The sequence below is a fragment of the Photobacterium sp. SP02 genome (assembly GCF_038519165.1).
GTDB classification, from domain to species: domain Bacteria; phylum Pseudomonadota; class Gammaproteobacteria; order Enterobacterales; family Vibrionaceae; genus Photobacterium; species Photobacterium halotolerans.
Window position 1 is genome coordinate 115,343 of record NZ_JASJOJ010000001.1, and the last position, 57,252, is coordinate 172,594.

A 57,252-nucleotide genomic window follows, 5' to 3' on the forward strand; every position below is an offset into this window, starting at 1 on the left:
TCGAATTGGGCTGCCACAAGTTCAAGCATGTGAAGCGCAGTACGGTGGCAGTCGTGAATTACTACGATATCTCACCGCTGTATTCATCCCGGTTATCGCTTTGTAATGAGCTGATTCAAAGCTCAATCGCGATAGCGTTGCAGGAAAAAACAATCAAAGGAGCATCCCGTAACAAGCGGTTGCGGGATCTTCCGAACTTGCGTTTGACCCTCGAAAGGATGATGAAGAAATCCGGTATTGATGACGTAGAAGTTTTTCATCAGATGGGAGCGGTGGATGCGTATCTGCAGGTAAAACAGACTCAGGGGAAAAATGTTGATCAGAAATTGCTGTGGATGTTTGCAGGAGCGATCGAAGGTTGCCATTGGACTTTGCTGAATGAATCACATAAAAATGTGTTATTGCAGCAACTCGAACAGAAAAAGCAACATTACAAGCCCCCGCGCGGTGCTGAGCAACATCCTTGTGATCTTATCTAATTGATAACCTTTGAAAAGTACTGACTAATGCCTTAAATCCAGAGGCTAGCGGTAAAGTCTTTCGCAGAAAATAAATCCGGGTGTGTGCAAACCACCCGGATTTCTTCTTTTCAGCGCAGCAATGCTCCGGGGCGGGCCTTTATCCTTCATCAGCGTCATCTATCTTTAATAGAGAAGATTCGGTTTACAAGATGCTGCCGTGAAGATATGAGAAATGAATGACCTGATCAGGGCTGGGTACATGGCCTGCTGGCTGAGTTGTGCTCCTGTATGGGCAGCGGGCTTCGCTGAACAGCGCGAACAGTACAATGACTGCATACTGGAGTATGTTTCTGCTGCTGAGGAAGCGGCGGCAATTACCTGGTTAACCAATGCCTGCCGTGAATTGTATCTGGATAATATTCTGCTGACAGACAAAGACAAACAATACTACCAGTGCCTGCTCGAATTCATGCCGAAATCGAGCAGGCTTGAAGCCACATTGAGTATCAAGCAGGCCTGTCAGGACAGATACCGCTCTTTCCTACGCTAATCAGGCCTCTGAGCGTTTTGTCTGGCTGAGCAAAAACAGCAAAGCAGCAGAGACGACCACAGATGGGCCCGCCGGGGTGTCGTAGTGCCATGACAGTAACAGACCGAGTACCACAGCAATGCAGCCCAGAATGGCGGCAATCACTGCCATACTCTCCGGGCTTTGTGCAAAGCGGCGCGCTGTGGCAGCCGGGATGATCAGCAAAGAGGTGATAATCAGTGCGCCGACAAATTTCATCGCTACCGCAATCACCATGCCGACCATCAGCATCAGTAATAACCGCATCAGATCGACGTTAACCCCTTCAACCTGAGCCAGATCTTCGTTGACTGTCATCGACAGCAGCGGACGCCATAATGCAATCAATGCGGCCATGACCAGCGCGCCGCCACCGAATATCCAGATCAGATCATTGGTGGTCACTGCCAGCAAGTCACCAAAAAGATAAGCCATCAAATCAATGCGGACATGATCCATGAAACTGATGGCCACTAAGCCTAACGACAGCGCACTGTGGGCGAGAATGCCCAGTAAGGTGTCAGTGGCGATATAACGTTGCTTTTGTAAACTGACCAGAATGACCGCCAGGGTCAGACAGCAGATCACCAAAGCAAGGTTGAGGTTGATATTAAACAAGAAACCCAGTGCTATGCCCAGTAAGGAGGCGTGGGACAGCGTATCGCCGAAATAGGCCATTTTACGCCAGACAACAAAGGAGCCCAAAGGCCCGGCTAGCATAGCGATGCCAATGCCGGCGGCAAAGGCGGGTAGCATAAATTCAAGCATTGTTTTTTCCGTGCTGGCATGGACCTACCAGGCTACCGCCCAGATCGTGTTCGTGATTGTGGTGATGGTGATACAGTGCAAGTTGCTCACTTTGCTGCGTGCCAAAGAGCGCAACATACGACGGGTGACAGGTGATCGACTCTGGTTCACCCGAACAGCAGACATGGTGTTGCAGGCAGATAACATGGTCGGTTTTAGCCATAACCAGATGAAGATCATGAGAAACCATCATTATCGCGCAGTTCAGCTTATCTCTGAGTGACTGAATCAAACTGTAGAGCTCGAGCTGACCGTTGACATCTACACCTTGCACGGGCTCATCAAGCACCAGCAAGTCTGGATTTTGCAAAAGGGCGCGAGACAGCAGCACTCTTTGCGTTTCCCCTCCCGACAGGCTGTGCATATTACTGTGTATCAGGTGCGCGCTGCTCGCCAGCGCCAGTGCATCCAGACGTTGCTGAGCACTGTAGCGCCCGCCAAGTGCCATAAAACGATCGACGGTAAGCGGCAGCGTGTCATTGAGCTGCAGTTTTTGCGGTACATAGCCAATGCGTAGCCCTGGTGCGCGAATGACTCGGCCAGATGTGGGTTTGCGCAAACCGGTAATGACTTTCACCAGCGTGGACTTGCCTGCCCCGTTCGGACCTATCAGAGTGGTGATCTGGCCTCGTTCAAGCTCGAGTGAAACCTGATCAAGGATGTGGCGGCCTGAAGCGTTAACAGTAACATTCTGAAGTTCTACCAAAGGTTTGGTGGACATTGTACTGGCCATAAATGGGTGTGAATCTCGTTGCTATCGGTTGGTGTTATATTATAACATTATCAAACTTCTTTTCATTGAATATTTTTAGGGTAGGTAGATGTTGCGTTTTCGAGCCTGGTACTTTGCGGCAATGGTGTTGGTACCTTTTGCGGTTTCAGCAAACAATGTGCATGTTGTGACCACTGTACATCCGGTGAACCTGATAGTGCAGGAACTGGTCGAGGGTGCAGGCCAGAGCGACACCCTGTTACCTGCCGGCAGCTCCCCCCATGACTATGCTTTACGTCCATCAGATGTGGAAAAGCTGAAAGCCGCGGATTTGGTGGTTTGGGTTGGCCCGGAACTGGAATCTTTTCTGACCAAAATACTCAGTGGCCAGAAAAATGCGCTTTCACTGACCTCGCAAGAGACAATTACTTTCCGGGATTTTGAAGGCCATGAAGATCATGACGGTCATGAAAGTCATGAAAACCATGGCGGTCACGAAGGGCACGAACATCATCATGATGGCATCGATCCGCACCTTTGGCTGGGCCCGGATCAGGCAATTCAGGCTGCAAAAGTGATCAGTGCTGCATTGATTGAACTGGATCCGTTGAATCGTGCGCAATATGAGGCTAACCTGTCCCGGTTCATTGCCAGTGTTAATGAAACTGTACAGAACCTGAAAGAGCAGCTCCAGCCTGTGCGTGATAAAGGGTACTACGTTTTTCACGATGCCTATGGCTATTTTGAAGACACGTTCGGGTTACATAATCTGGGACACTTTACGGTTTCACCGGATCGCCGCCCAGGCGCAAAAACCTTGATCGCTATCCGCAATACGCTAAAAAAATCACAGGTTAAGTGTATTTTCAGGGAACCGCAGTTCTCACCTGCGGTCATTAACAGTGTCACAAATGGCAGTGACATCAAAATTGGAACCCTGGATCCCATGGCAACGGATATTGCCTCTGGCCAGGGAGGTTATGTTCGATTCCTGCAAGAACTCGGACGAAGTTTTACCGAATGTCTTAAATAAATAACAATGAAAATATTTACGGTTGCAGCCCGACGGTTTTATCAGCTCCCCCGTCAACACCGAATTGCGCTTGCTTCTACATCACTTATCGTTGCGGCTGCCCTTATGTGGCAGCCTTCTGTCGTCCACTCTCCCTCTTACGGTTCGCGCAGCGAATCGGAACCGCGGCGCGAAGTCCCGCTGCTGTCCGAGGAGATCTTGTCACTGTCTGAACAAAATAGTGAACCGCTTGGAGTCGTGCTTGACCCGGAAGATCCGGACTTCCAGGTTCCCAAAGATGAGCTGGAACAACAGTTGGATCAGGCCACTGATGTTGCGCATTCCCACAAAGTGTCTTCCGGTGAAACCTTAGGTGAAATCTTCACTCAGTATGCGCTGCCTATTTCAGATATGTACAAACTGATTGAGGTAGATAAATCTATCCAGTTTCTGCGTGTCGGACAAAGTATTGGCTGGTCACTGGATGAAGAAGGGCGGATCGGCGAACTGTCGATCGAACGCAGTGCGAAACTGACTGATACTTATACACTGACCTCAAAGGGTTATGAGCATAAAGAAGTGGAGCGTACCGGCGAATTTAAACCGGTACGTTTAACCGGGCGTGTTTCCGGCAGTTTCTATCAGTCGGCCCGCTCTGCCGGTCTGTCACCGACGCAAATTCAGACCCTGGTCAAAGCGCTGCAATGGCGGTTTGATTTAGGTAAAGAAGCCCGCAAGGGCGACCGTTTTGCGATTACGCTTGAACGTGAATTTATTGACGGAAAAGCGGTGGGCCAGGGTGAAGTGAAGGCCCTGTACTATATGAACCGTAATCAGGAACTGTTTGCCATGCGTTATGACGATGGTGAGTTCTATGATGAAGACGGCCGAAGCCTGAACCGGGCACTGAACCGGTATCCGACCCAGAAGCGTTTTCGGATCAGTTCATCGTTTGATCCCCATCGCAAGCACCCCATTACACACAGAGTCTCGCCACATAACGGTACCGATTTTGCCACACCTGTCGGTACACCTGTGTTAGCGACAGGCGATGGCGTGGTAGTCAAAGCCCAGAAACATGCTTTGGCGGGTAATTTCATCATGATCAAACATGGCCGGGAATACTCAACCCGCTACCTTCATCTGAGTAAGATACTGGTAAAAGTCGGGCAGAAAGTCCGTATGGGTGACAAAATCGCATTGAGTGGTAATACCGGACGGTCCACCGGTCCGCATCTTCATTATGAGTTGCTGAAGTACGGACGCGCCGTGAATGCCATGAAGGTACCGCTGCCTCAGGCTGAACCTGTGCCCAACAAAATCCGAACCGACTATCGTAATCTGGCGAACCGGGAACGGCAGAACCTGCTGGCGGTTATGCCGGGGTAACAATGAAAAAACGCATCGTTTGATGCGTTTTTTTTGCTTTATAGCCTGTATGTTGCAGCGATGGGGCTTAGCCCCGTGCGTGTAGCACCGGATTTATTCACGTCTCGGCCGCTGTCCGCGGAGCCATTTATGCTGGCGTAAAACCGTTTACCTGACTGAACAGTAATTGCAATCGTTCAACCAGCTGTTGTCGCTCATCTTCGCTGCGCTGGCTGCCGTCGGTATTTCCCCAGACAGGTCCTGGCCAGGCAATATCTGTCGTAAACCGGGCGATATGATGGACATGAAGCTGCGGCACTAAATTGCCTAAGGCGCCGATATTGATTTTATCGGGGCTGAAATAGGTCTCAAGCAGTTGGGCGGTTGAGCTGGACTCTACCATCAACTGCTGTTGATCCGCGGCAGACATATGGTGAATCTCACGCAGTGCGTCATATCTGGGTACCAGAATCAACCAGGGGCCAATGGCTTCTTTTGACAGCAGCACACGGCAAAGTGGTAAATCGCCAATCCACTGAGTATCCGCGCTTAGTCTCGGATGAAGGGTGAAACTCATGGAAATATTCCTTCTTTCTATTAAGTGCTTCACAAGTCAGCTATCAGGCTACAACAAAAAGCCATCGCACTATGCAAGCTCGCCCTAGGATAAACTAGAACGTATAAGCACGAAAGCGGCTTAATTATCTCAGAGTCATTGTTATGACACAGGCAGGGGGAAACCATGGCAGAGTGTGAGGAAGTGCTTACCTATTGGTTCGGAAACCTCAAAGGGGAAGTCACCGAACAGGATAAACAGGTACTGTGGTTTAAAGGCGGGGATGCGGTAGACCGTGAAATCACAGAGCGTTTCAGGGATCTGGTCAGCCGTGCTGGCCGGGGTGAGCTGAATGCGTGGACAGAAACGCCTAAGGGTACGCTGGCACTGATTATTTTGCTTGATCAGTTCAGTCGTAACATCTACCGGGGGTTGGCAGCTGCTTTTCGCTATGATTCATTGGCGCAGGCCATATGTAAACGCGGCTTGGCGAAGAATTTTGATCGCGCGCTAGCCCCTATTGAGAGAGTGTTCTTTTATCTGCCGTTGGAGCACTCAGAAGCACTGGAAGATCAGGAAGAGAGCGTGTTCCGTTTTGACCAACTGCGGCAGGAGGTCATGAAAGAGCATAAGTCAGAGTTTGACGATTTCTATCAGTACGCTGTCAGCCATTTCCAGGTCATCAAAGATTTCGGCCGCTTTCCGCACCGTAATGCCGTTTGCGGCAGATTATCGACACAGGATGAGATCAGTTATCTGCATCATGGCCCGAGATACGGGCAGTAAATGGATCAGAAGACAGGCAGTACCCGGTTCCGGCCAAGGTTTTTTGCCTGCAGCAGATACTTATCGGCTCTGGCCAGTACTGCCAGACCGTTTTCTTTTCCTGTCTGTTCTGCAATGCCAAATGACGCCGTAATAGAGCTGACGGTGTTACCTGATTGTTTGTCCTGCACGGCAATGCCGGAGAGGGTTTTACGTAATTTTTCTGCTTTGTCCCGACTCTGCTGCAGGTTAGTTCCAGGTAAGATAATGACGAACTCCTCCCCACCATAGCGATAGGCCTGCATACCTTGCTCGCACCAGACTTGAAGGTGGCGGGCAACAGAGCAGAGTACTTTATCGCCCATTAAATGGCCAAAGTCATCATTGAAGGTTTTAAAGTTATCAATATCCAGCAAGACCAGACTGAAAGGCGTGCGGTGCTGGATACAACTGCTGAGATCTTGCTGAAAGGCGCGTCGGTTGAGCAGCCCGGTCAAGGGATCTTCGTTGGCACATTTGAGGCTGTCTTTCAGGGCTTTTCTCAGGTTTTCGATTTCTTTATTGGCGTTTTCCAGTTGCTGGTTCAAAAGCGAGCTGGACTGATGCATGTGTCTGGATTCATCCAGTAATTCTTGAACCAAATCATTGGCTTCGTGCACGTTGACACCCTGATCGGCTTTCTGACTCAGCCGCTGGCAGGTCCGGGATAGCGCTTGATGGAATGTCTGGGTTTCTTTCTGAGATCCGTTCATTGTGTGGCAAAGCTCATCCATGATGGCCTGCAGGCTATGGCTGATCTGTCCTTGCTCACTGGCAGGGTGCTGGGCCAGATGGGTTCGGTAAAGCGAATCACTCAGGCTGGGCGGGCAATGCCCGTACTGCGCTAAACTCTGGTCTATGGCCTGAGTGAGAATAGGGTTCTGATTCGAGGTATAGCTGTACCACAGGGCGTAATTGACCGGTGTCGTGGGGACTTTATGCTTGATCATCAGTGGAATGGCTTTACGCAAGGTCTGAGTTGACGTGAGAAATTCGTCAGCCATACCGTCGTCGGTTTCGTGTGAGTCATTGAGGCTCATTGCAACATTCCATGTAACAGAAAAAGGCCAGTACCCAAAAATTTGTGTCAAAAAAGCCTTCTAAGGATACCCCAGAAGGCTGTCTATGTTTAGCTTTGCTTAATTAGATAAATGTGATGTTCTGCCAGATTACATACGTTCCAGTGTGTCAATACCCAGCAGATCCAGACCTTGTTTGATGGTTTTCGCTGTCAGCAGCGCCAGCTTCAGGCGGCTGTGCTTGACGGGCTCATCGGCATTGAGAATCGGGCAGGCTTCATAGAAGCTGGAGAAATTACCCGCCAGCTCAAACAGGTAGCTGCACATCACGTGCGGATGACCTTCACGGGCCACGGTTTCCACGGCTTCTTCAAATTGCAGCAGTTTTGACAGCAGCACTTGCTCTTTCTCGTCATTGATCACAACTGGGTGTGTCAGCTCACTTTCGTTCAGGCCTGCGCGTTTAAATACAGAAATGACACGGGTGTAGGCGTATTGCATGTAAGGCGCGGTATTGCCTTCGAAGGCCAGCATGTTATCCCAGTCGAACACGTAATCTGTGGTACGGTGTTTGGACAGATCAGCATACTTAACCGCGGCCATGGCGACGGTCGAGGCAATCTTGTTTTTCTCAGCCGCATCCAGCTCAGGGTTCTTCTCTTCGATCAGTACCTTAGCGCGTGATTCCGCTTCATCCAGCAGATCAGCCAGACGAACGGTACCGCCAGAGCGTGTTTTGAACGGACGGCCGTCTTTGCCCAGCATCATGCCGAAAGCGTGGTGCTCCAGCGACACATCGTCAGGGATGTAACCTGCTTTGCGGACAATCGTCCATGCCTGCATCAGGTGTTGGTGCTGGCGTGAATCGATAAAGTAAAGCACCCGGTTGGCGTTGAAATGCTCGTAGCGGTATTTCGCACAGGCAATATCCGTGGTTGTGTACAGGAAACCGCCGTCACGTTTCTGGATGATAACCCCCATAGGCTCACCATCTTTGTTTTTGAACTCATCCAGGAACACAACCTGAGCGCCATCGTCTTCTACGGCCAGCCCTTTCGCTTTCAGATCGGCGACAATACCTGCCAGCATATCGTTGTACATGGACTCGCCCATCACGTTGTCACGGGTCAGAGACACATTCAGACGGTCGTAGTTGTGCTGGTTTTGCTCCATGGTCACGTCGACCAGTTTCTTCCACATATCAGCACAGTACTGATCGCCACTTTGCAGTTTTACTACATAGTTACGGGCGCGCTCTGCAAAGGCTTGATCTTCGTCGTACAGCTTTTTCGACTCACGATAAAAAGCTTCCAGATCGGCCAGTTCCATAGAGATCTCGCCCGATTCTTGCTGCACACGTTCCAGGTTGGCAATCAACATGCCGAACTGAGTGCCCCAGTCGCCGATGTGGTTGGCACGAATAACGTTATGACCCAGAAACTCCAGTGTACGAACCACAGCATCACCAATGATGGTGGAGCGCAGGTGACCAACGTGCATTTCTTTGGCGACATTGGGTGCCGAATAGTCGACAACGATATTTTGTTTTTCCTGCGTGGCCACACCCAGGCGGGCATCAGTCAGTGCCGCTTCTGCACGCTCGGCCAGCCAGGTTTTGTTCAAAAAGATGTTAATGAAACCAGGACCGGCGATCTCGACTTTCTCTGCGATATCGCCCAGATCGAGTTGATCGATGACTTTTTGTGCAAACTCGCGCGGGTTAGCTCCCAGTTTTTTCGCAACACCCATCACACCGTTGGCCTGATAATCACCGAACTGTGCTTTGGCTGACTGACGAACCGCTGCCGGGCTGCCTGCCGGGGCACCGGCCGCTTCGAGCGCCTGGGAAACTTTATCGTTAATGAGTGCTTGAATGTTCACACGTCTATCCTTTAAATCGGTCTGTAGCCTGACAGGCAGGCAAAAGTCTTGGGTATTCAATAAGCTATGCAGTTATATCTTACACCTGAACCGGTCAGAAGCGTGGTCAGCAATACACCAGAAAAGGTGAAAACAACCCTGTCTGATGTTTTTAAAAAGGTCATCCGGGTAGTGCTGACGGGAGCTTGCTGGCTGCAAAGGCGGCTGCATGGATACTAAAAATAGTTAGCCGTAATAATACCCATAAACACAGGGCAGTTGGCAAGGTGAAAAGGCGATAGAAGCTGAAATTTTTCTCATGGCTATGACTGGCTGAAGGCGTGTTGCTCAAGGCTTTTGCTGGCAAAGATTCTGTGGATAATGGGCGACTTGAGATCAGTGAGGAGAAATCACATGCAAGATTTACAGCAGGCAAATCTTCAACCGGAGCAGATGCTGGCACAATTACCTGAATTTATGGGAAAAATTGAGAGGCTTGCTGAAGCGCTGGGGTTGGATCTTTCTGCCTGCCAGGCAGACCACATTGCCCTGCGCGTGAACAGTAGGGCGCTAGCGACGGCACTGCATCAGGCGTGGCTGGTATACGGTGAAGAATGGTCAACCAATGTGATCAATGGTCGTCCTATTGTGGTGATTGGCTTTCATCAGCCCTTGCAAGCAGGTCAATGGCAGATTGAGGCACTGGAACTGCCTTACCCGGGCGATAAAACATACCCGGTTCAGGGATGGGAGCATGTTGAGTTTGTGGTGCCTTGTCAGGCATCAACCACAGCGGAATTAAAAGCGGCTCTGGAGGCGCGTTTTCCCGCATTGAACTGGGATAAGGCGGACAAAGCGGGCATAGCGGTGAAAGCAAGTTCACCGGCAGGAGAGAAAGAACGGCTGGCTAACCCGACCTTTGCGTTTAAGAAAGACGGGGTGTGCATTAAGCTGCATCCGTGTTCGCTGAAAGCTGTGATTGAGAGTGAAGGCTGATCTGAGCCATAAAGTCAGGGCGGAGAAGCGATGAACACTTTTCCGCCACAGGGTTACAGCACCACGGTGCGATTGCCGTAAACGAACACCTTGTCTTCGACTACCAGGCTGAGTGCCTTGCTCAGGACAGATTTTTCGACATCACGCCCTGAGCGGGCCATGTCTTCTGCACTGTAGTTATGATCAACCGGAATGACGTTCTGGGTAATGATAGGGCCTTCGTCCAAATCATTGGTGACGAAGTGGGCCGTGGCACCAATGATTTTCACCCCGCGCTCATAGGCTTGCAAGTAAGGTTTCGCGCCAATAAAGGCCGGAAGGAAACTGTGGTGAATATTGATAATCCGGTGCGGAAACTGAGCCACAAAACCAGGTGTCAGAATACGCATGTATTTTGCCAGCACCACATAATCGGGAGAATACTGGTTGACGCAGTCCAGTAATCTGGCTTCATGCTCTTCACGGCTTAAACCTTCATGGCAGACATGGTGAAAGGGAATATCAAACTTTTCCACCAGGCCGGCCAGTTTGTCGTAGTTACCAACGACAGCCGCAATCTCAATATCCAGTGTACCGTCATAGGCTTTGACCAGGATATCGCCCAGGCAGTGTGCTTCTTTGGTCACCATAATCACGACTTTCTTGCGGGCAGAGCTCACCAGGCGGCGGTGGCTGCCTTCTGGCAGGGCGCGATCCAGATCGAACAGAAAGGTTTCATCGTTGAACACCCCTTCCAGCTCAGTACGCATAAAGAACTGCCGATGGCGGTGATCGACAAATTCTTTGTTATGGATAATGTTGAGCTGGTGTTTGTAACAGATGTTGGTGATCTTAGAAATCAATCCCATGGCATCCGGGCAATCGGTGAGCAGGGTTTTCTTTTCCATGGTGTCCTTATGTTGCGTGCATATATGTATTAGTTGTGTCATTAATTATTTACATGGCTTTGATTTCGACGTCAAAAGATTTTGTGATCTGACTCAATAATTTTTCCTGGCAACTGCCGCTGGCTGTTGCGGGGCAATCTTGGCATAATCGCGAAAGATACTGGATAAATAACCAATAGATTGGCGTTCATGATTGCAAAATTCTTTCAACCCGGCGGTGCATTGGAAAAGGCGATACCTGGTTTTCAGGCACGTCAGCCTCAGATTGATATGGCAGAAGCGGTCGGGCGGGCAATTAAACACCAGCAGCAACTGGTGGTAGAAGCGGGTACAGGCACAGGCAAAACCTTTGCGTATCTGGTGCCGGCGTTGATCAAGGGTCATAAAACCATTATCAGCACAGGCTCGAAAAACCTGCAGGAACAGCTTTTCTACCGGGATTTACCTTTGATGACCCAGGCGCTGGGCTATACAGGGAAAGTGGCGTTACTGAAAGGGCGCTCAAATTATCTCTGTCTCGACAGGCTCAGCCGTCAGATCACCGAAAGCCATGGCGGATTTGTCGATCAGGGCATGCTGAGCCAGCTGGTGACGATCCGCAGTTGGTCTTCAGCGACTAAAACCGGTGATATCAGCGAATGTGATTCGATTGCCGAAGACAGTCCGGTGATCCCGACGATTACCTCAACCAACGACAATTGCCTGGGGCGCGAGTGCCCGTCTTTTGAAGACTGCTTTGTCGTGAAAGCCCGGCGAAAAGCCATGGATGCGGATGTGGTGGTGGTTAACCACCATTTGTTTATGGCGGATCTGGCCATTAAAGAAACAGGCTTTGGCGAGCTGATCCCGGAAGCCGATGTGTTTATTTTCGATGAAGCCCATCAGATCCCCGATATTGCCAGTCAGTATTTCGGCCAGAGTCTGTCGAGCCGGCAACTGCAGGATCTGGCGAAAGACATTACTATCGGTTATCGCACTGAAGCACGTGATATGCGTCAGCTGGAAAAAACCGCAGACCGGCTGAGTCAGGCCGCTGCTGATATGCGACTGGTGATGGGCGAACCCGGTTATCGCGGCAACTGGCGTGAGGCGGTGAACAGCCCGGCCATTCAACGGGAGCTGACGAGGCTCAATGATGCGCTGGATCTGGCACATGACGTGCTCAAACTGGCACTTGGCCGCAGTGAGCTGCTGGATGCCGCATTTGAACGAACCACCTTGCTGAAAGCCAGACTGACACGCTTGTGTGATACCTCGATCACCGGCTATTCCTATTGGTATGAATGTACTCCCCGCCATTTTACTTTGCATATTACGCCGCTGTCGGTCGCAGAGAAGTTTCATGAGCAGATAGAAAAGCAAAAAGGCGCTTGGATCTTTACCTCAGCGACACTGGCCGTTGATGAAGATTTCAGTCATTTCAGCCATCGTTTAGGGCTGCAGCCTGCGGAGCAGATGTCGCTGACCAGCCCGTTTGATTATCAGCAGCAGGCGTTGCTGTGTGTTCCCCGTTTTTTACCTGAACCCAACAGTCACGGACTGGCGGCCAAACTGGTGACTCTGATGGCACCTGTGATTGAGGCCAACCAGGGGCGGTGTTTTTTCCTTTGTACCTCGCACCAGATGGTACGGGATCTTGCCGAAGGTTTTCGCGCCTGCCTCGATTTGCCTGTGCTGGTTCAGGGAGAAACCAGTAAGCAAAAACTGCTTTCAGAATATCTGGAATTGGGAAATGCGCTGCTTATTGCAACAGGTGCGTTCTGGGAAGGTATTGATGTTAGAGGGCAGGCGCTGAGCTGTGTTATTATCGACAAACTTCCCTTTACCGCGCCGGATGACCCATTATTGAAGGCGCGGATAGAAGATTGTCGTCTGCGTGGCGGGGACCCCTTCGCGCAAGTGCAGATACCGGATGCGGTGATCACCCTCAAGCAGGGGGTTGGCCGGTTAATCCGAGACCAGCAGGACAAAGGCGTGCTGGTTATCTGCGATAATCGTTTGGTCACGCGCCCTTATGGCGCTGTATTTTTGAGAAGTCTGCCGCCGATTCCCCGTACGCGGGATGTTGACGGTGTCGGACAATTTCTGTCTGGACTGCACGCCGAGCAGCAAGCAGCCGACAGCCAGCATTCAGAGGCTTGAATGAGCAGTAAGATTTTAGCGGTTGATACCGCGACTGAAAATTGTTCTGTTGCGCTTTTAGTGGGCAGTGAAGTGATTGCGCGTTGTGAATTTGCGCCGCGTGAACATACCACCAAAATTTTGCCTATGGTTGATGAAGTCCTCGCCGAAGCGGATTTGCGTTTAACCCAGTTAGATGCGCTGGCGTTCGGCCGTGGCCCGGGGAGCTTCACCGGTGTGCGGATTGGCATAGGTATCGCTCAGGGACTGGCATTTGGTGCCGGTTTACCCATGATAGGTGTGTCGACACTGGCCGCAATGGCTCAGGGAAGCTACCGTTTGCATCAGGCCAGCCATACCCTGGCGGCCATAGATGCGCGCATGGGCGAAATTTACTGGGGACAATATCAGCGCCAGCAAGATGGCGACTGGCAAGTGCTGGGTGAAGAAGCTGTGCTGCACCCGGAACACGTATCAGAGCGCTTGATTTGTGTACCGGATATCCGCTGGTTTACCGCAGGGACCGGCTGGCAAACCTATCAGGAACAATTACAGGCTTTGGCTGTCGAAAAGCAAGCCGGCACAGTGCTTTATCCTGAAGCCCAGGATATGGCATGGCTGGCTCAATTTGCTCTGCAGCGTGGTGAAGTCGTCGATGCTGAACATGCCAGCCCTGTCTATCTGCGTGATGAAGTGACATGGAAAAAATTGCCCGGCCGTGAATAATGGGTATTCACAGCTAACAAGACACACAGGTCAATATGGTCAACATACCCCGTTTACCGACAGCAACGCAGGCGCCGCAACGGCCGAAGCGAACCGATAAACAGCGCAAGGCTGAGCAGACAGCTGCGCCTGTTTCTCAGCCGACTGTGGTGGCGAAAGCGGTGGCGGAAACGATCAAGGATCCGGCTTTTATTGAAGAAGTTCAGGCCAGGGTGCAGTACGACAGCCCGCAGGGGAAAAATAAGCAGGCATTGTCGGCTTATCTTGATGTGCTGCATCAGGCCAGGCGGGAAGAATACTCTCATTTGTTAGGTGTGGATTTCTACGTTTGAGCTTCGATGCCGGCAGAGCATCAGACGCGAATTTCTCTTTTTGACAAGGATCCTGTGGTGAAAAAATCTATATTGGCACTTGCCTTGATGGTACTAAATGGTTGCAGTCAGCTGCCAGACAGCCTGCAAACATCAACCGAGACACCAGTCACCGACTTAACCCTGGTGATTGAAGACCCTCAGGGCGTACAGGGTAAAGAGGTGCGTCTGGGAGGCGTGATTGCCTCGGTGGTCAACGAAGCGTCACGTACGCGGCTGGAAATAGCCAGTCTGCCGATAGACAAATCAGGCAAGCCTGAACGGAATGCGTCGCCTCAGGGGCGATTTATTGCTTATGTGGATGGTTTTGCCGATCCTATCGAATACGCTCAGGGTAAACTGGTGACCGTTGCCGGTCAGCTGCGTGGCAGCGAGGCGGGTAAGATTGGTGATTTCGATTACACCTATCCTGTGGTGTTTGCCAAAGGCCAGCAGATCTGGCAAATCAAAGAGCAAATCCGTGTTGATGATGTGAGTGCCTACTACCGCTGTCTTGGCATCCGCTGTCAGTACATCCACTATGGTTTGCGGCCGGATAATCTGGATGTCCAGTACCGCGTTACCCCTGAGTAAGACTACCTACCTGATTGAACAGCGAAACGTACTATGATGTATGAAAGCCGCTTACCGCTTGCCGACACTGAGCTGGCGGTAATCACGTCTTTTTCTCCTTGCCGGGAAAGCATACAACGAGGCAAGCTCATCCCGATAAGCGATGCCGAAAGATGTCGTCCGACGCTTTTGTTTCTGCACGGCTGGCACGATAACGCAGCCAGCTTTGCTGTGTTGTTCGAGCCGCTGGCCGCAAGCTTCAATCTGGTAGCTGTGGACTGGCCCGGACATGGTCTGTCTGCGCATCGTCAGACGGATAATTATTACTACTTCATGGACTATGTCGATGATCTGGCTCAGATCGTACAGTCTCTGTCCTCTCAAAACCTTATGCTGGTTGGCCATTCTTTGGGGGCGCTCGTGGCGGCTGCTTTTGCAGGGGCCTTTCCCGAATCGGTCACCGGGCTGGTGCTGATCGAAGGGCTCGCGCCACTCCATGAAAGTGCTGAACTGGCGCCTGAAAGGTTGCGGCAGGGGATTGAAAGCCGGATGCGGCGCAGGCAGCGTCAGGGCGCAGAACTTAAACTGGCTTCATTTCAGGCCGCATTATCTGTTCGTTGCCGGCTAAACGGGTTAACCCCCGAACAGCTGAGGCCATTGGTACAGCGAGCGACCTATACCGATGGTAAACACTGGTACTGGCGTTATGACGATAAGTTGCGTTGCGACTCGTTATTCAGGATGACAAAAGAACAGGTTAAGGCGCTGATGCAGCATATTGAGTGCCCGGTATTGTCAGTGATCGGTGATAAAGGTTTTTTATACCTGAAAGAACCGGACGCTGGTTTGTCATGGCTGAAACAGGCCGGACAAATAGTGGTACCCGGGGGTCATCACTGTCATCTTGAGAGTCCTCAGCTGGTTTGTGAGCAGATTTTGCTGCTCAGTTCAAAAATCAATAAGCTGGTCTAATCAGTTGTGTTAATTCAATGTTAATTGTGCTGTAATGCTTGTATAGAACAAGTGTTTGAATGTCCCGCTACAGCCATTTTTTGGCGCTTGAAGCCCTAATAAATATAAGGAGAGTGCATGGTGGATAAGGTTTGGCTTAACCGCTATCCGGATGATGTACCGGCTGAAATCAACCCTGATACTTACACGTCATTGGTTGAACTGTTTGAACAGTCCGTCCAGAAATATTCCGATCAAACGGCCTATATCAATATGGGCCAGGTGATGACTTTCAGAAAACTGGAAGAACGCAGTCGTGCATTTGCGGCCTATCTGCAAAATGACCTGAAGCTCGAAAAGGGTGATCGGGTGGCTGTCATGATGCCAAACCTGCTTCAGTATCCTATCGCGCTGTTTGGTATTCTCCGTGCGGGTTGTGTGGTGGTTAATGTTAACCCACTCTACACACCTCGCGAACTGGAGCATCAACTGAATGACTCTGGTGCAAAAGCCATTGTGATTGTGTCGAATTTCGCCCATACGCTGGAGAAAATCGTCGACAAAACCAGTGTTGAGCATGTCATTTTAACCAGTCTGGGGGATCAGCTTTCCCGGCCTAAAGGCACTCTGGTTAATTTTGTGGTGAAGCACATTAAAAAGATGGTTCCTAAATACCACCTGCCACATGCCACCTCACTGAATCATGCGCTGAAACGCGGGCGCAGAATGCAATACGTGAAACCTTTCATTTCAGGAGAGGACATCGCATTTCTGCAATACACCGGAGGGACAACCGGCGTAGCGAAAGGCGCAGTGCTGACGCACAGAAATATGATTGCCAATGTGCTGCAGGCTAAAGCAGCCTACGGACCCATTTTGCATGAGGGCCGTGAGCTGGTGGTCACAGCGCTTCCGCTGTATCACGTTTTTGCCCTTACTGTGAACTGTCTGCTGTTCATTGAAATGGGTGGCCAGAACCTGCTGATTACCAACCCCAGGGATATTCCCGCTTTTGTCAAAGAGCTGAAGCGCTATCCGTTCACTGCGCTGACTGGCGTCAACACACTGTTCAATGCGCTGCTCAATAATGAAGATTTTCTGGAACTGGACTTCAGCCGTCTGCACCTGTCTGTGGGTGGCGGTATGGCCGTACAGCGTGCTGTTGCGGAGAAATGGTTAGCAACCACCAAGAGCTATTTGCTGGAAGGGTATGGCCTGACTGAGTGTTCACCGCTGGTGGCCGCTTATCCGCATAATCTGACTGAGTACAATGGTTCGATCGGCCTGCCTGTGTCTTCGACAGATATTCGTATTGTGGATGAAGAAGGTAAGGTTCTGGCCATGGATCAAACCGGTGAGCTGCAGGTCAATGGTCCTCAGGTGATGAAAGGTTATTGGCAGCGCCCTGAAGCAACGCGTGAGGTGCTGACCGAAGACGGCTGGTTATCGACCGGCGATGTTGTGCGCTTTGATGAAGACGGTTTCTTACATATCGTTGACCGCAAGAAAGACATGATCCTGGTCTCCGGCTTCAATGTGTATCCCAATGAAGTTGAAGATGTCGTTGCTCTGCACAACAAGGTGCTGGAAGTGGCGGCAATCGGTCAGCCGGATGAAGCCTCGGGTGAGGTGGTGAAGATTTGTGTTGTGAAACGCGATCCCAGCCTGACCCGCGAAGAATTGCTGTCGCATTGCCGTCAATACCTGACCGGTTATAAAGTGCCTAAAGTGGTGGAGTTCAGAGATGAACTGCCGAAAACCAATGTCGGTAAAATTCTGCGCCGGGCACTGCGTGAAGAGTCAGATAAGGCAGCGCAAAAAGAGACAGCGCAAGCATAATCCTGAAATTTAGGATAAACTTGTTTCAAGTTCAGTGCCGGCTTACATAGCCGGCACTTTGTTTTGTGCCGGCTGTCAGTATTCATCAGAGAATGGCGTTAAGACACAAAGAAAAACAGGCTGGTATCTGCTTGTTATGTTGAAAAAGGTGAGTTTTGAAATTTGAGATTATAACCACGAATGACAGACTGGCTGAGGTTTGCCAGCAGGCAAGTCAACAACAGGCGGTAATGTTGGATACCGAATTTGTTCGTACCCGGACCCTGTTTGCTCAGTTGGGGCTGATCCAGCTTTATGACGGTGAACTTCTGTCTTTGATTGATCCCCTCAAGCTGACAGATATGTCGCCGTTATGGGCGTTGATGAAAGATCCTGATGTCGTGAAAGTGCTGCATGCCTGTGGTGAAGATCTGGAGGTGTTCCAGTCTGTTGCCGGCTGCATGCCAGCGCCTATGCTGGATACTCAGATCATGGCGGCCTTCATAGGTCATGGCCTGTCTACGGGCTTTGGCGCCTTAGTGCAGGAGTATCTGGGTATTGAGCTGGAAAAAGGCGAAGCCAGAACGAACTGGCTTGCTCGTCCTCTGAGTGACAAGCAGCTCGATTATGCCGCCGCAGATGTTTTTTATCTGTTGCCTCTGTATCAGCAGCTTTTGGCAAAAGTGGAAGCGAAAGGGTGGATGGATGCCCTGCGTCAGGAATGCGAAACCATGCTGGTGAAACGCAGCCGTGTTCCCGACCCGGAGCAAGTTTACACCGACATAAAGAATGCCTGGCAGTTATCCCCTAAACAATTGGCTATCTTACAGAAGCTGGCTTCCTGGCGTCTTCAGGAAGCGAGAAAGCGCGATCTGGCACTGAACTTTGTGCTAAAAGAGCTGCATCTTTGGAAAATTGCCCGTTATGAGATCACTTCAAAAGCGGTTATGGCTCAGGAAGGTTTTGATGAGCGTGAGATTCAAAGACATGGTAACCGTTTGATTTCCATTGTGAAAGACGTTGAAAAAATGAGCCAGCTGGATTATCCGCAGCCATTATTTCGTCTGATGGAAATGCCCGGTTACAAACAAATGGTCAAACGCATCAAAGATGAAGTGAATGCCGTGGCCAAGGAGACAGGGCTGGCGACTGAGTTTCTTGCCTCGAAGAAGCAAATTAATCAGTTACTGAGTTGGGCATGGAAGAAGGGCTGTCCTGAAGATCAGCTGCCTGAAATGTTGTCTAGCTGGCGAAGAGCGCTGTTTGCTCATCGGGTTCTGCCTCTGGTGCAGGCTTAAAGCTTGTAGGGTAACAAACCAAGTGAACACCTGAAAAAATCCCCGGCGAACCGGGGATTTTTTTATTTTTCATCGGGCAGGGTGACATTCAGTTCCAGTACCGACAGGTCTTCTTCTTTCTGATCGAGGTGTACCGTGACATGTTCAGGCGATACATCAACGTAACGGCGAATGACCTCCAGAATATCCTGCTTCAGTTGGGGCAGGTAACTCGGATTACCCATACTCGCGGAGCGACGTTCAGCAACAATGATCTGCAGCCTTTCTTTCGCCACACTCGCGGTCGACTGTTTTTTGGGGCGGAAGAACTCTAGCAAAGCCATAGTGTGGTTAGCCTCCAAATATGCGTTTCAGGAAGCCTTTTTTCTCTTCCTCTAAGAATCGGAACGGGCGGTCTTCACCCAGTAAGCGTGCAACTGTGTCTTGATATGCCTGACCTGCATCTGAATCGGCATCCAGGATAACAGGTTCACCTTTGTTGGATGCATTCAGAACAGACTGGCTCTCAGGTATGACACCTAACAGTGGAATGTGCAGAATTTCTTCAACATCAGCGACGCTGAGCATATCGCCATGAACCACACGGGAAGGGTTATAGCGGGTGAGCAATAAGTGTTGCTTAACCGGTGTTTCGCTGTTCTCGGCTCGACGGGATTTAGAGTCGAGAATACCAAGGATACGGTCTGAATCACGCACAGAGGCTACTTCAGGGTTGGTGGTGACTATCGCCTCATCGGCAAAGTATAACGCCATCAGCGCGCCTGTCTCTATGCCTGCCGGTGAGTCACAGATGATAAAGTCGAAACCCAGTGCATCTAATTCAGACAAGACTTTTTCGACACCTTCTTTACTCAGGGCATCTTTGTCGCGGGTTTGTGAAGCCGGCAACACGAACAGGTTCTCTACACGCTTGTCTTTAATCAGCGCCTGATTAAGCTTTGCCTCGCCATTGATAACGTTGACGAAATCATAAACAACACGGCGTTCACAGCCCATAATCAGGTCCAGATTCCGCAGGCCGATATCAAAATCAATGACGGCCGTTTTTTTACCTTTTAAGGCCAGGCCGGACGCAATGGCCGCACTGGAGGTCGTTTTACCTACCCCACCTTTACCTGAGGTCACCACGATAATTCGTGCCATCTGTATTATTCCTTTTCAAAGTTATACAGCCAGATGCTCTATATTTAAATTGTTGTCAGTCAGAGAGATAGCGACACTTTTTCCCCAAAAAGCGTCTTGAATTTTGTCACTTAGCCAATAATTACCAGCAATAGATATCAACTCTGACTGTAAATTATGGCAGAAAATCTGAGCATGAGTTTGGCCGCTGGCGCCGGCAATTGCCCGGCCACGCAAACACCCATAGATATGGATACATCCATCAGCAATAATTTCAGCACCTGCGCTGACATGATTCAATACGACAAGATCGCAATTTTTTGCATAAATCTGCTGCCCCGATCTCACCGGGGTGCGAATCACTTTTGCCGGCTCCATTACCGGGCTGGTGGCCCGGGCCTGCTTGGCCGCATTCATGATGGCAAAACCGGCTGATTTCGCCTGCGCTTGCAGGTGAGAGGGCTTGCAACCACTGATCCCGACGGGGATCATACCCGCATCCTGAATGCCTTGTCGAAGTTGTTCGAAATCAAGAGCTCTGCCAGCCTGGCTGACATCAATCACCAGAGGCGCATGGGCAAAGAATGCCGGAGCTTGCTCCACTTTGTCCTTCAGGAAACTGATTGCCTGTTCTAAGCCGCCGTCAGCCAAGTGTAAAGATGAGAGCGTGTAACTGCCCCCTTTTAATTCTGCCGTTTTTGTCATGGCTTATTCATCTTACGCGGACAATTTCGCGCTCAGGTACGTTATCACATAGGTTATAGCATGTTATATTCCTAGGCAGGTCTCAGCAAGTTCTCCTTGTCAGAGTTCGGTATAAAGTTTAAATGATAGCCACAATAGTGAACGCAGAACGCAGAGGAGCCCCGATCCTGATTCGGGTTGGAATGTTTTCTGCTTTTTGTGGTCAGATAATGGTGATTGGTAACCTGCAGGTCAGCTCATGTTTTGTGCAATTTATAAAAGCTCTAAAAAAGAAAACACCTATTTATATATCAAGACCAAAGATGATTTTTCAGATGTACCTGAAGCCTTATTGAGCACTTTTGGTACACCTCAGTTTGTAATGGTGCTAAAACTGAGTAATGAGAGGAAGTTAGCATTGGCGGATATCAATAAGGTACGGGAGTTGCTCTCTACCCAGGGGTATTACCTGCAAATTCCGCCACCTGTGACTAACCTTCTAGACGAATACAAAGCAAGAAAGTCAGAAAATAATACATGACGATGAAAGGGTGGATATGCGTAAGCAATGGGTAGCTGTCTTTGTGTCCTTAGGACTAGGCCTTGCATCACCGATAGTAACGGCTGATGAAAGTTTTGATAATTATGTCTTCGGGCTAAAACAAGAAGCACGTGAGAAGGGGATAGATGATTCGATTCTTGAATCTGCCTTCGCTGATGTCACATTCATAGAACGTGCTGTTAAAGCTGATAAAAATCAGCCAGAAAAGAAATTAACACTGGATGAATATTTACCCAAAGCCGTTCCCCAGTGGAAAATTGAACAGGCGAACAAGTATTATCAGCAGCATAAACCGGCACTGGAGCGGATCGGGCGTCTGTATGGTGTTCAGCCCAGGTTCATCGTGGCATTGTGGGGAGTGGAAAGTAATTTTGGTCGCTTAACCGGCTCGTATAATGTCATTGAAGCGTTGACGACGCTCGCCTATGAAGGTCGACGTGAAGCCTTCTTCCGTGAGCAGGTCATGGCGGCTTTAACTATTTTACAGCAAGGCCATATCACTGCAGCAGATATGAAAGGTTCCTGGGCCGGTGCCATGGGGCAGCCTCAGTTTATGCCGACCTCATACCTGACCTTTGCTGTTGACGGAAATGACGACGGTAAAGCCGATATCTGGAAAACGGAAGATGATGTGTTTGCTTCTGCGGCCAATTACCTGAGTAAATCAGGTTGGGATGACAAATACACATGGGGACGCCAGGTGCGTATTCCTGAGGGGTTGAGTGACAACCTGAAAGGTGTGGAATCCCAAAAGATGAAAACGCTGTCTGAGTGGGAGCAACTGGGTGTGCGCCGTTTGAATGGCACCGCGCTGCCTAAGGTGGAGCTCAATGCTTGGCTGGTGCAACCAGATGATAATCATGGCAGAGCTTACTTAGTGTACGGTAATTATCAGACATTATTAAAATGGAACCGATCGCATTATTTTGCGTTAGCCGTCAGTACGCTGGCAGACAGTATTCGATAGCTGCAGATTTAGCTGAACAAAAAAACGACATGCACTATTAATTGCGAATAATAAAAAGCCCGGCATTGCTGCCGGGCTTTTTGATCAGCTCTGATCAATCTTGTTTGATCACAGTTTGAAGTCGTCCAGAGATTTACCTTCATCCAGTGCTTTTTTAAGAGCGCTTGGTGTACGGCCTTGGCCTGTCCAGGTTTTCTCTTCACCGTTTTCATCGATGAACTTGTATTTAGGCGGGCGAGCAGCACGCTTGGTTTTTGCTTTACCAATGTTTGCCATCAGTTCTTCAGGATCAATACCATCAGCCAGTAGCATATCTCGGTATTGCTTCAGTTTCTCTTCGCGCTCTTTTTCTTTCGCGATTTCTTCCGCTTCTGATTCTTCACGTTCATCAACCACGGTCTGAAGTTTTTCCAGGGCTTCTTTCAGTTGCTCCAGTGAATATTCGCGAGCAAGTGCACGAAGACTACGAAGGTTTAATAGCGCTTTCATTGCATCAGACATTTCAAATTTCCTGTTGGCGTTATACTAATTATTAGTGAATCACTTTATATCTGCAATAGTAATACTTTTTAAACCCAACTGCCAAATAAAAATGTTAATTTACATTATTAATCAGGCGGTTTTTTATACTTGAACTTTATCTTTGATCAATGAAAGGCGACACCATTCGTTTTTTTGCTTGTTAATAAAATGGGAATGTACGAATATTTTAACTTGCGGTAATGCTAATAATTTCATATTCATTTACAGTGTATTTTGGGCGTAAATGTAAGTAAATACAGAAGATTAGTGCAGTAGTATTAACTCAAAGTAGCAGATATTGGCTTTCTGTAGTTGCAAATCAGATAACAAAAAGTAGAATACGCGATTCCTTGACTAAGGGTAGAGGTGCATTATCTATCAGTAACTGGCGGGAGGTGACCCCGAGGAACGTCAGTGAAAGGAGCTAATGCCGAAGTAAGGCTGGTCTGTCAAATCACCTTGCTGGGGTTGTCACCGAAAGGGACAACACTGCCATAGTAACTTACAATTAACTATGGAGCGCTACTGTGGGGTCGGGAGGGGCAACAGTCTCTTTCCTATATCGCTTCCCATCACGGTTGACATCGGTACCGTGTTTAACAGTAGATCTCCAACCACGATCGGTTGTAGTAGAGATCATGAACCTAGTAGATTTTTCCCAATCTTCCATTTCCGTTTTACCGCCACTTGTGGCGTTAAGCCTTGCTATTCTCACTCGACGAGTACTTCTCTCGCTGGGTATTGGCATTTTGATCGGTGCGTTTTTGCTGACTGATTTCAGCATGTTCAATACTGTTTCTTATTTAAGAAACAAAATTGAAGGGCTGTTTATAGATGGTGATAGCATCAATACCTGGAATATGAGTATTGTTGCTTTCTTGCTTTTATTAGGCATGACCACAGCATTACTGACGCTCTCTGGCGGTACGCGTGCCTTTGCACAATGGGCGCAAACTAAGATTAAAAGTAAACGCGGTGCAAAACTGTTAGCGGCTTTTCTTGGCGTGTTTATTTTTGTTGATGATTATTTCAACAGCCTGGCGGTTGGTTCGATTTCCCGGCCTGTTACCGACCGCTTTTATGTTTCCCGCTCAAAACTGGCTTATATTCTGGACTCCACTGCCGCACCTATGTGTGTACTGATGCCTGCATCCAGTTGGGGGGCATATATCATTACAGTGGTGGGTGGCATTCTGGTTTCACATGGTGTGACTGAATATTCTGCGTTAAGTGCCTTCATGCAATTGGCACCCATGAATTTTTACGCTGTGTTCGCGCTGCTGATGGTATTTGTTGTTGCCTGGTTCCAATTAGATGTTGGTTTGATGAAGAAGCATGAAGTTCAGGCCAGTCATGCTCGCGGGTTTGACAATGATGAAATTCATGCCGAAGCCAAAGATTTGAATGACGAACTTGAAATAGAAGAAAGTGAAAATGGCAAAGTGGGCGATCTCATTATTCCTATTCTGGTGCTGGTAGCCGCCACATTATTCTTCATGATCTTCACCGGTAATCAGAGTTTGCAGGCGGATGGTAAACCGTTTTCTATTCTCGGCGCCTTTGAGTCTACCGATGTCGGGGCCTCTTTGTGTTACGGCGGCCTGCTGGGGTTATTATCGGCACTGGTTGCCGTTGGACGCCAAGCCATTCCGGTAAAGCACATTGTGCATGCTTTATGGATTGGTGCGAAATCCATGTTCGGTGCCATTCTTATTCTGTTTTTCGCCTGGACAATCGGTAGCATAATCAGCGATATGGCAACAGGTAAATTCCTGTCGACTTTGGTTCAGGGCAATATTAATCCTGTCTGGTTGCCTGTGATTCTGTTTCTGCTGGCCGGCATTATGGCGTTCTCGACCGGTACGTCCTGGGGCACCTTTGGTATTATGCTGCCGATAGCCGGCGATCTGGCGGCGGCAACTGACATCAGCCTGATCCTGCCTATGCTCAGCGCAGTACTGGCTGGTTCTGTTTTTGGCGATCATTGCTCGCCTATTTCAGATACCACCATATTGTCTTCAACGGGAGCACGCTGTAATCACATAGATCATGTGTCGACCCAGTTGCCTTACGCATTGTCCGTTGCACTCGTCTCTGCGGTAGGCTTTACCGTGTTAGGGATGACAGAGTCTCTGGCGGTGTCTTTCGTGGCAGCGACGGTCGCTTTCTTACTGGTTTGTGTCTGCCTCGGCTGGATTGCCAAACGCCCGCTCAAAGGCGCGTAATCGCAGCTTAAACAATACCCTTGCAGTAAAAATGACCGGCTTAGTATGCACTGAGCCGGTTTTTTTATCTCTGCGTACAGTAAAGCACCGTAAAGTGGCCTCAGCGCATGAAGCTGGGAGCCAGACTTCCAATTCGCATTCTTCTTCGGTAGCATCTTGCGATATTCAGAGTGATGCGGAAAGCCTGATGGCGCAAATGTATTTTTATTACTCGGCGATGAATGCCGGGAAGTCGACGACGCTGTTGCAGTCGTCGTTCAATTATCGTGAACGCGGTATGTCGCCGGTCATTTTTACCGCAGCGATTGATAACCGGTTTGGTCAGGGTAAGGTCAGTTCCAGAATTGGTCTGTCTGAAGAGGCTGAACTCTATAGCCCGGAAGATAACCTGTGGGATAAGCTGTCTCAGATGAACAGCTTGTCACGGGTGGATTGCGTGTTAATGGATGAATGCCAGTTCCTGACGAAAGCTCAGGTTCACCAGTTGACTGAAGTGGTCGATAAACTGGATATTCCTGTGCTTTGCTACGGTTTGCGTACCGATTTTCGTGGTGAACTGTTTGAAGGCAGTCAGTACCTGCTGGCCTGGGCCGATAAACTGGTCGAACTGAAAACCGTTTGTCATTGCGGCCGAAAAGCGAACATGGTGATTCGCCATGATGCGTCAGGTAAAGCCATTGCAGATGGCGATCAGGTTGAAATCGGTGGTAATGACAGATACGTATCGGTTTGCCGGAAGCATTATAAAGAAGCGATGGATCAAGCTCGTCAGGCGGCGAAAAGCGCCTGATAAAGCCAACGTAATAATTAATGAAAACAAAATAAAAAAGGAAGCTGCTGAAGCTTCCTTTTTTAATGAGGCTTGTCGCGGACTTTAGCCTTTGTGCCTTTCCTGTAGTTTGGCAATCACATCAGACAGGCTCAGACCCTGATCCTGAAGCAACACTATCAGGTGATACATCAGGTCGGCTGATTCGGAAATTACCTCCTCTTTGTCACCCGCCGTTGCCGCAAGCGCGACTTCAACGCCTTCTTCGCCCACCTTCTGCGAAATCCGCTTGGTGCCACGAGCGTAAAGGCTGGCGGTGTAAGAGGACTCAGGATCGGCGCCTTTGCGGGCTGCCAGCACTTGCTCCAGTCGGTGAAGAAACACCAGATCGGGGGCGGTGGCTGTGTCTCCGTTGTCTGTGCTGCCCTTGTCGAAGCAGGTGGTCGTACCGAGATGGCAGGTGGGGCCAACAGGCTCGGCGCTGACCAGTAGGGTGTCTTGATCACAGTCGAGCTGAATCTGTTTGAGTTGCAGCACATTGCCGGATGTCTCGCCTTTGGTCCAAAGACGTTGTTTGCTGCGTGACCAGAAAGTCACCTGCCGGGTATCCAGCGTTTTGCTGAGGGCTTCATCATTCATGTAGCCCAGCATCAGTACCTGGCCGCTGCGGCTGTCTTGCACCACGGCGGGGACCAGACCGTCGACCTTGTCCCAATTAATTTCACTGCTCAGGCTCATAGTCGGATCTCCACCTGTTGTTGTTTGAGGTATTGCTTGAGTTCGCCAATGTTAATGATTTGCTTGTGGAAAACCGAAGCGGCGAGGGCGCCGTCAACTTTGGCGATAGTAAAGGCATCGGCAAAATGCGCCATTTCACCGGCGCCGCCGGACGCAATAAGCGGCACTTTGCAAAGGTCGCGCACCAGATTCAGCTGAGTCAGATCATAACCCTGGCGAACACCATCCTGGTTCATCATGTTCAGCACGATTTCACCCGCCCCGCGGCGCTGCACTTCCTCAATCCAGTCAGCGGTTTGCCACTGGGTGACCTGGGTACGGCTTTCATCACCGGTGAACTGGTAAACCTGATACTGGCCGGTTTTGGCATCAAAGTAAGAATCGATCCCCACCACAATACACTGCACACCGAATTTATCGGCCAGCTCAGTGATCAGCGCAGGGTTGGCTAATGCCGGCGAATTGATAGAAATTTTATCCGCGCCAAATTGCAGTATTTGCTGGGCATCGTCGGCTGATTTAATCCCGCCCGCGACACAGAACGGAATGTCAATGACTTCAGCGACACGTTCAACCCAGCTTTTGTCAACGACACGGCCGTCGCTGGACGCTGTGATATCGTAGAAAACTAACTCATCGGCCCCTTCTTCCGCGTAGCGTTTTGCCAGCGGCACTATGTCACCGATGATTTCGTGATTTCGGAACTGGACGCCCTTAACGACCTGGCCGTCACGGACATCCAGGCAGGGAATAATGCGTTTTGCTAACATGTCAGGCTCCTTGTCACTCGTTCCAGCAGGCAAATGCCTGCTCTGCGGTAAATTTACCGTCCAGCAGGGCACGGCCGACAATCACGCCGGCAACGCCTGTACCTTTCAGCGCAGCAATGTCGTCCAGTGATCCGATACCGCCGGATGACTGGAACTGAACGTCCGGGTATTGCGCACATAAGTCGCGGTACAGATCGACATTAGAACCAGCCAGCGTGCCGTCGCGGGAGATATCCGTGCACAGGACATGTTTGAGGCCCACGGTGAGGAAGTCTTCAATCAGGGCTTCAATGGTGACGCCTGAATCTTCCTGCCAGCCGGAGACGGCCACTTTGCGCTGGCCGTTACCATCAATGTTGACGTCCAGCGCCAGTACGATGCGCTCCGGGCCGTATTTTTCCATCCAAGCCTTAACGACTTCCGGTTGTTTAACCGCAGTTGACCCAATCACAACACGCTGTGCGCCGGCATCCAGTAAATCAGCCACATCTTGCTCGCTGCGAACGCCGCCTCCAATCTGGATATTGGCAGGCGTGCTGGCCAGCAGGGTACGGATTAAATCGAGCTGGCGTGCCGAGGTGTCTTTCGCGCCGGTCAGATCAACCAGGTGCAGCCAGTCAGCCCCTGCCTGATGATACAGCGCAAACTGCTCTGCGGGGTTCACTTTATACTCGGTCACCTGACCGTAATCGCCCTGAAACAGGCGGACGACCTGACCATCTATTAAATCGAGTGCGGGAATAATCATAACCAGTCCTTGTCGTCCTACATATCGAGAAAGTTTTGAATCAGTTGCGCACCGGCTTTGCCGGACCGTTCAGGGTGGAACTGCACACCGTAGTAATTGCCGCTTTGTACTGCGGCAGTAAAGGGCTGGCCGTATTCACAGCTGGCTATCGTTCTGCCTTGCTCGGTGTTAAACGCCGGCATGGCGTAGCTGTGGACGAAATAGAAATAGCTGCCAGCAGGGATGCCGTTAAACAAGGGATGGCCCTGTTCCGGAGTGATGGTATTCCATCCCATGTGCGGTAAGGGCAGCTCACCGGTGCGCATTTTCTGCACCGGTGCCGGACAGAGTTTCAGGCAGGGCACGCGCTCTGTGCCATTCTGGCCTTGCTCTTCCGAGTAGTCACCCAGCAGCTGCATGCCCAGACAGATACCCAGCAAGGGTTTGTCGACCTGGCTGACCAGGGTGATAAGATCGCGCTCAGCCAGATTTTTCATGGCCTCACTGGCGGTACCTACACCGGGCAGGAAGAGTTTATCTGCCGCCAGCACAATCTCAGGATCCCGGCTGACAGTCACCTGATAACCCAAACGTTCAATGGCAAATCGCACGGATGAAACGTTGGCGCACCCTGTATCAATGATGACGACTTTCTGTGTTGAATCAGTCATTACAGCACCCCTTTACTGCTCGGCAGCTCGTTGCCTTCCACTTTAATGGCCTGGCGCAAGGTACGGCCAAAGGCTTTAAACAGGCTTTCAACGATGTGGTGATCGTTGTTGCCATCGGAAGAAAGGTGCAGCGTGCAGGCCAGCGTATCGGTCAGGGAGCGGAAGAAGTGCGGGACCATTTCCGTTGACAGATCACCGATATTTTCACGGCTGAACTTGGCATCAAATTTCAGATAGGGGCGGCCGGATAAGTCCAGCGCACACTGAGCCAGGCATTCGTCCATTGGCAGGCTGAAACCAAAGCGGCCGATGCCGCGTTTGTCGCCCAGCGCTTCTTTCAGCGCCTGGCCCAGAGCCAGTGCGGTGTCTTCCACACTGTGGTGATCATCAATGTGCAGGTCGCCATCGACGGTCAGGATGAGCTGGAAGCCGCCGTGAGTCGCAATCTGATCCAGCATGTGATCGAAAAAGCCCAGACCGGTCTGAATCACGTTACCACCGGACTGATCCAGATTGACCTTCACTCTGATGTCGGTTTCTTTGGTCTTGCGGACCACTTCGGCAATGCGGGGACGGGTGGTGAGATCGGCCACAATCTGCTGCCAGTCCAGGTTTTCGCGCTGGTACTGGATACCCCGGATAGCCATGTTGCTGGCCAGCTGCAGATCGGTATGACGATCGCCGATAACCGCAGAGGTGGCAAAATCGACACGGCCCTGCTGCAGGTAGTCTTTGACCAGGCCGAGCTTGGGCTTGCGGCAACTGCAGTTGTCGTGCTCAAAGTGCGGGCAGATCAGCACCTCATCAAAGCGAACCCCCTGAGACTCGAAAATGGCCATCATCATATTGTGCGGGGCATCAAAGTCAGCCTGCGGGTAGCTGTCTGTGCCCAGTCCGTCCTGATTGGTCACCATGACCAGTTTATAGCCGGCATCCTGCAGTTTTAGCAGGGCAGGGATGACGAAGGGCTCCAGCTCAAGTTTGTCCAGCCGATCGACCTGGAAGTCTACCGGCGGCTCAGCAATCAAAGTGCCGTCGCGATCAATAAAGAGAATTTTTTCCTTGCTCACAATAGAATCCTTCCAAATTACGAAATCTTTTCCAGCTGAGTGCGGATGAAGGCCAGGGTCTTCTCGCACTCATCCCGGCTGCCAATACTGATACGGATACAGTTCTCGATCGGAGAGCGGCGCAGAATAATGCCGTTATCCCACAAGGCTTTGAACAAGGCATCACCGTCAGGAAAACGTACCAGCAGATAGTTACCATAGCCGTCGTATACCGTCACACCAGGTAACATACCCAGCCCAGCTTGCAGGTAAGCCCGGTTGGCGCTCAGGTCGAGCACCTGAAATTTGGTTCTGGCCAGACCGGCAGGCGACAGTGCCTGAACCGCAATATCCGCCACAGGGATAGGTACCGGGTAAGGCGCTATCACTTTCAGCAGCAAATCAATCACCACTGAGTTAGCCAGTGTGAAGCCACAACGCAGGCCAGCCAGGGCGAAGGCTTTGGACAGGGTACGCAGGATCACCAGATTCGGGAACTGCGCCAGCAAATCAACCGTGGAAGCTTCCGGACAGAAATCGATATAGGCTTCGTCCATCACCACCAGGGCTTTGTCTTGCGTCATGTTCAGCAGCGCAATAATGTCATCACGGCGAATAAGGTTGCCGGTCGGGTTGTTAGGGCTGCAGACAAACACCAGTTTGACGCCGTCCAGGTTATCGGCAATCGAAGGTAAATCCAGCTGCCAGTCAGTGGTCAGCGGTACCTGCTTGACGCCCACATCAAAGGTTTCGGCGCTGATGCTGTACATGCCGTAAGTCGGCGGGCAGTAAAGAATACTGTCTTGCTTAGGCTCGCAGAAAGTGCGGACCAGCAACTCGATGCCTTCATCAGCCCCGCGCGAAGTCAGCACCTGGGATTTATCGACACGCGCATAATCGGCATAGGCCTGAATCAACGCTTCTGGCTGGCAGGAGCTATAGCGGTTCAGGCGATCACACTGAATCTTGTATTCATTGACGAACGGCGACTCGTTGGCATTCAGCCAGATGTCACCACTGCCACCAAGGCGGCGGGCAGACTGGTATGGCGTGAGTTCGCGAACGGTTTTACGAGCCAGTAATTCAGGGTTCATCTTAAGCCTCTTTCAACGTCGATGAGCGTGATTGTTTGATTTTTTCTACCCGGATGCTGACGGCACGGCGGTGTGCGTCCAGACCTTCTGCGGTTGCCATGGTTTCCACCGTCGGCGCCAGTTCCAGCAGGCCATCGGCACTGAGCTCCTGTACCGTCATACGCTTGGTAAAGTCGGCCAGACCCAGGCTGGAATAGGTTTTGGTATAACCATAAGTCGGCAATACGTGGTTGGTACCGGAGGCGTAATCGCCCACGGATTCCGGTGACCAGTGCCCCAGGAAAATCGAGCCGGCGTTATCAAGCAGGGGCACTAAATCACGTGGGTTGCGGGTCTGAACAATCAGGTGTTCAGGTCCGTAGTGATTAGAGATAGACACGCACTGAGTGATGCTGTCGGCAATGATCATCAGGCTCGAACCGAGTGCCTGGCGGGCAATATCGGCGCGGGTCAAACTGCTGAGCTGTTTTGCGATGGCGTCAGCGACGCGGTCGGCAATACTTGGCTCAGGGGTGACCAGTACAACCTGTGAGTCTGGTCCGTGCTCTGCCTGACTGAGTAAATCAGCAGCGATAAAATCCGGATCAGCGCCACTGTCGGCAATGACCATGACTTCAGACGGGCCGGCAGGCATGTCAATGGCGGCGCCATTAAAATCATTGCTGACCTGACGTTTGGCCTCGGTAACAAACGCATTACCGGGGCCGAAAATTTTGTCGACTCTGGATACAGATTCGGTGCCGTATGCCATGGCGGCGACAGCCTGCGCACCACCTGCATTGTAGATATCGGTAATACCGCACAGTTGGGCGACATACAGAATCTCATCGGCGATAGGCGGGGGCGAACAAAGCACCACACGCCGGCATCCGGCAATTTGTGCCGGCACGCCCAGCATCAATACAGTCGACGGCAAGGGGGCGCTGCCGCCCGGAATGTACAAACCCACGGCATTAATGGGCCGGGTAACCTGCTCGCAGATAACACCGGGTTGCGTTTCAACCTGCAGCGGCTTGGTTTTTTGTGCTTTATGGAACTTGGCGATGTTGGCATAAGCCTGTTGCAGCGCCTGCTTCATATCCTCTGACAGTCTGTCAGCGGCGGCCTGAATTTCTTGCTGGCTGACTTTGATCGATTCCGGGCGGACTTTATCGAATTTTTCTGCCAGCTCCAGCAAGGCCTCATCGCCACGCTCGCGAACACCGGTAATGATGTCTTTGACAATTGCCGTCACATTCTCGCCTGCTGTGATGGCCGGACGTTGCAGTAACGATTCACGCTGCTGTTCACTCAGAGATTGCCATACAACCGTCTTCATGGTGCTTACTCCATCATTTTCTCAATTGGCAGAACGAGAATTGAGCTGGCGCCCAGCGCTTTGAGTTGTTCCATGGTTTCCCAGAACAGGTTTTCTGAGCTGACAAGGTGAACGGCCACCCGGCTCTTGTCGTGAGACAGCGGCAGCACGGTAGGATCTTCCGCGCCAGGCAGTAAGGCTGTCACTTGTTCCAGGCATTCAGTCGGTGCGTGCAGCATGATGTATTTTGACTCTTTGGCCTGAATCACACCTTGCATACGGGTTAACAGGCGCTCGATCAGCGCTTGTTTGTCGGCGCTGAAATCACCAGAGCGCTGGATCAGTACCGCTTTGGACTGCAGGATCACTTCGACTTCTTTCAGGCCGTTGGCTTCGAGAGTCGCACCGGTGGAAACCAGGTCACAGATGGCGTCGGCCAGACCGGCACGCGGTGCAACTTCGACAGAGCCATTGAGCATGCAGGTGCTGAATGTCACACCATGCTCTGTCATGTAGCGCTTCACCAGTTGTGGATAGGTAGTGGCGATGCGTTTGCCTTGCAGATCTTGCGGGCCTTGGTATTCCTCGTCTTTATCAATCGCAATAGACAGACGGCAGCCCCCGAAATCCAGGCGGCGCAGCATCTCGTAGTGGCTGGGTTCACCCCGCGCGGCACGCTCAAGCCCGACTTCTTCCAGTTCATTTTCACCAATGAAACCCAAATCAACGACACCATCCATGATCAGACCGGGAATGTCATCATCACGAACCAGCAGCAGGTCGATGGGCATATTTTCGCAGTGAACCACAAGGCGCTCACCGATCAGATTGAATTTTACACCGCAGCGCTTCAGGAGATCTTTACATTCAGTGCTCAGTCGTCCTTTCTTCTGGATAGCAATACGTAGTCGTTGTGTTTGCATGATGACATTCCCTATATGCTTGATTTATCTTTTAAATTCAGTGCTAAAACGAAAAACCCCCGGAAGATTTCTCTTCCGGGGGTCTGAATGCTGCTTATATGTAGCGACCGCTGGAAGAGGCGATTTGTCGTCTTCCAGAGTGAGGCGTATCCTCCTGAAAGACTAATCAGGATGATGATGGTGGTGTAGGTTTACCATTTGGATACGCATAATTATGTACTCTGTCTAAATCATTATTGACTGTGGACTTGCTATTCACACTAACCAAGCTAAGGCGGTTTTGCAATAGTTAATTAGTACATTTTGGAAATTTCTTCTTGCTGTATGCCGCGCGGTGATTGGCTCACAGACAGCATTTTTTAAACTTTTTGCCGCTACCGCACGGGCAGGGGTCATTTCGGCCCGCTTTCAGCGGTTCAGTCGCTTCCGGATACTCACCGTCGATATAGAACCATTGCGGGCTGTTGCCGACCATTTCACGTAAAAAACGTGACTTTTCGTGCAGGCAATAGTCTTGGTTATCGTCACGGTAAAAGGCTTTGAATTCGACATAGCCTTGGGTATCGCTGGCGATCTGACTGCTGATGACCTCAAGGCCAAGCCATTCGCTCTCAACCGAATCTGCGATCGCATCCCGGTATTGTTCTGCCTGGCAGCTGGGGTGGTAGGTGGCAACGACAAAATTGACCAGTCCCAGAACATGCGCGCTGTATCGGGCGCGCATGAGCTGCTCAGGGTGCCGGGCCATTGATGGATTCTGGTGGACAAGCTGGCAGCAACTGGATAAAGCTTGCTGGCTGCCGCAAGGACATAATTGTGTGTTCGTCATCATCTATTGCAGTTCTTCTATGCTGGTCACCCATTCTAAAGATTCCAGGTAGCGGTTCGCAACATGTTCACTCTCCAGGCCCAGTTTAGAACACATGGTATCCACCTGATCCCAGTCGGCATGATCATAAGCACACACCAGTGACAACAGATACCCCAGTTTACCTTTACGATGGATCAAGGCGTCCTGAATGCTGATATCAAGCGGCAGCATAGGGATCAACACATCAAGCGGCTGATCAAGCAGTGAATCCAGCATAGAGAAAAGTCCCGTCAGGAAAGCACGGTTGCCATTTAATTTCGGGGAAATATCGGCAGCCAGCAGTTCGCACAGATGGGCCCGTTGCAAAGACAGACAGTAGAGTGATGGCGGCTTGTCACGGGTAACGTGTGAGGTCGCCACAAAACTGATAAAGCGGCGAAGCCTTTCTTCCCCCAGATAAATCAGCGCCTGCTTGAAGGAGGAAATGGGCACAGCACGGTTTGAAGTGATGGCATTCACATGGCGTAATAACTTGTACGACAAGGACAAGTCGGTCGCAATGATTTCTTCTGCCTCATCAAAGTTCACCACATCCTGACAGATCTGCTGGTAGAGCCGCAGCGTCGTCAGTGCCGAAGGGCTGAGGGTTTTTTGCTGCATCATTTCGGGTTTGCTGAAGAAATACCCCTGAAACAGATGAAAACCCGCTGCTTTGGCTTCTTTGAATTCGGCGTAGGTTTCCACTTTTTCAGCCAGAAACTGGATTGGCTTATCTTTGTGGCGGCGAATAAAGAAGCGCGCTTTATCAATGGGCGTCAGCTGTAAATCAAACTTAATGATGTGGACGAAAGGCAGAAACCGGTTCCATTCTACGCTCGGGTTAAAATCGTCCAGTGCTATCTGGTAGCCACGCTGATGAAGGTCCCTGACCGAGTCCAGCAGTGTGTCTGAGGGGGTACAGTTTTCCAGCACTTCAATCACAAAAGTATGAGATGGAAAAAGAAGCGGTGTGCCTTTCAGTAAGCTTTTTTCAGGAAAATTAACAAAGGCGAGTTTGCCACTGCATACATCGTTTGAACCGTTAGAGAAGAAATTGTCCAGTAACAAGCGATTTGTTGCCTCTTCGGGCGGCACATCCGGGAAACAATTTTTGGGCCCGTCGCGAAAGAGCAATTCGTAGCCAATAGTCGTTTTTTCGCGATCTAAAACGGGCTGCCGGGCAAGATAAGAATACATGATATCAGCACTGTTTATGGTTATCGTTGTGTTGGCGAGGGCTTGCATTGCCAGTGATTCTCTTTGGTGAATAGTCCGCATGACAGGAGTGATCCAGTATATTACTAATAATTATCACCGTTGCGTAACATTAGCAGTAGAATTTTCCACTGGTTGTGACCTTTCGCTGAGAAATTGCGCGGCTTGTGATCTTTAGCCCAAAAGATAAGGTTGATAAGTAAAAGTAATGCCCGGTGCTGACTCGAATTCAGTCTCTGGTTATGAATCACCGGGTTATGTGTGAGTGTGAATATCTATCGCTGATTTTGGTCAGCCAGTCTGAAGCTGCGCGTTTGCAGTTGGCAACCTGCCGCTGTGCAGAGCAGAACGGATCCCTGATCATACCAGTCACCCAGCACGGTCCGGGTGGCATGCTGGCCATCAATGGTTAGCTCATGAACGGCAGGACGATGGGTATGGCCATGAATCATATGGTTCACCTGGTGGGCTGACATTAAGTCAATCACAGCTTGTGGCGTCACATCCATGATGTCATAGGACTTCATCTGATTGTTGCTACTGCTGCCTGATCGCATCTTGCGGCCAACGGCCTGGCGCCATGCCAGCGGTAAGCGCAAAAATAGCCATTGAATAAATGGGTTATGGACTTTTTTCCGGTAACGCTGATAGCTTTCATCCAGGGTACACAAAGTGTCACCGTGCAAAATCAGCGTAGGCGTACCGAACAGGTCAATCACAGTGTGCTCTGGTAATAACATGACGCCCGTTTCGCGGCTGAATTGCTTGCCGATCAGGAAATCACGGTTGCCGTGGATGAAAAAGCAGGGCACACCGGAATCCGTTAATGCTTTGAATGCACTTTTGATCTGGCGGTGAAAGGTATTGTCGTCATCATCACCAATCCACATTTCAAACAGATCGCCCAACACATAGAGTGCGTCGCATTGGGTTGCCTCGGTTGACATAAAGTGCAGAAAACAATCGGTAATATCAGGGCGATCCGCACTCAGGTGCAAATCAGCTATAAAACATATGGTCATAAGTATTGAGACAGGTGGCCGGTATGAACGGCCACCTTGGCAGGGAATTATTCTTCGATGGTAACAGAATTGATGACAACTTCTTCAACCGGCACGTCCTGATGGACATAGCCCCAGTTACCTGTCGCAACCGCTTTGATCTTGTTGACGATATCCATACCTTCAACCACTTCACCAAATACGCAGTATCCCCAACCATCTGGTGTTTCAGATTTGAAATCCAGGAAGTTGTTATCATTCACGTTGATGAAGAATTGAGAGCTTGCGGAATGTGGCTCCATGGTACGGGCCATCGCGATGCTGCCAGTTTTGTTGCTCAGACCATTGTTAGCTTCATTCTTGATCGGTGCACGGGTTTCTTTTTCAACCATGCCGGACGCCATACCGCCGCCCTGAACCATGAAGCCGTCAATCACACGGTGAAACAGCGTACCATTGTAGAAACCGTCACGGCAGTACTGCAGGAAGTTCGCACTGGTTTCCGGAGCTTTTTCTGTGTTGAGCTGGATTTTAATATCACCAAAAGTGGTGTGAAGCGTTACCATGAGCTTATCCTTAACTGGAGTGTATTGCTTTAAACCCTGAATTCTAACGAACTAAGGCAAAGCGTCAATACAGTTTATACAGGTGAACCAAGTTAATTCTATAACTATAGAAGAGGGTTGGGATTGGTAAAATCGGTACTGCGCCTGTTAACCATACCAATCGCGCTGAACCTAGCATCTTGAAGCGACTTGGGTATAATCAGCCCTTTGAATCGTAACCCCCGAAATGAGTAATTATCAGACATGTTAAAGATCTATAACTCACTGACTAGACAAAAAGAGGAATTTAAACCCATAGTGCCTGGCAAAATAGGCATGTACGTCTGCGGGGTTACTATTTACGATTTATGTCACATCGGCCACGGCCGCACTTTTGTTGCATTCGACGTGGTATCACGCTACTTGCGTTACAGCGGCTATGATCTGACATTTGTCCGTAATATCACAGATATTGACGATAAAATTATTAAACGCGCGGCAGAAAACGGTGAAAGCTGTGATTCTCTGACCGAGCGTCTGATTGGCGAAATGTACGCCGATTTTGATGCCCTGGGTATGGCGCGTCCGGATATTGAGCCTCGTGCGACCAAATTCATTCCGGAAATTATTGCGCTGTGTGAACGCCTGATCGAACGCGGTTTCGCGTACGTGGCAGACAATGGCGACGTGATGTTTGAAGTCAGTAAGTTTGACGAGTACGGCAAGCTGTCTGGCCAGGATCTGGAACAGCTGCAGGCCGGTGCGCGTGTCGATATTGAAACGGCAAAACGCAGTCCGCTGGACTTCGTGTTGTGGAAAATGTCCAAACCGGGCGAGCCGACCTGGGAATCGCCATGGGGACCTGGCCGTCCGGGCTGGCACATTGAATGTTCTGCCATGAACTCTGCCATTCTGGGCGATCATTTTGACATTCACGGCGGCGGCTCTGATCTTCAGTTCCCGCATCACGAAAATGAAATTGCGCAATCCTGCTGTGCCCATGATACCCAGTATGTGAATACCTGGATGCACAGCGGTATGGTGATGGTTGATCGTGAGAAGATGTCCAAATCACTGGGTAATTTCTTCACCATTCGTGACGTACTGGGGCATTACGATGCTGAAACGGTTCGTTATTTCCTGATGTCTGGCCATTATCGCAGCCAGCTCAATTACAGCGAAGAGAACCTGAAGCAAGCACGTTCCGCGCTGGAGCGTCTGTATACGGCACTGCGTGGCCTGGATACGGATGTTGCCGCACAGGGTGGCGAAGCCTTCATTGAGCGCTTTACCACGGCGATGGATGATGACTTCAACACGCCTGAAGCTTACTCTGTAATGTTTGATATGGCGCGTGAGATTAACCGCCTGAAAGGTGAAGATCTGAAGGCGGCGTCAGCACTTGGTGCTCAACTGCGCGCACTGGCTGAAGTACTGGGACTGCTGGCGCAGGATCCTGAAACCTTCCTGCAAAGCAGTGCAAAGGCAGACGATGTGGCTGAGATTGAATCACTGATCCAGCAACGTCTGGATGCCCGTGCGGCGAAGGACTGGGCAGCAGCGGATGCCGCGCGCGATACGCTGACCGCCATGGGCATTATTCTTGAGGATGGCCCGCAAGGCACGATCTGGCGTCGTAAATAACCGTTTACCGGAGCATCGGTAGCTGAGTGAAAAAGCCCTCTTGCGAGGGCTTTTTTGTGCGTGATGATCGGGTTCGTTATTCTGAGATCATTGGGTGGCTGACGCTGAGACGACTCTGTCATCGGGGTGTGCGAGTTCGCTGCCGCAGTGTTTACAGAAGATGGCATCGGGCTCATGACCCGAACGGGAGCAGTTCATACATTTCACCAGGGTTCGGTGTAACTGACTCTGATGGCCAATTTCTGCCGTGATAATGCCGGTGGGGATGGCAATGATGGAGTAACCCAGCAGCATAGTGAAAGAGGCGAGTGTTTTGCCGAGATCTGTCTGAGGCACCAGGTCACCATAACCTACAGTCGTTAAGGTCACTATGGCCCAGTAAATACTGTAAGGAATGCTGGTAAAGCCATGTTCAGGTCCTTCAATCACAAACATAAGCGAGCCAAACACAGTGACCAGTATCGCGACCGTAGTGAAAAAGATAAAAATCTTGCGGCTGGATTGTAATAATGACCTCAGCAGCAAATTAGAATCTTGCAGATAGCGGACCAGCTTTAGTACCCGAAAGATACGCATGACCCGCAGTAGCCTGATCACCATCAGGTAGTGCGCGGCCGGGAAAAAAAACACCAGATAGGTGGGTAAAATAGCCAGCAAATCGACAAGGCCGTAAAAACTTCGGGCATAGGCAGTTGGCTTGGGAGAGCAGTACAGCCTGAGCAGATACTCAAGCGTAAAGATCAGTGTAAATCCCCATTCCATCAGGTAGAACAGCTGTCCCCATTGCTGGCTTATCGGGCTGACAGACCCGAGCATCAGCACAATGATCGATGCCAGTATGGTCAGAATTAATGTGATATCAAATGCTTTGCCCGCCGGGGTGTGGGTGCCAAAAATGGTGATGTAGAGTTTTTCTTTTAGTGTTGAGTCGGACATAAATAACATCTGAGTGATTGAAAAATAAAGCATACTTAAGAGTCGCTGCCTTTGCCAGAGCCATTTCCGCGCTGTGTGCACCTGCTGCCGGTAAGAGCTGACTAAGTTGACAGCAGCAGGAGAAGACAAGATTGATTGTTCCTATCTCACTGTTTTTATTTGCCATTACGACTTTTCCTACTAAAGTTATGCTCGATGTTGCTTATTGGTGGTAAAAAAGTCATACAGTGACATTGCTGTTCTGAGCCTTACTGGATTAGGCTTTATGTGGCGTGAAGACTACCCATAACGGGGTATTTGCCAGTAGCCGTTTAGGGTAGCTAATCTGTTGTTTCGCTGTGAAATAAAATTACCAGTGTGAAATTTATTTTCATGGCGAAGGGTGTCTAAATGTTTGTTTCGTGAATGATTTTAATTGGGTTGCTTTTTAAATAATTGATTTGATTTCTTTTTCCTGGGTGATGACATCTTACTGATGTGTGCGTTTAGCATGATCCAGATCAAGCCTCACCTGGCAATGAAGTCTTAAAATCAGTTTTGAAAGCAATTTACTAAGTGTGCTCAATCGGCGATAAGCGCTCTCATGGCAAGGAATCAGAGACGTATCCTTACTAAAAAGTTTTCAATCTTAAAGTTAGGAGTTTGACTATGCCTGTAACGAATTTGGCAGAACTCGATGCAATGGTTGCCCGTGTAAAAGCCGCACAGAAGATTTTTGCCACCTACTCGCAGGAGCAAGTAGACAAGATTTTCCGTGCCGCCTCTCTGGCGGCAAACAATGCCCGTATTCCTCTGGCCCAGCAAGCCGTACAAGAGTCCGGCATGGGGATCGTTGAAGACAAGGTGATCAAAAACCACTTTGCCTCTGAATTTATTTACAACAAATACAAAGACGAAAAGACCTGCGGCATTCTGGAAGAGAATGACGAGTTCGGCACCATCACCATCGCAGAGCCTGTCGGTATCATCTGCGGCATTGTGCCAACGACAAATCCAACCTCAACCGCTATCTTTAAATCCCTGATTTCACTCAAAACCCGTAACGGTATTATTTTCTCGCCGCACCCACGGGCGAAAGAATCGACCAACGCTGCGGCGAAACTGGTATTGGATGCTGCCGTCGCGGCTGGCGCACCGAAAGATATCATTGGCTGGATCGATCAGCCTTCGGTGGAGTTGTCCAATGCCCTGATGAAGCACCCGGATCTTAACCTGATTCTGGCCACCGGTGGTCCGGGCATGGTGAAAGCCGCTTACTCGTCAGGTAAACCGGCCATTGGCGTCGGCGCAGGTAATGTGCCTGTGGTGATTGACGAAACGGCCGATGTAAAACGCGCAGTGGCATCTGTGCTGATGTCTAAGACATTTGATAATGGCGTGGTGTGTGCCTCAGAGCAGGCCGTGATCGTGATGGATGAAATCTATGACGAAGTGAAAGCGCGTTTTGCCAGCCACAAAGGGTATGTACTGAGCAAAGAAGAAGCCGATAAAGTTCGCAAAGTGATTTTGATTGAAGGCAGTCTGAATGCCAATATCGTGGGTCAGCCTGCCACAAAAATTGCTGAAATGGCCGGGGTGTCGGTTCCTTCTGATACCAAGGTACTGATTGGTGAAGGTGAGGCCATCACGATCGATGAAGAGTTTGCCCATGAGAAACTGTCGCCAACCCTGGGGATGTTCCGTGCCAAAACCTTTGAAGATGCGGTAGATATGGCCTGCAAGATGGTTGACCTCGGCGGTATTGGTCATACCTCGGGCTTGTACACTAACCAGGATATCAATGAAGATCGCATTAAGTATTTTGGCGATAAGCTGAAAACCGCACGAATTCTGGTGAATATCCCGACCACCCACGGCGGTATCGGTGATCTGTACAACTTCAACATAGCGCCATCTTTGACTTTGGGCTGCGGTTCTTGGGGGGGTAATTCTATCTCTGAAAACGTCGGGCCTAAACATTTGATTAACAAGAAAACAGTGGCGAAGCGAGCTGAAAATATGCTGTGGCACAAACTGCCTAAGTCGATCTATTTCCGCCGTGGCAGCCTGCCTGTGGCGCTGACGGATCTGGAAGATAAGAAACGAGCCTTTCTGGTGACCGACCGTTTCCTGTTTAACAATGGCTATGCCGATGAAGTGATGACGCTACTCAAAGCACAGGGCATCGATGTCCATGCTTTCTACGATGTGGAAGCCGATCCAACACTGACGATAGTCAAAAAAGGTGCGGAAGCCATGAAGAGCTTCCAGCCTGATGTGATCATCGCACTGGGTGGCGGTTCACCGATGGACGCCGCGAAAATCATGTGGGTGATGTATGAGCATCCGGAAACCCACTTCGAAGAGCTGGCGATGCGCTTTATGGATATCCGTAAACGTATCTACAAATTCCCGAAAATGGGTAAAAAAGCAGAGTTGGTTTGTATTACAACCACTTCAGGGACGGGTTCTGAAGTGACGCCGTTTGCGGTCGTCACCGATGATGAAACAGGCGCGAAATACCCGCTGGCTGATTATGAACTGACACCTCAGATGGCAATCGTTGATGCCAATCTGGTGATGAACATGCCAAAATCCCTGACTGCGTTTGGTGGTTATGACGCAGTGACCCATGCGTTGGAAGCCTATGTGTCTGTGCTGGCAAACGAGTATTCAGATGGTCAGGCATTGCAGGCACTGCAACTGCTCAAGCAATACCTGCCTTCCAGCTATGCCAACGGTGCGAAAGACCCGATTGCGCGTGAGAAAGTCCATAACGCGGCAACCATCGCCGGTATTGCATTTGCCAATGCGTTCCTGGGCGTGTGTCACTCTATGGCGCACAAGATAGGCGCTGAGTTCCATATTCCGCATGGTCTGGCAAATGCCTTGCTGATTGCGAATGTGGTGCGTTATAACGCCAACGACAATCCAACCAAGCAGACGGCTTTCTCTCAGTACGACCGCCCGCAGGCTCGTCGTCGCTATGCCGAAGTGGCGGATCACCTGGGCCTTTCTCAGCCCGGCGACCGTACCGCACAGAAAATTGAGCGCCTGCTGAGCTGGCTGGATGAACTGAAAGACGATTTGGATATTCCTAAGTCAATTCAGGCGGCAGGGGTATCTGAATCTGACTTCCTGGCGAAACTGGATGAACTGGCTGTCGAAGCCTTTGATGATCAGTGCACCGGCGCGAACCCGCGTTATCCGCTGATTGCAGAGCTGAAAGAGGTGCTACTGGCTTCTTACTACGGAAAGGCGTATGTCGAAGGCGAAACCTTTGAAGGCACGACTGTGATTAAGAAGAATGCAGATCAGAAACCTGCCGAGGTCATTCAGGTGGCTCCGGCGGCCAAAAGCAAAAAGGTTGCGGCCAAGGCTTAATAGCCTAGCGGCTGAGTGAAACAAAAACCCGCCATCTGGCGGGTTTTTTTAATGCCGTCTGATAATCACTGCCTTTAGTGTGAGTGATTGCGAGGACAAGGACAGGACTCGCTGAAATGTCAGGGATCAGACCACTTCGGCTTCAATCATTCTGCCGTTGAAATAGTCGTTCGAGACTATGTACTCAGCGCTACGGGCAATTTCATACTGCATCGGCAGGCTGAGCAAGGTGCTGGGTGGCAGATCATGCCGCTCATCAAAGATCAGCGGGAAGACGCCGCCGACACGAATTTTGTACTGCGCCAGCTCTTTGGACCAGCTTTGAGTAAATCCCGCCAGCATGGCTTTGGAGCTGCTCGTCAAAGGTATGGGATTATCCGGCCGGCAAGCGGCTAAATTGATAATTACACCGGACTGATGATGCTCGCGCATGTAGCTTGCGGTTTGTTTGCCAAAGGAAAGAAATGCCGAGGTGCCTTCTGTCATGAGCTGACAGAATTCTTCAACCGAGGTCTGGGTTAACAGCATAGGAATATCGACACCCAGCCAGCAGTTGATCAGTACATCGATTTTCCCGTATTGCTCGTGTACCGCATCAATAGCACTGGCGATAGTGGCTTCTTTATTGTCGGACAAACAAAGTGCATAGCACTCGCTGCCTTTGGCTAAGCATTCCTGATAATTGGTGTGCAATCGTTCACTGTCTGTATCTACCAGGGCTATCCGTGCGCCTAATGAGGAGAAATGGAACGATGCGGCTTTTCCTAATGGGCAGCCTGCAGCAGTAATAAGAATAACTGAGTCTGCAATATTCATAGCGCAATCTTCCTATATGTGGATACCTAGAAGTCGTAACAGCAATGACGGCTTTAACCATCCTCACCTTCACTATTCAATAAACTAATAACACCCTGATAATGTTAAATCTTAGTTAAGTACGCAGGTAAAGTGGCATTGAATTGTTTGGCATATGACGCTTGTCACGAAATTTAGTACTTTGTGAGATGTTGCGGAAAATTTGCTTAATTGACTGAAAAATAACGAAAAGAAAAGGTGACGGTGATCAGCAGACCTTAGCAACGGCGCCGTACATTTCAGCGGAACGTTTGGCCCGGATAAGGTTAAGGTAGAGATCCTGCGGGGAGCCTTTGATCGGTTCCGGCTGGGTAGGCGGCAGGCGGCGGCGCTCATGCCCGGACAGGTTGTGGTACAGCTCTTCAGGCAAACCTTTAGTGTCCTGAGGGGGAAACGTCATCGCTATGGGTTGTAACGAGCTGAGTAAGCGGGTTGCGGAAAGCCCGCCATAATGGAACGCTCGTGACTGCTCTGCACCACGAGGGTAGCAGAACTCGGATGTCGACAGCGGCGCTGGGTCTTGCAACTCGAAATAAGAGCGCAGCTGCTCTTCTGTGGTGGCCGGGGGAAGTGGTTTTTCGGTCGGCGTGGTTTCCAGATAATCCGGCGACAACATAGCCAGCATCAGTGCGAAGTCAGATCGGCGCCCCTGCTCAACCGCACGGTTGAGCTGGTTACCAAGCTGCACTTCACTGATAAGCTGTGCTTTGTCTATGGTATGGATTTGCATGGAGTCCGACAGAAATTAAAACCAGTGTTATCTCTATCGGACAGTTGGTGAAAATCTTTAGCGAGATTGGCTATCAGATGGCTAATTATTAACCGATTGATTCAATGGCGTTCTTCATGCGCGATAGCGCCAGCTCTAAAGTCTGGCTGGTACAGCCAAAATTCATTCTGACAAATCCGGAATGGCCAAAATCAGCGCCAGGCGAGAAACCAACACCGGCGGCTTCAAAAAAGGCATGCGGGTTTGCCACAGGCAGGCCGGAGGCATCAATCCAGGCCAGATAGGTCGCTTCAATCGGATGCAGTGTAAGCCCCGGCATGCTGTTAATGGCTGTCATCAGTCTGTCTCTGTGCTGACGCAGATAGTGGAGTTGATTGTCGAGCCACGGCTGGCAATCACGGTACGCAGCTTCGGCGGCCGTATAGGCCAGCACATTAACCTCAGGCACTATGCCGGCCCGCGTACGTTTGAAACGGCGTCGTAACTCGACATTCGGAATGATGGCCATTGATGCGCCAAGGCCGGCAATGTTAAAGGTCTTGCTCGGTGCTATCAGGGTGATGGATCGCTGTGCGGCATCGTCATCCAGACTGGCAAAGGGAATATGGCGGGTGTTCTCATTGAGGATCAAATCGCAGTGGATTTCATCGGAACAGACATACAGGTCATGCTTTTTGGTAAAGCTGTGCAGCGCCTCCAGCTCCTGCCGCGTGTAGACAGTACCGCCGGGATTTAAGGGGTTACAGAACAGCAACAGCTTGCTGTCGGTCGGGATCTCAGTTGCCGCTAAATCCAACAACCAGCGGCCTTGCTGCAGTGTTACGGGGGAGTAGGCCAGAGGTCGTGACGCGTATTTTGCCGCGCTGAAAAATTTCGGGTATACAGGTTTTGGACTGACGACGGCCTGATGTTGCTCGGTACAGGCGCGAACAGCCAGATTGAGACCACAGACCAGACCGGGTAAATAAACAATCCATTCCGGTTTGATCTGCCAGTTATAGAGCGTCGCCATGCGCTCAACGAGCAGCTCGCTGAGCGATGCAGGCACGGAACCATAGCCAAAGACGCCGTGATCGACATGCTGGTGGAGGGCGTGTGTGATCGCATCCGGTACTCTGAAGTCACTGTCTGCCACCCACATAGGCAGAACATCCTTTCCCTGATACTTCAGCCACTTTGTACTGTTGCTCTTGGTGCGATCCACCGGCTGGTCAAATAAACGCAGGATCTCTGACATAGGCTCTCCAATAACCAGTTGAAATCAATGAATATGATGACTGAGCTATTATGCGCCTAATTGGCCAGAAGAAGAAAGCCCCAGCCGAAAACCGGGGCTTGAGAGGTAATCAGAACAGGGGCTTAGCACCAAACTGCTCGGCAGCATAGGCGACGCGTTCAGCCGGAGAGGGCATCTTGGACGGTGTGCCCAGACTTTCAATGTGATGAAGGCGCGGCAGCAAGCCGCAGCCATTAGCGGTTTGGATCGCAAGGCCAGGACGGGCATTAAGCTCCAGTACCATAGGACCTTTGACTTTATCCAGCACCATGTCAGTACCCAGATAGCCCAGTCCTGTCATTTCCCAGGCACTGGCTGCCAGTTCCAGTAACTTCAGCCAGTTGGGTACGGTAAGCTCGCTGAGCAACCTTTCAGTATCCGGGTGACGCTCTACCGGCAGGTTAAACTGCACCGCCCGAACGGCTTTGCCGGAGGCGATATCAATGCCAACCCCGACGGCTCCCTGGTGAAGGTTGGCTTTGCCGTCAGAAGCCGCGGTAGAACAACGCATCATGGCCATGACAGGGTAACCTTTAAATACGATCACCCGTATATCCGGTACCCCTTCAAAGCTGAACCCGTCGAAGACATTATCAAACTGGATCAGGTTTTCGACCATGGCCACATCGTTCTTGCCGCCAAGAGAAAACAGCCCGGCCAGGGTATTAGTGATGTGTCTTTCAACATCTTGCTTATTAATTACAGCCCCTGACGGTTTGGTGTATAAACCGTTTTCATGCTTGATAATGACAAGAATGCCTTTCCCGCCGGAGCCCTGGGCCGGTTTGATCACAAAACCCGGCCAGTCACGCACCATGTCGTGAATTTCTTTGACGTGAACCTGGCTTCTTATCACACCGATCAGTTCTGGTACGGTGGCTCCCGCACGCTGGGCGATGATCTTGGTTTTCAGTTTATCATCGACAAGCGGATACAGACTGCGGTCGTTGTAGCGGCCGATATAGCTGTGATTGCGCTTGTTCATACCCATGATGCCGCGTTCGCGCAGACGCCACGGCGTAGTATAACGCGATAAAAACATGGCTTAATCCTCCGCTAACGGCTTAAAGCGTCGTAGCTCACTCAGGCGGTAGCCTGTGTAGTTACCCAGCATCAGGATCATTGCCATGATAATCAGTTGCAGGCCGATAAAGTTAAAGGTTAAGTGACGCACCAGATCATTGGTCATGACCAGATACACTATGATAGCCGTTAACAGCGACCCACCACCCTGAATAAAGACCTCTTTTGCCCCTTCTTCTTCCCACAGAATTGACATACGCTCAATCGTCCAGGACAGGATGATCATCGGGAAGAAGGTGATTGTCAGACCTTCTACCAGGCCAATTTTGAAGGCCACCACGGTAAAGATCGAAATAATGAGTATCACAGTCACTATGACAGCGGATATTCGGGCCACAAGCAGCAAGTTCAGCCGCGACAGGTAGCTGCGTATGATTAAACCTGTGCCAACGATCAGCAGAAAACCCAGTACACCGGTAATTAACTGGGTCTGCACAAAGGCCACAGCAATCAGCACCGGCATGAATGTGCCTGAGGTTTTCAGACCCACAATGACCCTGAGGAAGACCACAATCAACGCGCCTATCGGTACCAGCATGATCGTTTTGAACATCGCCTGCTCCTCAATAGGCAGACTGTGGATGGAGAAGTTCAGCAGATCTTCAGCCTGGATTTTTTCGCGGGTTGCCTGTTGCGGGGTAATATCCTGCGAAATAATCGAGAAGCTGATATTGGAGTTACGGCCGCCTATGACATCCAGCAGGGAGTGACCTTGCTGATTCCAGACCAGCACATCGTTAGGTTTGCCTTCCTGTCCCGTCTGCGGGTCAAATAAGTGCCATTTCTCGCCGCCCCAGACTTCCACCATAGGGCTGATGCTTTGGCGACGGCGGCCATCTTCGAGCTGCAAGCCACCGACGATGCGGGCATTTATCCCTTCCATCGAGAGTAAGAAAACCACCACATTTTCCCGCGGAAATGCATTGAGCAGTAAGGAGGCGTTTTGGTTATTCCTGTCATTGAGCTGTTTCAGAATTTCCCGGGTCAGCGTCAGATTGTCCGCCGACAGGGTTCTGGCCTGAGCCAGCATGGCTTTGGCTGCCGTTTCCTGAGGATTATCCAGGCTGGGGGCTTCAGGCTTGCCTCTCGGTTTATCGGTCGAGAAACTGGCCAGCGGGTCGACAAGCATCTGTGTTTTGTAATAAAGCACCTGTTTGCCGGATGCCTGACGAATTGACCATTCTGCCCGGCGTCCCTGATCGGTATCAATCAGTGCAACGCCATAGCCTGGTGATGAGGTGCTTTCGTCGATTTGCGTGAAGCCCTGCTGTGATTCCGGTGCGGCCATTGATACTTTGACCGGCTTGCCGATGGCATCAAACTCCACTCTGGCTTCCAGCTCCCACAAGGCGCGCTCTTCGCCCGGTGTCCAAGGCACACCGTAAATATCATGGCGGTAGAGACTGAGCGCTGTCCCGGCAATGACGAGCAAGGTGATGAGAAAATAAAACGGAATTCTTGACGTCATGACAACCTCTAATTTTTCCTTTATTGGTTGAAGCAAACGAAACGATGAAAACGAAAATGGGGCAATGACAAGCTGTCATGCCCCAAACTGAAAACGGTTATCGCCCTTGGATGAATTGCTTACCGACATCAACCAGTGCGACGTCTTTAAAGAATTCCCGCCCAAGCAACACCGGGTATGTCATCTGTGTTCGGTCTGCCAGGGTAAACTGTGCTTTCTCATGCAATTTGCCGAGTTTAAGCCACATTTCAACCACCGGGCGCCGCTCGGTATCGTCGGCGGAAGACTGGCGGATTTTCACCCAGCGGACAATCGGGGCTTCCACGATTTGGTCGGCTGGCTGATTCTCTTCCCCGCTGTGGCTGAGATTGAATTTGGCCCACTGTTTGCCATCCCGTTCAAAGATCTGGACATCCAGTGCGTTGATCGAAGAAGTTGTCGCACCCGTGTCAACCCGTGCTTTAAAAAAGGATTGCACTGAGTCCAGCCAGATCCATTCTTCTTCACCCAGGATAACTTTGCCATGGGCAGTTTTAGGATCGATATCAATAGTTTTTTGTGGTACCGGCACTATTTTTTTCTCAACAATGACTTCAGGTTTAGACGATGAAACAGAAGCAACTTTATTCAGTTCTTCTGACATTGATGATAGCTCTTTTTCTAACTTAGCAATGTTTTCATTTTGTTCGTTTATTTGTTGTGACATGCGATTAAGTCGAAAATGGACATTGGTTTCCATCATCTCAATCGCAGTCAGTGTATTTGTTTCCCGCTGCGGGCTGGGTTCGGTTTTCAGCATTGAGCAGCCGGAAATAAATGTCAATGCAATAAAGGTTACGCTGCGGCCAAGCATGCTCACTCCCAAAAGTGGATATAGTGTAATTCTTAGTTTTTCTTTAGGGGGCCGTAGTTTAGCGTACAAAAAAGGATGCGGGTAGCACCCTTTTGTTAACACTTAGTCAGGATTTACGGCAACCAGCACAGCGCGTCGGGGGGCCGGGTAGCCTTCAATCGTTTTTGACGGGTCTTGCGGGTCGAGATATTCCGGCAGTGAATTATTTGTCATCCAGTCGGTAGAACGTTGCTCATCTGTGGTGGTGACACTTTCATCAACAATCCGCACATCGACAAAACCGCTTTTCTCCAGCCAGACTTTCAGGGCTTTGGCAGAGGGAAAAAAGTAGACATTGTGCATCTGAGCATAACGGTGACCTGGAACCAGTACCGCATTTTCATCGCCTTCAATCACTAAGGTTTCTAACACCAGTTCACCGCCTTTGCGCAGCTGGTTTTTCAGCTGCAATAAGTGATCAAGCGGCGAGCGGCGGTGATAGAGCACACCCATACTGAAGACGGTATCAAACGCTTTCAGTTCCGGCAGTTGTTCGATGCCCAGCGGTAGCAGGTACGCACGCTTATCCTGGCCCATCAGGCGACGGATCGCCTCGAACTGAATCAGGAACAGGTTTGAAGGATCGATCCCGACCGTCAGTGCGGCCCCTTCACCCAGCATACGCCACATGTGGTAGCCGTTGCCGCAACCGACATCCAGCACTTTACGGTGCTTGAGCGGAGAGATGTGCGGCAGAACGCGATCCCATTTCCAGTCGGAACGCCATTCGGTGTCGATGTGAATACCGTGGATATGGTACGGGCCTTTGCGCCAGGGATGCAGCAGACGCAATAAGCTTTCCAGGCGTTTTTGCTCACCATCGGCTACCGGTACTTCATTCATGATACTGACTTGGGTTTTCAGGTCGATAAAGTCCGGCTTATCGGCAGGAAACTTCTTCAGCGCCCGAACCCAGCGGGCCATGTCGCCGTGCTGGGCGGTTTCCCAGTCGGATAATTGCTGCGGCAAAATGTTAAGCCAGGGACGCAGTTGCTCGTCATTGGCCAATAAGCGATAGAATTCTGAAAAGCTAAACATGGAGCGTCAAAGTTACCTTAAATTCGTTAATTACTTGATGGCAAACATAGAGCCGAAGTTGAAGCACTGGAACCAGACTTCTACGCTGCGAAAGCCAATATCGGACAAACGCTCACGGTGGGCCGGAATGCTGTCCGGGCGCATGACATGCTCAATGGCGCTGCGTTTCTGGCTGATTTCCAGCTCGCTGTAGCCGTTGGCGCGTTTGAAATCGTGATGCAGATCGATCAGCAACTCGTGCGCCTGGCCGTTCTCAAAGACATATTTCTCCGACAGGATCAGAATGCCGCCCGGACGCAGGCCGGCATAGATTTTTTCCAGCAACTGGCGGCGATCTTCCGGTGCCAGAAACTGCAGGGTGAAATTCAGCACCACCACAGAGGCATTGTGAATATCCACATCCCGGATATCCGCTTCAATAATGTCTGCCGGCGTGTCGGAACGGTAAGCGTCAATATGCAGACGGCAGCGCTCTACCATGGCGCGGGAGTTATCGACGCCTATGATTCTACAACCGGGTTGTTTGATATGACGACGCATGGACAGCGTGGCAGCGCCAAGTGAACAGCCCAGATCATAAATCGTGGAATCCGGCATGGCGAAGCGCTCGGCCAGCATGCCAATGGCGGAGATGATATTGCTGTATCCCGGCACAGAGCGTTGGATCATATCCGGAAATACTTCGGCGACGCGTTCGTCAAAGGTAAAATCACCCAACTTATCGATCGGGGCGGCGAACAAATTGTCGTGGCCAGCCATTATCTCTTCCTCACACCTGATATCTGAATCTCGCACGGTTCCTTCCGGCATACCTCGCCGCACGGCGATTTATGGCTATGGGGAGTCCTTCTCCCGCTGAAAAGGCGCGTATTGTAGATAAAATAGCGCCAGTTGTCTTGTGGATTTACAGGGCAGGTCAGGCAGGGTTCAGAGCAGCGACACCTGGTCGCCACCTTGCGGCAATTTCAGCTCGGGCAGGTGCCACGCAGTGTCAGCTAATAGTTGTGCCAACTGGCGATGAAGCCGGACGGCCAGTTCCGGGGCAAAGTCGTTGTCGGGCGTATGAATGAACAGATAAGGCTGGCGGCCTTCACTCAGCCATAAGGGAAGACGCTGTAACCAGTTGGCAAAAAAGGGATCGTTGGCATCAAGATCCGGATGACCAATGAAACGCACCACAGGGTGCATGGCGGTTGCAATGGCATGAACCGGCACTCTGGGTTTTTTCTGGTGGGCATCAATGACCGCCTCGCTGGTGGCGGGGGCCGAAAAAACCGGGCGAGTGTCCATGATAATCCGGTTGGCCTGATGCTCGATAAGCAACCGGTTTAACGCTTTTTCTTCTGCGCCTTTGCTGAAAAAGGCCGGATGGCGGACCTCAACCCCAACCGTCAGATCTGACGGCAGCTGTTTAAGAAAAGCGGAGAGCGCAGGCAGCTCTGCCGGTCCGAAGCTGGCGGGTAACTGAATTTTCCAGATGCCGGTTTTTTCTGCCACAGGCGCCATGACATGGAAAAATTCCCCCAGCTGGCCCTGGCAGTGCATCAGCTTATATTGATGGGTGATGGTTTTTGGCAGCTTGAAGGTGAATCGAAAATCGTCCGGTGTGGCATCCGCCCAGTTCTGTACAGTGGCCGGCTTGGGCGTGGCATAGAAGGTGGTATTGCCTTCGACAGTGGAGAAGGTTTCTGCGTACCGGTTTAATCTTTCGGTGGAAGGACAGCCGCGGCCATAAAGGCTACGTTGCCAGGGCGCATGTGACCACATTGCCATGCCGATCTTTAGGGGTGAAGAAAAGGGCATTGAAAAACCTTAGTGAATACTTTTTATCCGTCTGGATAAGGGGCTTGGCTGACATTGTGGAGAATATCCCGCCATTCGGTCAACATTCACGACTGGAATCAGGCTATTTTGCTTGATTTACGCCAGAGGTTTTTCCTACAGTGGTGTTTTTCATTTATAATACCGCGTTATTTTTATTTCGGACGTCAGTCAGGCCGCAGCCGGACACTGAAGATGGCCGAAACTGGCACAGTTGGTGTCTGTCATACCATTTTGGGCGGACACACAGGATTGTAAGTAAACAGATCGGGAAATTCTTATGCGCACCCAATATTGTGGTCACCTGAACAAGTCCCATGCGGGACAAACCGTTGAGCTTTGCGGCTGGGTAAACCGCCGTCGTGATTTAGGCGGTCTTATTTTCATTGATATGCGAGATCGTGAAGGTATCGTTCAGGTAGTGGTTGACCCGGATATGAAAGATATCTTCGAGGTGGCGAACCAACTGCGCAATGAATTCTGTATCCGTCTGACCGGTGAAGTCCGTCAGCGTCCGGACAGCCAGGTCAACAAAGACATGGCGACCGGTGAAGTGGAAGTGATTGCCAAAGGCCTGGAAATCATCAACCGTTCCGATGTGCTGCCGCTGGACTTCAACCAGAAGAACACCGAAGAGCAACGCCTGAAATTCCGCTATCTGGACCTGCGTCGTCCGGAAATGAGCGACCGTATCAAACTGCGTGCGAAAGCATCCAGCTTCGTGCGTCGCTTCCTGGATGAAAACGGCTTCCTGGATATTGAAACACCCGTCCTGACTAAAGCGACACCGGAAGGTGCCCGTGACTATCTGGTCCCTAGCCGTGTGCACAAAGGCAGTTTCTACGCATTGCCTCAGTCACCACAGCTCTTTAAGCAGTTGCTGATGATGTCTGGTTTTGACCGTTACTATCAAATCGTCAAATGTTTCCGCGACGAAGATCTGCGTGCAGACCGTCAGCCTGAATTTACCCAGATCGATATTGAAACCTCGTTCATGACCGCCGATCAGGTGCGTGCCGTGACTGAGCGCATGGTTGCCGATATGTGGAAAGAGCTGCTGAACGTGGATCTGGGGTCTTTCCCTGTCATGAAGTACGAAGAAGCGATGCGCCGTTACGGGTCGGACAAGCCCGATCTGCGTAACCCGCTGGAGCTGGTGGATGTGGCCGATATCCTGAAAGATGTGGATTTCAAAGTCTTCGCCGGCCCTGCCAATGATCCGAAAGGTCGTGTGGCCGTGCTGCGTGTACCGGGTGGTGCGGAACTGTCCCGCAAGCAAATTGATGAATACACCAGCTTTGTCGGTATTTACGGTGCAAAAGGCCTGGCATGGATGAAGGTCAATGACCGCGCAGCCGGTTTTGATGGCGTGCAGTCACCTGTGGCGAAATTCCTGAACCAAGACATAGTGGCCCAGCTGCTGGAGCGCACTCAGGCCGAGTCTGGCGATATTCTGCTCTTTGGTGCTGATCGCAAGAACGTGGTTGATGAAGCGATGGGTGCCCTGCGTCTGAAGCTGGGTAAAGACCTGAAACTGACTAACGATTCGGCATGGGCACCTCTGTGGGTGGTTGACTTCCCGATGTTCGAAGAAGACGAAGAAGGTAATCTGCATGCGATGCACCACCCGTTCACCTCGCCGCTGAATATGACCGCGCAAGAGCTGGCGGCCAATCCTGCAACAGCAGTCTCCAATGCCTACGATATGGTACTGAATGGCTACGAAGTGGGCGGTGGTTCTGTGCGTATTCACAACGCAGACATGCAGGCGGCAGTATTCAACATTCTGGGTATTGACGCGCAAGAGCAGCAACTGAAATTCGGCTTCCTGCTGGACGCACTGAAATTCGGTACGCCGCCGCATGCGGGTCTGGCGTTTGGTCTGGATCGTCTGGTCATGCTGCTGTGCGGCACTGAGAATATCCGTGACGTGATTGCCTTCCCGAAAACAACGGCGGCAGCATGTCTGATGACAGATGCGCCAAGCCTGGCTAATCCTGCCGCTCTTGAGGAGCTGGCCATTGCGGTGAAATTAGCCGCGAAAGACGAACAAAATACCGAAGCCTGATTAATCAGGCTTATCCGGGCTGGCAGCTCTGCCAGCCCGATCACTCTTCAAGACATTGCAGTATGCTTCATACCATCTGATGTACGATCTCTCGCCGTGTTCTGAACAGTGATCAGCGCCTCCCAGTGACGCAGAGCTGGGACAACACCCTCTATAAATCCGGAGCATTGTTATGGCAGGTCATAGTAAGTGGGCCAACATCAAACACCGTAAAGCGGCGCAAGACGCCAAGCGTGGCAAAATTTTCACCAAGTTAATCCGAGAAATCGTGGTGTCGACCAAAGAAGGCGGTCCTGAAACGGAAAGCAACCCGCGCCTGCGTGCTGCTGTCGATAAAGCGCTGTCCAACAACATGACGCGTGACACCATTAACCGTGCCATCAGCCGTGGTGCCGGCGGTGAAGGTGACGACAACATGGAAACCGTGATTTACGAAGGATACGGCCCGGGCGGCACTGCTGTGATGGTTGAATGTATGACGGACAACCGCAATCGCACGGTATCCGGTGTGCGCCATGCGTTCAGCAAAGCGGGTGGTAATCTGGGCACAGACGGTAGCGTTAATTACCTGTTCGAGAAAAAGGGTGTGATTTCCTACGCCCCGGGCCTGGATGAAGACGCCGTCATGGAAGCGGCCCTGGAAGGGGGTGCCGATGATGTTGAAACCAATGATGATGGTTCTATCGATGTCTACACCACACCGGCGGATTTTGGCCCGGTGAGAGATGCGCTGGATGGTGCCGGGTTCGAAGCTCAAAACGCAGAAGTAACCCTGATTCCGTCAACCAAGGCCGAGCTGGACGCGGACACCGCGCCAAAACTGCTGCGTCTGATTGATGCGCTGGATGATCTGGATGATGTGCAGGAGGTATATCATAACGGGGATATTTCCGACGAAGTGGCGGAACAGTTGTAATATCAATGGCCATTATTTTAGGGATAGACCCAGGCTCCAGAATCACGGGATACGGTGTTATCCGTCAGGTGGGCAGGCAACTTGAATATCTGGGCAGCGGTTGTATCCGCACCAGCTGTGATGATATTCCGGGCCGGTTGCATCAAATTTATGCCGGGGTCACCGAAGTGATCACTCAGTTTCGCCCCGATGACTTTGCCATCGAAGAAGTCTTCATGGGCAAAAATGCCAATTCTGCACTGAAACTCGGGCAGGCACGCGGCAGCGCAATTGTTGCAGCCGTGAATGCCCATATCCCCGTCAGCGAATATGCGGCCAGGTTGATTAAACAGGCCGTGGTTGGCAAGGGCAGTGCCGATAAAGTACAGGTTCAGCACATGGTCTGCCATATGCTGAAATTACCGGGTAAGCCTCAGGCGGATGCGGCAGATGCTTTGGCGGTGGCCATCTGTCATGCTCATACCCACAAAACCCTGGTGGCGATGGCAGGCCAGGCATCGGGTTCGAAACGGGGACGATACAGATAGTCACACGCTGTTAAGTCACCATATCAATATCCCTGTCAGGCATGTGTTCTGTTGGACGGATCAAAAAAAGCAGCCTTGTGCTGCTTTTTTCTTTGTTAATTCATTGTTAACTGAATATAGTGGTCGGAGCTGTTGGATAGTTCATATATAACAATGACAAGGATAACAAAATGTCCCCAGTCGCTTTTTGGCGCGGCCTGTTTTTGCCCTCTTCACACCAGTGGCAGGGAGAGCAAGTCCGCCTGGTTGATACCCTGCTATTTTTCACCCTCATCTCGTTTTTCGTCGGCTTGTACAGCTGGATAAAATGGTCGAGCCACGCCCATACCAGTTTGATTATTACGTCTATTACACTCATCGGATGCGAAATACTGGCCGGCTTGGTTGTACGCTGGCTGAAACAGATTGAGCTCGCGGTCAATCTGGGTTTTCTCGGCATGGTGATCCATGCCGTGAATATTGTCTATCAAAGTGGCGGTATTGTTGTTTCCACTCAGGCATTCTGGATGCCGCTGCTGATTGTGGCGTTTTTCCTGGCGGCCAAAGCGGTCACAGCCATGGTCTGGAGTGCGTTGGTCGTAGTGATCTCTGGCTGGATGATCAAGGAATCTCTGGCCGGCCACGATTTTCCTCATCTGGTACTGACGCCGTCAGCAGAACGGCTGGAAACCTGGTCTGGCTTATTACTGCCTTTGATTGTGATAGGTATCGCGCAGGCCTTTACCGTGCGTCAGCGAGAAAGCGCGCTGGTGAAGTCGTCAGAGGCGGAACGGGCCAGTGCTACCTTGGCAGAGCAAGCCAAAAAAGGTGAACAGGCGCTGGGCAGCATTATGGATCGTGCCAGTGATAATGCTAGTCAGCTGGCACAGCTAGCTGATGATTTGGAACAGCAGTCTGATGCGCTGCATCATCAGGTGAAAGATCTCAATCAAAACTGCCTGTCACAGGCCAGTGCGGCAGAGCAGATGAGTCAGCAACTCGGGCAGATGACAGAAGGGCTGGATGAATCAGACCGTTCTGTGACCGAATTGCGCCAGCGCAGCCGAACCATAGAAACTCAGGCTCAGCACAGCTCGGCATCGCTGAATGCCTCGACCGAAGCTATTGCCCGCATCCTGCACAGTAATAATGAAGTCATGTCGGCTGCTCAGCTGATCACTGCCGTTGCCGAACAAACCAATCTGCTGGCACTGAATGCGGCGATTGAAGCCGCGCGAGCCGGGGAGTCGGGACGAGGGTTTGCCGTGGTCGCCGATGAAGTCCGTAAGCTGTCTGCCAAAAGTAATGCTTCCGCCACAGAGATCCGCAGCTTGCTGGAGAAAAGTAAAAATGAAGTGCAGCAGGGACAAAAAGTCATTCATGCCACGGCGACCGAGCTGGGTGGCATTATTGCCGAGATCACAGGTCTGTCTGAGGATGTTAACCGGCTGGCCGATACCCTGAGTATTCAGGTCCAGTCACTGAAAGAGCTCAATCAGGTCAGCACCGAAGTGGCACACAGCGTGGTGCAGACTAATCAGGTCTCGGATCAGGTGGCCCAGCAGGGCGCCGAGCTGGCCCACAGAGTTGAAACCTTAAAAGGACTCGCCGACAGCCTCAATGCGCTGGTGTCACGCCATCAGGCTTGATCTTGTCTGTCATTTGTTGCGACATCCTGATAAAGCGCTGGATATCCATCCAGCGCTTTATTATGCTAGAGCCAATTTAATTTGCGAGATAGAGGCAAGGCAGTGATTGGCCGATTACGAGGAATCATAGTAGAAAAACAGCCACCGGAAGTGGTGATTGAAGCCGCCGGAATCGGGTATGAAGTTCAGATGCCGATGAGCTGTTTTTACGAATTGCCGCAAGCGGGGCAGGAAGTCACCATTGCGACCCACTTTGTGGTGAGAGAAGACGCCCAGCTGCTGTACGGTTTCAATAAGAAAAGTGAGCGGGATTTGTTTCGCGAAGTCATCAAAGCCAATGGAGTCGGGCCAAAACTGGGTTTAGCCATCTTGTCTGCGTTGACGGCCAG

56 protein-coding genes, 1 riboswitch and 1 other annotated feature (2 of these 58 only partly in view) are annotated in these 57,252 nt (G+C 50.8%); of the genes, 24 read left to right on the forward strand and 32 right to left on the reverse strand.

Annotation, left to right across the window (positions count from 1 at the left end):
- On the forward strand, positions 1-479 hold the 3' portion of the coding sequence (locus P0Y67_RS00515; protein WP_342390279.1) for a TfoX/Sxy family DNA transformation protein. The gene continues 169 nt to the left of window position 1, outside the view; only the last 479 of its 648 coding nucleotides appear in the window; its start codon lies off the left edge, out of view; the stop codon is at positions 477-479.
- 214 nt (positions 480-693) lie between these two features.
- Positions 694-1,011, forward strand: a complete 318-nt coding sequence (locus tag P0Y67_RS00520; RefSeq protein ID WP_342390280.1) for a VF_A0006 family four-cysteine protein — start codon at positions 694-696, stop codon at positions 1,009-1,011.
- Here the strand turns inward: P0Y67_RS00520 and znuB are convergent, their stop codons facing one another.
- Positions 1,012-1,797 (reverse strand): zinc ABC transporter permease subunit ZnuB, encoded by a 786-nt coding sequence (gene znuB, locus P0Y67_RS00525; RefSeq protein WP_337113929.1) that lies wholly within the window; start codon positions 1,795-1,797, stop codon positions 1,012-1,014. It lies immediately after the preceding gene.
- Positions 1,790-2,557, reverse strand: a complete 768-nt coding sequence (znuC, locus tag P0Y67_RS00530) for a zinc ABC transporter ATP-binding protein ZnuC (protein WP_337113928.1) — start codon at positions 2,555-2,557, stop codon at positions 1,790-1,792. Before znuC ends, znuB begins: the two co-directional genes overlap by 8 nt.
- Positions 2,558-2,657: 100 nt before the next feature.
- Here znuC and znuA point away from each other — a divergent pair, with 100 nt between their 5' ends.
- Positions 2,658-3,581: a zinc ABC transporter substrate-binding protein ZnuA gene (gene znuA / locus P0Y67_RS00535; protein ID WP_446728780.1), complete on the forward strand. Its 924-nt coding sequence runs from the start codon at positions 2,658-2,660 to the stop codon at positions 3,579-3,581.
- Positions 3,582-3,587: 6 nt separating this feature from the next.
- Positions 3,588-4,949, forward strand: a complete 1,362-nt coding sequence (mepM, locus tag P0Y67_RS00540) for a murein DD-endopeptidase MepM (protein WP_342390281.1) — start codon at positions 3,588-3,590, stop codon at positions 4,947-4,949.
- Positions 4,950-5,076: 127 nt separating this feature from the next.
- On the opposite strand, the gene P0Y67_RS00545 is transcribed toward mepM, so the two are convergent.
- Positions 5,077-5,505: an HIT domain-containing protein gene (locus P0Y67_RS00545; RefSeq protein ID WP_342390282.1), complete on the reverse strand. Its 429-nt coding sequence runs from the start codon at positions 5,503-5,505 to the stop codon at positions 5,077-5,079.
- Between the two features lie 165 nt (positions 5,506-5,670).
- Here P0Y67_RS00545 and P0Y67_RS00550 point away from each other — a divergent pair, with 165 nt between their 5' ends.
- Positions 5,671-6,270 carry a DUF924 family protein gene (locus P0Y67_RS00550; RefSeq protein ID WP_342390283.1) on the forward strand — a complete coding sequence of 200 codons (600 nt, stop codon included), beginning with the start codon at positions 5,671-5,673 and terminating at the stop codon, positions 6,268-6,270.
- A gap of 5 nt (positions 6,271-6,275) precedes the next feature.
- On the opposite strand, the gene P0Y67_RS00555 is transcribed toward P0Y67_RS00550, so the two are convergent.
- Both P0Y67_RS00555 and argS read right to left on the reverse strand, forming a co-directional pair.
- Positions 6,276-7,328, reverse strand: coding sequence for a GGDEF domain-containing protein (locus P0Y67_RS00555; RefSeq protein WP_342390284.1), 1,053 nt, complete (start codon positions 7,326-7,328; stop codon positions 6,276-6,278).
- 129 nt (positions 7,329-7,457) lie between these two features.
- Positions 7,458-9,188, reverse strand: coding sequence for an arginine--tRNA ligase (argS, locus tag P0Y67_RS00560; protein ID WP_342390285.1), 1,731 nt, complete (start codon positions 9,186-9,188; stop codon positions 7,458-7,460).
- Positions 9,189-9,581: 393 nt separating this feature from the next.
- Here argS and P0Y67_RS00565 point away from each other — a divergent pair, with 393 nt between their 5' ends.
- Positions 9,582-10,163, forward strand: coding sequence for a VOC family protein (locus tag P0Y67_RS00565; RefSeq protein ID WP_342390286.1), 582 nt, complete (start codon positions 9,582-9,584; stop codon positions 10,161-10,163).
- A 53-nt stretch (positions 10,164-10,216) separates the two neighbouring features.
- Here the strand turns inward: P0Y67_RS00565 and purU are convergent, their stop codons facing one another.
- Entirely contained in the window at positions 10,217-11,050 is an 834-nt protein-coding gene (gene purU / locus P0Y67_RS00570) for a formyltetrahydrofolate deformylase (protein WP_342390287.1), read from the reverse strand.
- A gap of 189 nt (positions 11,051-11,239) precedes the next feature.
- Between purU and P0Y67_RS00575 the strand changes: the two genes are divergently transcribed.
- From P0Y67_RS00575 to rnd, 7 genes are all read left to right on the forward strand, one after another.
- The gene (locus tag P0Y67_RS00575; protein ID WP_342390288.1) at positions 11,240-13,192 is read left to right on the forward strand and encodes an ATP-dependent DNA helicase; all 1,953 of its coding nucleotides are present in this window, start codon (positions 11,240-11,242) and stop codon (positions 13,190-13,192) included.
- Positions 13,193-13,897, forward strand: coding sequence for a tRNA (adenosine(37)-N6)-threonylcarbamoyltransferase complex dimerization subunit type 1 TsaB (gene tsaB / locus P0Y67_RS00580; RefSeq protein ID WP_342390289.1), 705 nt, complete (start codon positions 13,193-13,195; stop codon positions 13,895-13,897).
- A 35-nt stretch (positions 13,898-13,932) separates the two neighbouring features.
- A complete protein-coding gene (locus P0Y67_RS00585) occupies positions 13,933-14,229 on the forward strand; it encodes a hypothetical protein (protein WP_027253483.1) in 297 nt (98 codons plus the stop codon).
- Positions 14,230-14,286: 57 nt separating this feature from the next.
- Positions 14,287-14,841 (forward strand): Slp family lipoprotein, encoded by a 555-nt coding sequence (locus P0Y67_RS00590; RefSeq protein WP_342390290.1) that lies wholly within the window; start codon positions 14,287-14,289, stop codon positions 14,839-14,841.
- A gap of 33 nt (positions 14,842-14,874) precedes the next feature.
- Complete coding sequence (locus P0Y67_RS00595; protein WP_342390291.1) at positions 14,875-15,792, forward strand: alpha/beta fold hydrolase; 918 nt, start codon at positions 14,875-14,877, stop codon at positions 15,790-15,792.
- A 120-nt stretch (positions 15,793-15,912) separates the two neighbouring features.
- A complete protein-coding gene (fadD, locus tag P0Y67_RS00600) occupies positions 15,913-17,610 on the forward strand; it encodes a long-chain-fatty-acid--CoA ligase FadD (protein ID WP_342390334.1) in 1,698 nt (565 codons plus the stop codon).
- 155 nt (positions 17,611-17,765) lie between these two features.
- A complete protein-coding gene (rnd, locus tag P0Y67_RS00605; protein ID WP_342390292.1) occupies positions 17,766-18,887 on the forward strand; it encodes a ribonuclease D in 1,122 nt (373 codons plus the stop codon).
- A 62-nt stretch (positions 18,888-18,949) separates the two neighbouring features.
- On the opposite strand, the gene minE is transcribed toward rnd, so the two are convergent.
- The 3 genes from minE to minC are packed head-to-tail and all read right to left on the reverse strand — an operon-like array spanning position 18,950 to position 20,714.
- Positions 18,950-19,210 (reverse strand): cell division topological specificity factor MinE, encoded by a 261-nt coding sequence (gene minE, locus P0Y67_RS00610; protein WP_027253478.1) that lies wholly within the window; start codon positions 19,208-19,210, stop codon positions 18,950-18,952.
- A 7-nt stretch (positions 19,211-19,217) separates the two neighbouring features.
- Positions 19,218-20,030, reverse strand: coding sequence for a septum site-determining protein MinD (gene minD, locus P0Y67_RS00615; RefSeq protein WP_027253477.1), 813 nt, complete (start codon positions 20,028-20,030; stop codon positions 19,218-19,220).
- 21 nt (positions 20,031-20,051) lie between these two features.
- On the reverse strand, positions 20,052-20,714 hold the full coding sequence (gene minC, locus P0Y67_RS00620; protein ID WP_161446324.1) for a septum site-determining protein MinC: 663 nt from the start codon (positions 20,712-20,714) through the stop codon (positions 20,052-20,054).
- Positions 20,715-20,952: 238 nt separating this feature from the next.
- Here minC and P0Y67_RS00625 point away from each other — a divergent pair, with 238 nt between their 5' ends.
- Together P0Y67_RS00625 and P0Y67_RS00630 are read left to right on the forward strand one after the other, a co-directional pair.
- Complete coding sequence (locus P0Y67_RS00625; RefSeq protein ID WP_342390293.1) at positions 20,953-21,234, forward strand: YcgL domain-containing protein; 282 nt, start codon at positions 20,953-20,955, stop codon at positions 21,232-21,234.
- A gap of 16 nt (positions 21,235-21,250) precedes the next feature.
- A complete protein-coding gene (locus P0Y67_RS00630) occupies positions 21,251-22,222 on the forward strand; it encodes a lytic murein transglycosylase (protein ID WP_342390294.1) in 972 nt (323 codons plus the stop codon).
- Between the two features lie 108 nt (positions 22,223-22,330).
- On the opposite strand, the gene P0Y67_RS00635 is transcribed toward P0Y67_RS00630, so the two are convergent.
- On the reverse strand, positions 22,331-22,723 hold the full coding sequence (locus P0Y67_RS00635) for an H-NS family histone-like protein (protein ID WP_027253473.1): 393 nt from the start codon (positions 22,721-22,723) through the stop codon (positions 22,331-22,333).
- Positions 22,724-23,097: 374 nt separating this feature from the next.
- Positions 23,098-23,277: riboswitch (Lysine riboswitch) on the forward strand.
- Between the two features lie 105 nt (positions 23,278-23,382).
- On the opposite strand from P0Y67_RS00635, the gene P0Y67_RS00640 reads away from it, so the two are divergent.
- Together P0Y67_RS00640 and P0Y67_RS00645 are read left to right on the forward strand one after the other, a co-directional pair.
- Positions 23,383-24,969 (forward strand): Na+/H+ antiporter NhaC family protein, encoded by a 1,587-nt coding sequence (locus tag P0Y67_RS00640; RefSeq protein WP_342390295.1) that lies wholly within the window; start codon positions 23,383-23,385, stop codon positions 24,967-24,969.
- 187 nt (positions 24,970-25,156) lie between these two features.
- Positions 25,157-25,759, forward strand: coding sequence for a thymidine kinase (locus P0Y67_RS00645; protein WP_342390296.1), 603 nt, complete (start codon positions 25,157-25,159; stop codon positions 25,757-25,759).
- Positions 25,760-25,843: 84 nt separating this feature from the next.
- Here the strand turns inward: P0Y67_RS00645 and hisIE are convergent, their stop codons facing one another.
- The 12 genes from hisIE to P0Y67_RS00705 all read right to left on the reverse strand — a co-directional run bounded on the left by hisIE (position 25,844) and on the right by P0Y67_RS00705 (position 36,639).
- Complete coding sequence (gene hisIE / locus P0Y67_RS00650) at positions 25,844-26,476, reverse strand: bifunctional phosphoribosyl-AMP cyclohydrolase/phosphoribosyl-ATP diphosphatase HisIE (protein WP_342390297.1); 633 nt, start codon at positions 26,474-26,476, stop codon at positions 25,844-25,846.
- The gene (gene hisF, locus P0Y67_RS00655; RefSeq protein WP_027253468.1) at positions 26,473-27,246 is read right to left on the reverse strand and encodes an imidazole glycerol phosphate synthase subunit HisF; all 774 of its coding nucleotides are present in this window, start codon (positions 27,244-27,246) and stop codon (positions 26,473-26,475) included. The genes hisIE and hisF overlap by 4 nt, the downstream gene beginning before the upstream one ends.
- A 13-nt stretch (positions 27,247-27,259) precedes the next feature.
- Positions 27,260-27,994, reverse strand: a complete 735-nt coding sequence (gene hisA / locus P0Y67_RS00660) for a 1-(5-phosphoribosyl)-5-[(5-phosphoribosylamino)methylideneamino]imidazole-4-carboxamide isomerase (RefSeq protein ID WP_342390298.1) — start codon at positions 27,992-27,994, stop codon at positions 27,260-27,262.
- A gap of 17 nt (positions 27,995-28,011) precedes the next feature.
- Positions 28,012-28,644: an imidazole glycerol phosphate synthase subunit HisH gene (gene hisH, locus P0Y67_RS00665; protein WP_342390299.1), complete on the reverse strand. Its 633-nt coding sequence runs from the start codon at positions 28,642-28,644 to the stop codon at positions 28,012-28,014.
- Positions 28,644-29,714 carry a bifunctional histidinol-phosphatase/imidazoleglycerol-phosphate dehydratase HisB gene (gene hisB / locus P0Y67_RS00670; protein ID WP_446728781.1) on the reverse strand — a complete coding sequence of 357 codons (1,071 nt, stop codon included), beginning with the start codon at positions 29,712-29,714 and terminating at the stop codon, positions 28,644-28,646. Before hisB ends, hisH begins: the two co-directional genes overlap by 1 nt.
- Positions 29,715-29,731: 17 nt before the next feature.
- On the reverse strand, positions 29,732-30,787 hold the full coding sequence (hisC, locus tag P0Y67_RS00675) for a histidinol-phosphate transaminase (RefSeq protein WP_342390300.1): 1,056 nt from the start codon (positions 30,785-30,787) through the stop codon (positions 29,732-29,734).
- Between the two features lies 1 nt (position 30,788).
- Positions 30,789-32,105 carry a histidinol dehydrogenase gene (gene hisD, locus P0Y67_RS00680; protein ID WP_342390301.1) on the reverse strand — a complete coding sequence of 439 codons (1,317 nt, stop codon included), beginning with the start codon at positions 32,103-32,105 and terminating at the stop codon, positions 30,789-30,791.
- 5 nt (positions 32,106-32,110) lie between these two features.
- A complete protein-coding gene (gene hisG, locus P0Y67_RS00685) occupies positions 32,111-33,007 on the reverse strand; it encodes an ATP phosphoribosyltransferase (RefSeq protein ID WP_342390302.1) in 897 nt (298 codons plus the stop codon).
- Between the two features lie 47 nt (positions 33,008-33,054).
- Positions 33,055-33,194, reverse strand: a sequence feature (His leader region).
- 156 nt (positions 33,195-33,350) lie between these two features.
- Positions 33,351-33,839 carry a YchJ family protein gene (locus P0Y67_RS00690; RefSeq protein WP_342390303.1) on the reverse strand — a complete coding sequence of 163 codons (489 nt, stop codon included), beginning with the start codon at positions 33,837-33,839 and terminating at the stop codon, positions 33,351-33,353.
- On the reverse strand, positions 33,840-35,054 hold the full coding sequence (locus tag P0Y67_RS00695; protein ID WP_342390304.1) for an EAL and HDOD domain-containing protein: 1,215 nt from the start codon (positions 35,052-35,054) through the stop codon (positions 33,840-33,842).
- 293 nt (positions 35,055-35,347) lie between these two features.
- Positions 35,348-36,094 carry a UDP-2,3-diacylglucosamine diphosphatase gene (gene lpxH, locus P0Y67_RS00700; RefSeq protein ID WP_342390305.1) on the reverse strand — a complete coding sequence of 249 codons (747 nt, stop codon included), beginning with the start codon at positions 36,092-36,094 and terminating at the stop codon, positions 35,348-35,350.
- A 47-nt stretch (positions 36,095-36,141) separates the two neighbouring features.
- Complete coding sequence (locus P0Y67_RS00705; protein ID WP_192015239.1) at positions 36,142-36,639, reverse strand: peptidylprolyl isomerase; 498 nt, start codon at positions 36,637-36,639, stop codon at positions 36,142-36,144.
- Between the two features lie 243 nt (positions 36,640-36,882).
- On the opposite strand from P0Y67_RS00705, the gene cysS reads away from it, so the two are divergent.
- Entirely contained in the window at positions 36,883-38,262 is a 1,380-nt protein-coding gene (cysS, locus tag P0Y67_RS00710; RefSeq protein WP_342390306.1) for a cysteine--tRNA ligase, read from the forward strand.
- Between the two features lie 87 nt (positions 38,263-38,349).
- On the opposite strand, the gene P0Y67_RS00715 is transcribed toward cysS, so the two are convergent.
- Positions 38,350-39,198: an ion transporter gene (locus P0Y67_RS00715; RefSeq protein WP_342390307.1), complete on the reverse strand. Its 849-nt coding sequence runs from the start codon at positions 39,196-39,198 to the stop codon at positions 38,350-38,352.
- A 648-nt stretch (positions 39,199-39,846) separates the two neighbouring features.
- Between P0Y67_RS00715 and adhE the strand changes: the two genes are divergently transcribed.
- A complete protein-coding gene (adhE, locus tag P0Y67_RS00720) occupies positions 39,847-42,561 on the forward strand; it encodes a bifunctional acetaldehyde-CoA/alcohol dehydrogenase (RefSeq protein WP_342390308.1) in 2,715 nt (904 codons plus the stop codon).
- Positions 42,562-42,687: 126 nt separating this feature from the next.
- Here adhE and P0Y67_RS00725 read toward each other — a convergent pair whose 3' ends face one another.
- The 9 genes from P0Y67_RS00725 to P0Y67_RS00765 all read right to left on the reverse strand — a co-directional run bounded on the left by P0Y67_RS00725 (position 42,688) and on the right by P0Y67_RS00765 (position 51,706).
- Positions 42,688-43,377, reverse strand: a complete 690-nt coding sequence (locus P0Y67_RS00725) for an SDR family oxidoreductase (RefSeq protein ID WP_342390309.1) — start codon at positions 43,375-43,377, stop codon at positions 42,688-42,690.
- Positions 43,378-43,624: 247 nt separating this feature from the next.
- Positions 43,625-44,146 (reverse strand): VC2046/SO_2500 family protein, encoded by a 522-nt coding sequence (locus P0Y67_RS00730; RefSeq protein WP_337113897.1) that lies wholly within the window; start codon positions 44,144-44,146, stop codon positions 43,625-43,627.
- Positions 44,147-44,234: 88 nt separating this feature from the next.
- A complete protein-coding gene (locus P0Y67_RS00735) occupies positions 44,235-45,383 on the reverse strand; it encodes a MalY/PatB family protein (RefSeq protein ID WP_342390310.1) in 1,149 nt (382 codons plus the stop codon).
- A gap of 109 nt (positions 45,384-45,492) precedes the next feature.
- Positions 45,493-46,464 carry an alpha-L-glutamate ligase-like protein gene (locus tag P0Y67_RS00740; protein WP_192015246.1) on the reverse strand — a complete coding sequence of 324 codons (972 nt, stop codon included), beginning with the start codon at positions 46,462-46,464 and terminating at the stop codon, positions 45,493-45,495.
- A gap of 3 nt (positions 46,465-46,467) precedes the next feature.
- Entirely contained in the window at positions 46,468-47,973 is a 1,506-nt protein-coding gene (locus P0Y67_RS00745) for an inactive transglutaminase family protein (protein ID WP_342390311.1), read from the reverse strand.
- Between the two features lie 97 nt (positions 47,974-48,070).
- A complete protein-coding gene (locus P0Y67_RS00750; RefSeq protein ID WP_218383301.1) occupies positions 48,071-48,826 on the reverse strand; it encodes an ATP-dependent zinc protease family protein in 756 nt (251 codons plus the stop codon).
- Positions 48,827-48,928: 102 nt separating this feature from the next.
- Positions 48,929-49,903, reverse strand: a complete 975-nt coding sequence (gene cmoB, locus P0Y67_RS00755; RefSeq protein ID WP_342390312.1) for a tRNA 5-methoxyuridine(34)/uridine 5-oxyacetic acid(34) synthase CmoB — start codon at positions 49,901-49,903, stop codon at positions 48,929-48,931.
- A 30-nt stretch (positions 49,904-49,933) separates the two neighbouring features.
- Positions 49,934-50,662: a carboxy-S-adenosyl-L-methionine synthase CmoA gene (gene cmoA / locus P0Y67_RS00760; protein WP_218383031.1), complete on the reverse strand. Its 729-nt coding sequence runs from the start codon at positions 50,660-50,662 to the stop codon at positions 49,934-49,936.
- A 168-nt stretch (positions 50,663-50,830) separates the two neighbouring features.
- The gene (locus P0Y67_RS00765; RefSeq protein WP_342390313.1) at positions 50,831-51,706 is read right to left on the reverse strand and encodes a DUF72 domain-containing protein; all 876 of its coding nucleotides are present in this window, start codon (positions 51,704-51,706) and stop codon (positions 50,831-50,833) included.
- Between the two features lie 298 nt (positions 51,707-52,004).
- Here P0Y67_RS00765 and aspS point away from each other — a divergent pair, with 298 nt between their 5' ends.
- The 5 genes from aspS to ruvA all read left to right on the forward strand — a co-directional run.
- Entirely contained in the window at positions 52,005-53,792 is a 1,788-nt protein-coding gene (aspS, locus tag P0Y67_RS00770; RefSeq protein ID WP_342390314.1) for an aspartate--tRNA ligase, read from the forward strand.
- A 172-nt stretch (positions 53,793-53,964) separates the two neighbouring features.
- Positions 53,965-54,708 carry a YebC/PmpR family DNA-binding transcriptional regulator gene (locus P0Y67_RS00775; RefSeq protein WP_342390315.1) on the forward strand — a complete coding sequence of 248 codons (744 nt, stop codon included), beginning with the start codon at positions 53,965-53,967 and terminating at the stop codon, positions 54,706-54,708.
- Between the two features lie 5 nt (positions 54,709-54,713).
- Positions 54,714-55,235, forward strand: coding sequence for a crossover junction endodeoxyribonuclease RuvC (gene ruvC, locus P0Y67_RS00780; RefSeq protein WP_027253444.1), 522 nt, complete (start codon positions 54,714-54,716; stop codon positions 55,233-55,235).
- A 170-nt stretch (positions 55,236-55,405) separates the two neighbouring features.
- On the forward strand, positions 55,406-56,863 hold the full coding sequence (locus tag P0Y67_RS00785) for a methyl-accepting chemotaxis protein (protein WP_342390316.1): 1,458 nt from the start codon (positions 55,406-55,408) through the stop codon (positions 56,861-56,863).
- 102 nt (positions 56,864-56,965) lie between these two features.
- Positions 56,966-57,252: the 5' portion of a Holliday junction branch migration protein RuvA gene (gene ruvA, locus P0Y67_RS00790; RefSeq protein WP_342390317.1), read on the forward strand. It continues 334 nt past the right edge of the window; only the first 287 of its 621 coding nucleotides appear in the window; the start codon lies at positions 56,966-56,968; its stop codon lies off the right edge, out of view.

Bases quoted from the DNA above. Each gene is read 5' to 3' on its own strand.
- P0Y67_RS00635 (WP_027253473.1), bottom strand. From the start codon at position 22,723: ATGTCTGATGCAATGAAAGCGCTATTAAACCTTCGTAGTCTTCGTGCA.
- P0Y67_RS00740 (WP_192015246.1), bottom strand. From the start codon at position 46,464: ATGTTTTTATCGCGTTATACTACGCCGTGGCGTCTGCGCGAACGCGGC.
- P0Y67_RS00575 (WP_342390288.1), top strand. From the start codon at position 11,240: ATGATTGCAAAATTCTTTCAACCCGGCGGTGCATTGGAAAAGGCGATA.
- P0Y67_RS00765 (WP_342390313.1), bottom strand. From the start codon at position 51,706: ATGCCCTTTTCTTCACCCCTAAAGATCGGCATGGCAATGTGGTCACAT.
- hisA (WP_342390298.1), bottom strand. From the start codon at position 27,994: ATGATTATTCCCGCACTCGATTTAATAGATGGTCAGGTCGTCCGCCTG.
- P0Y67_RS00750 (WP_218383301.1), bottom strand. From the start codon at position 48,826: ATGCTTGGCCGCAGCGTAACCTTTATTGCATTGACATTTATTTCCGGC.
- znuA (WP_446728780.1), top strand. From the start codon at position 2,658: ATGTTGCGTTTTCGAGCCTGGTACTTTGCGGCAATGGTGTTGGTACCT.
- P0Y67_RS00550 (WP_342390283.1), top strand. From the start codon at position 5,671: ATGGCAGAGTGTGAGGAAGTGCTTACCTATTGGTTCGGAAACCTCAAA.
- mepM (WP_342390281.1), top strand. From the start codon at position 3,588: ATGAAAATATTTACGGTTGCAGCCCGACGGTTTTATCAGCTCCCCCGT.
- P0Y67_RS00645 (WP_342390296.1), top strand. From the start codon at position 25,157: ATGGCGCAAATGTATTTTTATTACTCGGCGATGAATGCCGGGAAGTCG.
- hisC (WP_342390300.1), bottom strand. From the start codon at position 30,787: ATGAACCCTGAATTACTGGCTCGTAAAACCGTTCGCGAACTCACGCCA.
- minE (WP_027253478.1), bottom strand. From the start codon at position 19,210: ATGGCTTTGCTAGAGTTCTTCCGCCCCAAAAAACAGTCGACCGCGAGT.
- P0Y67_RS00745 (WP_342390311.1), bottom strand. From the start codon at position 47,973: ATGACGTCAAGAATTCCGTTTTATTTTCTCATCACCTTGCTCGTCATT.
- P0Y67_RS00715 (WP_342390307.1), bottom strand. From the start codon at position 39,198: ATGTCCGACTCAACACTAAAAGAAAAACTCTACATCACCATTTTTGGC.
- P0Y67_RS00595 (WP_342390291.1), top strand. From the start codon at position 14,875: ATGATGTATGAAAGCCGCTTACCGCTTGCCGACACTGAGCTGGCGGTA.
- minC (WP_161446324.1), bottom strand. From the start codon at position 20,714: ATGACAAAAACGGCAGAATTAAAAGGGGGCAGTTACACGCTCTCATCT.
- P0Y67_RS00630 (WP_342390294.1), top strand. From the start codon at position 21,251: ATGCGTAAGCAATGGGTAGCTGTCTTTGTGTCCTTAGGACTAGGCCTT.
- purU (WP_342390287.1), bottom strand. From the start codon at position 11,050: ATGGAAAAGAAAACCCTGCTCACCGATTGCCCGGATGCCATGGGATTG.
- P0Y67_RS00725 (WP_342390309.1), bottom strand. From the start codon at position 43,377: ATGAATATTGCAGACTCAGTTATTCTTATTACTGCTGCAGGCTGCCCA.
- aspS (WP_342390314.1), top strand. From the start codon at position 52,005: ATGCGCACCCAATATTGTGGTCACCTGAACAAGTCCCATGCGGGACAA.
- hisG (WP_342390302.1), bottom strand. From the start codon at position 33,007: ATGCAAACACAACGACTACGTATTGCTATCCAGAAGAAAGGACGACTG.
- P0Y67_RS00695 (WP_342390304.1), bottom strand. From the start codon at position 35,054: ATGTATTCTTATCTTGCCCGGCAGCCCGTTTTAGATCGCGAAAAAACG.
- P0Y67_RS00735 (WP_342390310.1), bottom strand. From the start codon at position 45,383: ATGTCAGAGATCCTGCGTTTATTTGACCAGCCGGTGGATCGCACCAAG.
- P0Y67_RS00555 (WP_342390284.1), bottom strand. From the start codon at position 7,328: ATGAGCCTCAATGACTCACACGAAACCGACGACGGTATGGCTGACGAA.
- P0Y67_RS00545 (WP_342390282.1), bottom strand. From the start codon at position 5,505: ATGAGTTTCACCCTTCATCCGAGACTAAGCGCGGATACTCAGTGGATT.
- hisIE (WP_342390297.1), bottom strand. From the start codon at position 26,476: ATGAGCCTGAGCAGTGAAATTAATTGGGACAAGGTCGACGGTCTGGTC.
- ruvC (WP_027253444.1), top strand. From the start codon at position 54,714: ATGGCCATTATTTTAGGGATAGACCCAGGCTCCAGAATCACGGGATAC.
- cmoB (WP_342390312.1), bottom strand. From the start codon at position 49,903: ATGTTTAGCTTTTCAGAATTCTATCGCTTATTGGCCAATGACGAGCAA.
- lpxH (WP_342390305.1), bottom strand. From the start codon at position 36,094: ATGACCATATGTTTTATAGCTGATTTGCACCTGAGTGCGGATCGCCCT.
- tsaB (WP_342390289.1), top strand. From the start codon at position 13,193: ATGAGCAGTAAGATTTTAGCGGTTGATACCGCGACTGAAAATTGTTCT.
- P0Y67_RS00705 (WP_192015239.1), bottom strand. From the start codon at position 36,639: ATGGTAACGCTTCACACCACTTTTGGTGATATTAAAATCCAGCTCAAC.
- P0Y67_RS00625 (WP_342390293.1), top strand. From the start codon at position 20,953: ATGTTTTGTGCAATTTATAAAAGCTCTAAAAAAGAAAACACCTATTTA.
- hisH (WP_342390299.1), bottom strand. From the start codon at position 28,644: ATGACTGATTCAACACAGAAAGTCGTCATCATTGATACAGGGTGCGCC.
- P0Y67_RS00775 (WP_342390315.1), top strand. From the start codon at position 53,965: ATGGCAGGTCATAGTAAGTGGGCCAACATCAAACACCGTAAAGCGGCG.
- P0Y67_RS00690 (WP_342390303.1), bottom strand. From the start codon at position 33,839: ATGATGACGAACACACAATTATGTCCTTGCGGCAGCCAGCAAGCTTTA.
- hisF (WP_027253468.1), bottom strand. From the start codon at position 27,246: ATGTTAGCAAAACGCATTATTCCCTGCCTGGATGTCCGTGACGGCCAG.
- P0Y67_RS00520 (WP_342390280.1), top strand. From the start codon at position 694: ATGAATGACCTGATCAGGGCTGGGTACATGGCCTGCTGGCTGAGTTGT.
- P0Y67_RS00585 (WP_027253483.1), top strand. From the start codon at position 13,933: ATGGTCAACATACCCCGTTTACCGACAGCAACGCAGGCGCCGCAACGG.
- cmoA (WP_218383031.1), bottom strand. From the start codon at position 50,662: ATGGCTGGCCACGACAATTTGTTCGCCGCCCCGATCGATAAGTTGGGT.
- minD (WP_027253477.1), bottom strand. From the start codon at position 20,030: ATGGCACGAATTATCGTGGTGACCTCAGGTAAAGGTGGGGTAGGTAAA.
- P0Y67_RS00565 (WP_342390286.1), top strand. From the start codon at position 9,582: ATGCAAGATTTACAGCAGGCAAATCTTCAACCGGAGCAGATGCTGGCA.
- cysS (WP_342390306.1), top strand. From the start codon at position 36,883: ATGTTAAAGATCTATAACTCACTGACTAGACAAAAAGAGGAATTTAAA.
- hisD (WP_342390301.1), bottom strand. From the start codon at position 32,105: ATGAAGACGGTTGTATGGCAATCTCTGAGTGAACAGCAGCGTGAATCG.
- P0Y67_RS00730 (WP_337113897.1), bottom strand. From the start codon at position 44,146: ATGCAAATCCATACCATAGACAAAGCACAGCTTATCAGTGAAGTGCAG.
- P0Y67_RS00785 (WP_342390316.1), top strand. From the start codon at position 55,406: ATGTCCCCAGTCGCTTTTTGGCGCGGCCTGTTTTTGCCCTCTTCACAC.
- znuC (WP_337113928.1), bottom strand. From the start codon at position 2,557: ATGTCCACCAAACCTTTGGTAGAACTTCAGAATGTTACTGTTAACGCT.
- znuB (WP_337113929.1), bottom strand. From the start codon at position 1,797: ATGCTTGAATTTATGCTACCCGCCTTTGCCGCCGGCATTGGCATCGCT.
- P0Y67_RS00640 (WP_342390295.1), top strand. From the start codon at position 23,383: ATGAACCTAGTAGATTTTTCCCAATCTTCCATTTCCGTTTTACCGCCA.
- adhE (WP_342390308.1), top strand. From the start codon at position 39,847: ATGCCTGTAACGAATTTGGCAGAACTCGATGCAATGGTTGCCCGTGTA.